The organism is Enterobacter sp. 04-C-12-SI-ECC (assembly GCF_047530715.1).
Taxonomy (GTDB): domain Bacteria; phylum Pseudomonadota; class Gammaproteobacteria; order Enterobacterales; family Enterobacteriaceae; genus Enterobacter; species Enterobacter bugandensis.
In genome coordinates, this window is record NZ_JBLKDI010000011.1 from 1 (window position 1) to 57671 (window position 57671).

A 57671-nucleotide genomic window follows, 5' to 3' on the forward strand; every position below is an offset into this window, starting at 1 on the left:
TCCACTGCAGGGATCTACAACACAGGCTCGTGGCCTAAGGCCGGGTACGGCATGTGGACTGCCTGACAGAAAGAACTGGCCGGTTCTTTCTGTACGGGAGGATAATACAAGGCCGGGTAAGCGCAGCGCCACCCGGCAATTTCTCACAGCGGCACAAAGAACCTGAACCGCGCCCCGTTCACGGACTCCATCAGCCTGATCCCGCCGCCGTGCAGCTCCAGCATTCGCTTAACGATTAACAGCCCTAACCCGCCGCGGTTCTCCCGCGATGCCTGGGTATTCAGCGCCGAAGGCCGCTGGAACAGATCGTCGCGCAGCGCGGCATCCACGCCCGTTCCGGAGTCTGCCACTTCGACCTGAAGCCGTTCATTCTCCTGCCACACCGCCAGACGAATTTCCCCGCCAGTGGGCGTATGACGCATCGCGTTATCGAGCAGGTTGGTCACCACGCGCTCGATCATCGACACATCGGCGTTTATCAGCGGCAGCGGCCCCGGCACGTCAATATGCAGATTCACCTCGCGCGTGCGGGCGGTAAGCTCAAACTTCTGCGCCACGTCGGAAATCAGCTCTCCCATCGCGAAACGCTCGCGCTGCGGCTTAATGCCGCCGTGCTCAAGGCGCGCCAGCTCGAAAAGCTGCTGGGAAAGATGTCGTACCTTTTGTCCCTGACGCAGCGCGGTGGCGAGATACTGCTGGTGCTCCTGCGGCGTCAGGGTGGCGGATTTGAGCGACAGGGTTTCAAGATAGCCCAGCAGCGAGGTCAGCGGCGTGCGAAGATCGTGCGAAATGTTGGCGATAAACTCCCGGCGCTGGCGATCGCTGTCGGCCAGCTGGTCCCACTGGCGGGTAATTTTCCGCGCCAGCTCGATGAAACTGTTGCGCAGGAGCGCCACTTCGTCATTGGCCGCGGCATCCGGCGGCTGTGCTGCGAGCAGCCTGATTGCGCTAATGCTGTCCTGCTCCAGGCCGGTGACCTCTTCCGTCAGGCGCTTAACCGGACGCGTTACCCAGTACCAGACCAGCAGACCCGCCAGCAGGCCAAACAGCGCGACCCACAGCAATGACCAGAGCACCGTGCTCCAGAGCGCCTTATGCCAGGCCATTTCCGCCAGCGCGTTCGACTCCTCGCCCTGCAAAATGATGTACAGGTAGCCCTTAAGCTCGCCGTCCTGTCGCAGCGGCGTGGCGCTGAACACTTTTTTATTTTGACTGCGCGGGTCGTCTCCCAGTACCGGTATGGCGGTACCGCTCAGGAAGGTCTGAACCGGTGCCAGGTCGATTTTTTGCCGCTGAATATGGCCCGGCGGTGCGGCATCGGCCAGGATTTCGCCGTCCGGCGAGATAACGTACAGTTCAACGCTCGGGTTGAAGGTCATCAGCCGGTCGAACAACGGCTTCAGCGCGTTGCGGTCAACCCTGCCCTGCGCGTCCAGAATCGGTTCCCGCTGGACGATCTGCTGCGCCAGGCCGCCCGACAACCGCTGCACCATCGCGTTGCCGTACTGCTTACTGCTGTAGAGCTGTACCGCGCAGGCGACGGTAGCGCAGAGCATCATCAGCAGGACAAACAGCAGCGTCAGGCGCTGGCTCAGGCTAAAGCGGCGCATCATGGTTTGGCTCCGCAAATTTATAGCCCTTGCCCCAGACGGTGCGAATTATCTCCGGCTCGGCGGCGTCCTTCTCAATCTTGATGCGCAGGCGGTTGATATGGGTGTTGACGGTGTGCTCGTAGCCTTCGTGCTGATAGCCCCACACCTGCTCCAGCAGCGCCAGACGGGAAAACACCTCGCCGGGATGGCGGGCGAAGAAGTACAGCAGTTCGAATTCGCGCGGGGTGAGATCCACCACCTGGCCGTGAAGCAGCACGCTGCGCGCCAGAGGATCGATCGTCAGGCCGTGGGCCTGAATTTGCCCGTCAGCCTGCGCCTGCCCCATTGCCTGCTGGCGGCGGAACAGCGCTTTGATGCGGGCAATCAGTTCCTGCACTGAAAAGGGTTTTGCCAGATAATCATCGGCGCCGGTTTCCAGCCCGGTGATGCGGTCGGTTTCGCTGCTGCGGGCGCTGATGATGATCACCGGCAGGTAGCGGGTCATCTGGCGGATGCGGCGGCAGATCTCCAGGCCGTCAACGTTGGGCAGCATCAGGTCGAGGATCACCGCATCCCACGGCTGTTTTTCAAGGCGCTGCAGGGCGTTGCCCCCGTCGGGCTCGTGGGTGATGGCGTAGCCTTCGTCTTCTAAGTTGAGCCGCAGAAGCGCCGCGATATCGTGGTCGTCTTCCACCAGCAGGATCTGCTTCATGGGTAAGCCTTTATTCATCTCTTATGACGTAAGCTTACCTGATTTTATGGGCGGGCAGAGTTCACATTTTGTTTAAGATTTCACGAGCAACGTCAGGACTTCATAATGTGCGGTATGCGGGAACATATCGAAAAGCTGCACGCGTGCAATGCGGTAGCCCGGCAGATTAGCGATATCTTTCGCCATGGTCTGTGCGTTACAGCTTGAATAGACGATGTATTCAGGCGCCATCTGGCTCAGGTAGTCGCAGAGGGATTTGCCAATCCCACGACGCGGCGGATTAACCAGCACCAGCTCCGGCACGTTGCCCTGACCGGTCGCGAACTGCGTGGAGTCCAGCGCCTGAAAGTGCAGATTGGTTAACCCCAGCTCGGCAGCGGACTGCTTTGCGCAGGCAATCGCTTCGGCGGAGATCTCAATGCCGGTGAGCTGCATCTCAGGCGTGGCGCAGTGCAGGCCAAAACCGCCCACGCCGCAGAACAGATCCCACATATGATGGATGTTTAACGCGCGCACCCAGTCGCGGGCGGTGGCGTACAGGCTGCTTGCCACGGTCGGGTTGGTCTGGAAGAAGCTTTGCGGGCGGATCCACAGCGGCACGCCGTTGAAGCTCTCCGCCAGCGCGTGCTGGTCGGTGAAGAAAACCTCTTTCTCCCCTTCCATGATCGCCATATGCACCGGCTGAATGTTTGCGGTAATCACCTTTAACTGAGGAAGCTGTTCCTGCAGCCACGGCAGCGCCACGCGCAGCTGCTCCAGCTTGGCTTCCGAGCGCAGCACGAAGCGCAGCATCATGCCGCCGTCGATCTGGCTTTCCGTCAGGAGAAGGTACTTCAGCTCGCCACGCCTGCGGGCAACGTTGTAAGGCGTTAACCCCGCCCGAGCGATAAACGGTTTCAGTGCGGCAAAGACCGGCTCAAACGAGGCGGGATAGAGCGGGCAGTCGGTTAAGTCTTCCGGCGTGCCGTCGCGGTGCAGCATCCCCAGCAGCGGTTTTTCAACGCTGCCGCTGACAACCATTTTGGCTTTGTTACGAAAGCCCTGCTCCGGGCCGCTGACGGGTGCGCACCACTCGCCCACCGCGTGCGCTGCCAGCAGCTGTTGCAGGTCGGCCATTTTGGCGGTGAGTTGTTGAGAAACCGGCTGTTCTATCCACTGACAGGAGCGGCAGCGTCCGGCGTCATAGAGTGCGCACTGCATATGCAAACCTTAAGGAAAACGAGGGCTGCGATTATACACATTATTGCAGGCGGAAGAACCGCCGACTGGACGCCGGAACGAAAAGCAGGCAGAGCACCAGCATATCCGGCAGTTTTTGCATGACCAGCGCATGGAAAATCTCACGTCGCGACTCACCCGGAATGCTGAACAGCTCAGGATAGCCATAGCCCAGCGAGGCGGCCCACAGATAGCTGGCGGCGGTCACCTGCGTGAGCAGATAGACCCAGCGCGCCCAGTTGCGCCCTTTGACCAGCGAAAACGCGCAGTAGATCTCGATAAACACCAGCACCAGGCTGCTTAAAAAGACCAGCGTCAGATTCCACGTCTGCACGCTGCGGTGAATGAATTCCCCGATGCCGCGCACGCCCAGCGTATTCAAAATCATCAGCACGTCCAGGCAGCGGATCATAATAATGGCGAGCGCCGCCACCTGAACCAGCGCAGGAACGTTAGGACGGGCGTGCGTAATACGTGATTTTTTTACTAATCCCAATGTTTTACTTCCCTGAAAAACAGTGCCGCGTCATGCGCGGCACATCACCGGAAATTTTAAATCCTTCAGCCGCGTCTTGCACGCTGGATATCGCGCACGCGCTGTTTTTCCGCGCGCGCCATCAAATACCAGGCGATAAATCCGACAATTCCGACCACGCCGAGGATGATAGAGGCCAGGGCGTTGATCTCCGGGTTCACCCCCATGCGCACGCTGGAGAAGACCAGCATCGGCAGCGTCGTCGCGCCCGGTCCTGAGACAAAGCTGGCGATAACCAGATCGTCGAGGGAGAGCGTGAACGCCAGCAGCCAGCCGGAGATCACCGCCGGCATAATCATCGGCAGGGTAATGATGAAAAAGACCTTTAGCGGCGTGGCGCCGAGATCCATCGCCGCCTCTTCAATGGAGCGGTCCAGCTCGCGCAGGCGCGAGGAGATCACCACCGCCACATACGCGGTACAGAAGGTGACGTGCGCCAGCCAGATGGTGAGCATGCCGCGATCCGCCGGCCAGCCGATGGCGTGCGCCAGGGCCACGAACAGCAGCAGCAGCGACAGGCCGGTAATGACGTCCGGCATCACCAGCGGGGCAGTGATCATAAAGGCGAAACCGTTTGAGCCGCGAAAACGCCCGAAGCGCACCATCACCAGCGCGGCGATGGTGCCCAGAACGCAGGCCATCGTGGCCGCCAGCGCGGCAATGGTCAGGCTCAGCCCCACCGCGCTCATCATTGCGTCGTCGTGGAACAGCTCGCTGTACCAGCGCGTCGACCAGCCCGCCCAGACCGTCACCAGCTTAGAGCTGTTGAACGAGTAGATCACCAGCATCAGCATCGGCGCATACAGGAAGGTGAAGCCGATAACGAGGATCAGAATGCGCCACGGGGAGCGTACTACCGGTAAGTTGTTCATCCGCGATCTCCCATCTGTTTCTGCTGATGCTTATGGAACCACATGATCGGGACGATCAGCAGCAGGAGCATGATAATCGCCACCGCCGACGCCACCGGCCAGTCGCGGTTATTGAAGAACTCCTGCCACAGCACGCGGCCAATCATGATGCTGTCCGGCCCGCCGAGCAGTTCCGGGATCACAAACTCCCCGACCGCCGGAATAAACACCAGCATCGACCCGGCAATGATTCCGCCTTTGGTCAGCGGGACAATCACGCTGAAGAAGGTCTTCAGCGGACGCGCGCCGAGATCGAGCGAGGCTTCCACCAGCGAGTAGTCAATGCGCGTCAGGGCGGTGTAAATCGGCAGCACCATAAACGGCAGATAGGCATAGACAATGCCGATGTAGACCGCAAGGTTGGTGTGCAGGATGGTCAGCGGCTGATCGATAACCCCAAGCCACATCAGAAAATTATTCAGCACCCCGTTGTTTTTCAGGATCCCCATCCACGCGTAAACGCGTATCAGAAACGAGGTCCACGACGGCAGGATCACCAGCAGCAGCAGGATGTTACGCGTTGACGGCTTGCTGTGCGCCACGGCCCACGCCAGCGGGTAGCCCATCACCAAACAGCAGAGCGTCGAGATCGCCGCCACCTGCAGAGACTGCAGATAGGCTTCAAAATAGAGCGGATCCTCGGTGAGCTGGAGGAAGTTGCCCAGATTCAGCGTCAGCGTCAGCTGCCCGTCGGCCCACTCCCACAGATCGGTATACGGCGGGATCGCCCGCGCCATCTCCGCCAGGCTGATCTTAAAGACGATCAGGAACGGCAGCAGGAACAGCAGGATCAGCCACACGTAAGGCATGGCGATTACCAGCTTGCGCCCGTGGTTCATCTTAAGGCGCGTCAGCCAGTGGGCAAAGCCGCCCGGTTTTTTGACGCGGGCTGGAGGTTCAAGTGTGCTCATGATCGCTCCTTATACCGTCAGCACGACGCAGCTGTCCGCGTCCCAGCACAGGCGCACTTCGTCGCCCCAGGTCGGCTGCCCCTTGCGGTAGCGATGTTCGTTCTGTAGCTGCGCGCTGAGCATCTGTCCGCTTTTCAGGCGCACGTGGTAAATGGAGAGATCGCCCAGATAGGCAATGTGCACCACTTCCCCGACGGCAAAGTTAAAGCCATCGGCTGGCGGATCGTCACAGAGCATGATCTTCTCCGGGCGCAGCGCCACGTAGACCGGCACGTTATCCACCACCGAGCTGTCAGGATCGACCTTAAGCGGATGCTGCAGCCCCGGTGATTCGATGACCAGACCATCCTCCTGACGATCCTTCAGCAGCCCTTCGAAGACGTTAACCGAGCCGATGAACTCCGCGCTGTAGCGGGTGGTCGGATGCTCGTAAATCTCTTCCGGCTCGCCAATCTGCACGAACTTCCCGCGGTTCATGATCGCGATACGCCCGGCCATGGTCATGGCCTCTTCCTGGTCATGGGTGACCATCACGCAGGTCACCCCCACGCGCTCGAGGATATCGACCACTTCGAGCTGCATACGGTCGCGCAGCTTTTTATCCAGCGCGCCCATCGGCTCGTCGAGCAGCAAGAGTTTCGGACGCTTTGCAAGGCTTCTCGCCAGCGCCACGCGCTGACGCTGGCCGCCGGAGAGCTGGTGCGGCTTCCGCTTCGCGAACTCCTGCATATGCACCAGGCTCAGCATTTCGGCCACGCGCGCGGTGATTTCGGCTTTCGGCAGCTTGTCCTGCTTCAGGCCAAAGGCGATGTTTTGCTCCACCGTCATGTGCGGAAACAGCGCGTAGGACTGGAACATCATGTTAATCGGGCGCTGATACGGCGGCACGCTGGAGAGATCCACACCATCGAGCATGATTTGCCCGGCGGTTGGCTGTTCAAAACCGGCCAGCATACGCAGCAGGGTCGATTTACCGCAGCCCGATGCGCCCAGTAGCGCGAATATTTCGCCTTTATAGATAGTCAGGCTGACGTCGTCCACGGCATGCTGGCCATCGAAAGATTTGGTGAGGTTACGAATTTCAAGAAGCGGGGTCAGCGCTTTACGGACTTTCGCCTGCGGGCGGGGGATCGCGTCATTCACGGGGTGCTCTCCGGCATAGATCAATACTGGTGCAAACGCACCGTCTGGGTGCGCATCGCCGGGCGGCGCGAACGCTTGCCCGGCCTACGGGTTGTGTAGGCCCGGTAAGCGATAGCGCCACCGGGCAACGTTACCAAACGCCGTTATTTTCCGCTTTTCACCTTGGTCCACGCGCGGGTACGCACGCGGTCAATTTTTGGATCCTGAACCTTCAGGGTGAACAGCTTGGCGAACACGTCCGCTGGCGGATAGATTGCCGGGTTACTGCGGATCGCTTCGCTCACCAGCGGCACGGAGGCCTTGTTACCGTTGGCGTAGTAAACGTGGTCGCTGATGTGGGCGATCACCTCAGGACGCATCAGGTAGTTAAGGAACTGGTAGGCTTCCTCTTTGTTTTTCGCGTCAGCCGGCATGGCGAAGACGTCAAAGAAGGCCAGCGCCCCCTCTTTCGGAATGAAGTAGGACACATTCACGCCGTTTTTCGCCTCTTTCGCGCGGTTCGCCGCCTGCCACACGTCCCCTGCCCAGCCGATCGCCACGCAGATGTCGCCGTTCGCCAGGTCGTTGATGTACTGTGACGAGTGGAAGTAGCGAATGTTTGGACGCAGCTTCAACAGCAGATCGGTCGCCGGGCCGGTGTAATCATCGGCTTTATTGCTGTTCGGGTCTTTGCCCAGGTAGTTCAGCACGGTGGCGAAAATCTCTTCCGGCGCATCGAGGAAGGAGACGCCGCAGCTTTTCAGCTTCTCAAGGTTTTCCGGCTTCAGCACCACGTCCCAGCTGTCCAGCTTAACGTCCGGGCCCAGCGCGGCTTTGACTTTATCCACGTTATAGCCGATACCGGTGGTCGCCCACAGGTAAGGCATGGCGTATTTGTTGTCCGGGTCGTGCTTCGCCACCAGCTTCAGCACTTCCGGATCGAGGTTTTTCCAGTTCGATAACTTGCTCTTGTCCAGCGGCTGGAAGACGCCCGCCGTCAGCTGACGCTCCAGGAAGCTTGCGGAAGGTACGACCAGGTCAAAACCGGTGCTGCCTGCCATCAGCTTTCCTTCCAGCACTTCGTTGGAATCGAAAACGTCATAGACCACTTTAATGCCGGTCTCTTTTTCAAAATTAGCGACCGTGTCCGGCGCAATATAGTCAGACCAGTTGTATACGTGCAGCGTTTTTTGTTCCGCAGCGAGCGTGCCGGCAGAGACGGCCATCAGAGCACCCGCAACCAGACCCGATAACCATTTTTTATTCAAGGCGATCATAGTGTTATTCCTTCTGAAAGCTCGTTAACAAACGAACTAAACTGTGCAATCTGGATATATGCAAAAATCATGCATAGTTTGTCGCTCTGCTCAAAATAAAAAGAAACCTCTTTACCCGGCAGGATCCGCTCGCTTTTTTAAGCATCGCAAGAATAACTGTAGCCCGTGTCTCCGGCTATAGCCCAGACGAAAAAACGCCTTTTATCAATTTTTTATGCAGGTTAAGTCTACGTGATAAGCCTAAATGGCCTTGAGGGAGGTGAAAAATTCTTTAAAGAAAGGTTAAAGGCAGCAGAAAAAATGGCCTTCTGCAGCCGCTATGGCAGCGACTGCGCAAAAGTCAGACAGGCTTAGTGAAGAAAATTGGGAGATGCATCATTATTCTCAGCATCGTCTTCCGCGCTATACAGCAGATGATGTGCATTGGCTTCCATCATAACCATGGAAATTTGCTCTTCGCTCAGGCGCATAAACCAGGCGAACTGCTTGAACGACAGCCCTGCCCCGGAGAATAAAGACTGGCAAACGACCAGTTTTGGCAGATTATCGTCCTGTATATCGAGAAATGCTTTCACCGTCAAAGAACTGGCGTTGATAGCCGAGAGATCGGAGGCCAGCGCCAGCAGCGCAGAAGGCTTCACTTCGGCCAGCGCGGAAAAAAGGATCACGTCGTTAATCAGATCGATTTTGGCATCGAAAATGCCGTCGAAATTCTGCATATGAGGCAGATGCAGCGCCTGGCAGGAATCACATTCGAAGAAGGTGATCCCGGCATCATCAAGCCATTGACGTAACGTATCCAGTGTAGGTACGACCTGTAAATCCATCGCTGTGCAGCCTCTTTAGTAAAAACTTCGCATAGGGTACTCAAAAAGCGCCCGGTAATCCATTTAACCGCCCGTTTTCAGACAGTAACCCGGCGTGGCATGACGCTCGATCCATGAGATCATTTTACCTGCAATATCGACCCCTGTGGTTTTTTCCACACCTTCCAGCCCCGGGGAGGCGTTCACCTCCATCACCAGCGGCCCGCGCGTCGCCCGAAGAAGGTCCACGCCCGCTACGTCCAGCCCCAGGGTTTGCGCCGCTTTCACGGCTATTTCCCGTTCGCGTTCGCTAATATCGGCTACCCGCGCAACGCCGCCGCGGTGAAGGTTAGAGCGGAAGTCGCCCTCTTTGGCCTGGCGCTCGATGGCCGCCACGACCTCGTTCCCCACCACGAAACAGCGAATGTCGCGCCCTTTCGCCTCTTCAATGTACTCCTGCACCAGAATGTGCGCATTCAGCCCGCGAAAGGCGTCGATCACGCTCTCCGCCGCCTGACGCGTTTCCGCTAACACCACGCCAATGCCCTGCGTGCCTTCCACCAGCTTGATCACTAAAGGCGCGCCGCCCACCATATCGATCAGATCGCTGGTGTCGTCCGGTGAATGAGCAATGCCCGTGACCGGAAGATCGATCCCCTGTCGGGCGAGAAGCTGCAGGGAGCGCAGCTTGTCGCGGGCGCGGGAAATGGCGACGGATTCGTTGAGCGGATAGCTGCCCAGCATCTCGAACTGGCGCAGCGCGGCGGTGCCGTAGTAGGTAATCTGGGAGCCGATGCGGGGGATCACCGCATCGAAGTGCGGCAGCTTGCGGCCTTTGTAGTGAATCGACGAGGCGGCGGGGTCGATGTTCATATAGCAGGACATCGGGTCGAGGATCTCAACCTGATGCCCGCGTTTCGCCGCCGCTTCTCGCAGGCGCTTACATGAATAGAGCGTTCCGTCCCGGGACAATATGGCAATTTTCACCCTGCACCTCTCTGAAGACATGGAAAAAGCCTGCATATCATATACGCAGGCAGGCGCAGGAGGAATGGACTATCGCGTTGCCCAGCCCTGCTTGTGCAGATACTCAAGAATAAACGGGCGGTTTTCTTTGATGATGGTGCGGCGAATATGGTCCGTCCAGGTGTCGCGACGGTTATTGCTGCCGCGCGTCATGTAGTAGTTCGCCAGCTCTTCGTCGTATTGATTCAGGACATCCTGATCGACCGGCTGGTAATGGTTTTCATGCACCAGCATCGCGGCAGGAATGCGCGGCTTGAGATCCGGGTTGTCCGCCGGCCAGCCGAGGCAGAGGCCAAACAGCGGCAGCACGTGTTTTGGCAGCTTCAGCAGGTCGGTCACGCTTTGAATGTTGTTACGCAGCCCGCCGATATAGACACCGCCTAACCCCAGCGATTCCGCGGCCGTAAAGGCGTTTTGCGCCATCAGTGCGGTATCCACCACGCCCAGCAGCAGCTGTTCGGCCAGCCCCAGCTCGGCCTCAGGGCAGATCTGCAGGTGGCGGTTAAAGTCGGCGCAGAACACCCAGAACTCGGCTGCCTGAGCCACATACTTCTGCCCGCCGGTGAGCGTCACCAGCTGTTCACGCATGGCTTTATCGGTAATGCGGATAATTGAGCTGCACTGCAAAAAGCTGGAGCTGGAGGTGGCTCTTGCGCTGTCGATAATCGCATTACGCTGCGCCTCGGTAATCGGCTCATCGGTAAAGTGGCGAATGGAGCGGTGGGACTGGAGCAGGTCTATGGTTGGCGTCATCTTGTCTCTCTTTAGTCTTGCTTAATACCTATGGCAGCCAGTATAGGCAATGATGTGCGCGGTGTAATTGGCGAAACATAGCTAATAGATATTATAACGACAGGCGAAACCTTCTTTAATGACGGCGGGTTATGGGGCACTATACGTGTCATTCGCCGTCAGGCTTGTTTTTTGAGGAGAGAGAAATGTTTGCAGTAATTTTTGGTCGTCCAGGGTGCCCTTACTGTGTGCGCGCGAAAGAGCTGGCTGAGAAACTGACCGAAGAGCGCGATGACTTCAACTTCCGCTATGTGGACATCCACGCGGAAGGCATCACCAAAGCCGACCTGGAAAAAACCGTCGGTAAGCCGGTTGAAACCGTGCCGCAGATCTTCCTCGATCAGAAACACATCGGCGGTTGCACCGACTTTGAGGCCTACGCTAAAGAGCATCTGGGCCTGTTTGCCGAGCAGTAATGAAGAGACGCCCTCACCCTGAGGGCGTTTTTATTTGCGGTGCCGTCGGTGCTGAACCAGGCTGCGTACAAACAGGTAGCACAGCGCGCCAAGCGCGCACCAGAATACGCCGCTCAGCAACCACGCCAGCTCCTGCCAGAAACTCCGCGTTGAAATATACATCAGGCGCATCATCAGCAGACACAGCGGTGCAGCGAGCATGGCGCCGAGCAGCGGTTTCACCACCTCCCCTTGACGGGAGAGAAAACTGGCGGCAGCCCCCGGCAACGTGAAGAAGAGCAACCCCAGCTCAGGATGCCCGGACGCCCTGAACGCGCCCTTTACATTAAATGCGAGCGACATGCACACGACCGTGAACAGCAAAAAACAGCTGATCACCCCCGCCCAGTTTCGTTTCATATTCAAACTATCCTCCTGACTTATCTCTATCAAATACACATTCGTCGGGTAGACGCCCAGTCAGATAAAGCAGTGCGGCAATCCATGCCAAAGTACGCACAGGGTGATGCGATAATCAGTAGCTGTCAGTAGCTAATGCGATTAAACTACACGCCAGCTAATGTTTTAGGGAATAAAGCAGGAAACAGGGAGCGTTAGCGCTTTTCCCTGATCCAGAAAACAGTAGCCCAAAAAGTCCTTTCATTCAACAACTTACTGGTAAACAAGAAGTTAGCCTCCGTGAATATAAACGTCGCAGACTTGTTAAATGGGAATTACATCCTGTTATTATTTGTGGTACTGGCGCTGGGTCTTTGCCTGGGTAAATTGCGCCTGGGTTCGGTTCAACTCGGTAATTCCATTGGCGTTTTAGTCGTCTCCTTATTATTAGGCCAGCAGCACTTCAGCATTAACACGGACGCGCTGAACTTAGGTTTTATGCTGTTTATTTTTTGCGTTGGCGTAGAAGCGGGACCTAACTTTTTTTCAATTTTCTTCCGCGACGGCAAAAATTATCTGATGCTGGCGCTGGTGATGGTCGGCAGCGCGCTGCTGATCGCGTTAGGACTGGGCAAACTGTTTGGCTGGGATATCGGGCTTACGGCCGGTATGCTGGCCGGCTCTATGACGTCAACCCCCGTGCTCGTGGGCGCCGGTGATACCCTGCGCCATTCCGGCATGGCGGGCGCGCAGCTCTCTACCGCCCTCGACCATCTGAGCCTGGGCTACGCCCTGACCTATCTGATTGGTCTGGTGAGCCTGATCGTTGGCGCGCGCTACCTGCCAAAACTGCAGCACCAGGATCTGCAGACCAGCGCCCAGCAAATCGCCCGCGAGCGCGGCCTGGATACCGACTCCAAACGTAAAGTCTATCTCCCGGTTATCCGCGCCTACCGCGTCGGACCGGAGCTGGTGGCATGGGCAGACGGCAAAAATCTTCGCGAACTGGGGATTTACCGCCAGACGGGCTGCTACATCGAACGTATCCGCCGCAACGGCATTCTGGCGAACCCGGACGGCGACGCGGTGCTGCAGATGGGCGACGACATCGCGCTGGTGGGTTACCCGGACGCGCACGCCCGTCTCGACCCGAGCTTCCGTAACGGCAAAGAGGTGTTCGACCGCGACCTGCTCGACATGCGCATCGTCACCGAAGAGATCGTGGTGAAAAACCATAACGCCGTGGGCCGCCGTCTGGCGCAGCTGAAGCTGACCGACCACGGCTGCTTCCTCAACCGGGTGATCCGCAGCCAGATTGAGATGCCTATCGACGACAACGTTGTGCTCAACAAAGGCGACGTGCTGCAGGTCAGCGGCGACGCGCGACGCGTAAAAACCGTTGCCGACCGCATCGGCTTTATCTCCATTCACAGCCAGGTCACCGACCTGCTGGCCTTCTGCGCCTTCTTCATTGTTGGCCTGATGATCGGGATGATTACCTTCCAGTTCAGCAACTTTAGCTTCGGCATCGGTAACGCCGCCGGTCTGCTGTTCGCCGGGATCATGCTGGGCTTCCTGCGAGCGAACCACCCGACCTTCGGCTACATTCCGCAGGGCTCGCTGAACATGGTGAAAGAGTTCGGTCTGATGGTGTTTATGGCGGGCGTCGGCCTGAGCGCGGGCAGCGGCATCGGCCACAGCCTGGGCGCCGTCGGCTGGCAGATGTTGGTTTCCGGCCTTATCGTCAGCCTGGTGCCGGTGGTGATCTGCTTCCTGTTCGGCGCCTACGTGCTGCGTATGAACCGCGCCCTGCTGTTCGGGGCAATGATGGGGGCGCGTACCTGTGCCCCGGCGATGGAAATCATCAGCGATACCGCGCGCAGCAACATCCCGGCGCTGGGGTATGCAGGCACCTATGCTATCGCGAACGTACTGCTGACGCTGGCGGGTACGCTGATTATCATCATCTGGCCGGGACTCGGATAACTCCTAAGTTTGCGCGTAATGAAAAAATTTTTGTAACGCGCAGAACTTTTTTAGCAGGGGGCAGTCATAACTAGTGCCACTGCTTTTCTTTGATGTCCCCAATTTGTGGAGCCCATCAACCCCGCCGTTTTGGTTCAAGGTTGATGGGTTTTTTGTTGCCTGAAATTCCCCTTTCTGTAATTTGACCTTCTCTCTTCTCACCAAAACATATATGATTAAACGAATATGATTTAATCTACCCTCAGGAACACCCATGATCCACCCGCTCCAGCTCTTCAAAACACTCTCCGACGAAACGCGGCTCGCCATCGTCATGCTGCTCCGCGAAGCGGGCGAGCTGTGCGTCTGCGATCTCTGCGCCGCCACCAACGAACCGCAGCCGAAAGTCTCCCGCCATATGGCGCTGCTGCGCGAGTCCGGGCTGGTTATCGATCGTCGCGAGGGCAAATGGGTCCATTACCGTCTCTCTCCCAACATGCCGGCATGGGCGGCAGCCGTTATCGACACCAGCTGGAACTGCCTGCGGGAAGAGACGCGCATTAAGCTGAAAAACCGACTCTCAGGCTCGTGCTGATCACAACACATTCACAAAAACAGATATAATGGAGTAAGCGATGTTTCTGGCAGGGGCAATTTTTCTATTTACGCTGGTACTGGTCATCTGGCAGCCCAAAGGGCTCAGTATCGGCTGGAGCGCGACCATTGGCGCCGTGCTGGCGCTGGCCAGCGGGGTAATTCACATTAACGATATACCTGTGGTCTGGAATATCGTCTGGAACGCCACGGCGACGTTTATCGCCGTCATCATTATCAGCCTGCTGCTGGATGAGTCCGGCTTTTTCGAATGGGCGGCGCTGCACGTTGCCCGCTGGGGAAACGGTCGCGGGCGATTGCTGTTTACTTATATCGTGCTGCTGGGTGCGGCCGTGGCGGCGCTGTTTGCCAATGACGGCGCGGCGCTGATCCTGACGCCTATCGTCATCGCCATGCTGCTGGCGCTGGGGTTCAGCAAGCAGGCCACGCTGGCGTTTGTGATGGCGGCAGGTTTTATCGCCGATACCGCCAGCCTGCCGCTGATTGTCTCCAACCTGGTCAACATCGTGTCGGCAGACTTCTTTAAGCTGGGGTTCAGCGAATACGCCTCGATGATGATCCCCGTTGATATCGCCGCGATTGTCGCAACGCTGGTGATGCTGCATCTTTTCTTCCGCAAGGAAATTCCCCCGGAATATGACCTGGCGAAACTTCAGGAGCCCGCGCGGGCCATCCACGATCTCCCGACGTTCAGAACGGGCTGGATCGTGCTGCTGCTTCTGCTCGTCGGCTTCTTTGTGCTTGAACCTCTCGGCATTCCGGTCAGCGCCATCGCCACCGTCGGCGCGCTGATTTTATTCGCTGTCGCAAAACGGGGACATGCAATAAACACCGGAAAAGTGCTGCGCGGCGCACCCTGGCAAATTGTTATCTTCTCGCTAGGGATGTATCTGGTGGTGTATGGCCTGCGCAATGCCGGGCTGACGGATTATCTCACTGGCGTGCTGAATAGCCTGGCCGGACACGGACTGTGGGCCACCACGCTGGGAACCGGGTTCATCACCGCGTTCCTGTCATCCATAATGAACAATATGCCCACGGTGCTGATTGGCGCGCTCTCCATTGAGGGCAGCATGGCGACGGGATTGCTCAAGGACGCGATGATTTACGCCAACGTGATTGGCTGCGATCTGGGGCCGAAAATCACGCCTATCGGTAGCCTCGCCACCCTGCTCTGGCTCCATGTGCTGGCGCAGAAAAACATGACGATTACCTGGGGCTACTATTTCCGGACGGGCATCATCATGACGCTGCCGGTCCTGTTTGTGACGCTCGCCGCGCTGGCGCTACGTCTCTCCTTCACACTGTAATGAGCCACTGATATGAGCCACATCACCATTTACCACAACCCAGCCTGCGGCACCTCGCGCAATACGCTGGAGATAATCCGCAACAGCGGCACGGAGCCGGAGATTATCCTCTATCTGGAAACCCCGCCGTCGCGCGATACGCTGACCACCCTGATTGCCGATATGGGGATTTCGGTGCGGGATCTGCTGCGCAAAAACGTGGAGCCCTATGAACAGCTCGGCCTGGCCGAAGATATCTTCAGCGACAACCAGCTTATCGACTTCATGCTGCAATACCCGATCCTGATTAACCGTCCGATTGTGGTCACGCCGCTGGGCACCTGCCTGTGCCGCCCGTCTGAAGTTGTCCTCGACATTCTGCCGGACGCGCAGAAAGGCGCGTTTACCAAAGAGGATGGCGAAGCCGTCGTGGACGCCAGCGGGAGAAAAATCGAACACAGGTAAAACAGGCAGGGCGAGTAATGCCTAAGGGTTCCCCTCGCCCGCAATTCTCCCCACCATCGCCCGAATTTCCTCCCGGCTTAATGGCTCTCGGTCAGTCACATAGTGCAGCGTCATCCCTTCGATGAAGGCATCCAGCGCGCGGGTGGTGACCGGGTCGAACCACTGCTCCAGCGTGGTCTGGCTCATCTTCATCCAGTCCTGCATCACCGTTTTGAGCGCCGCGCTGCGGTGCATAAAGGCGTAAAGCTGATACATCAGCGCCATGTTGTGCGGCGTGGTCACCTGCGAGCTGTGGATCAGGGTGGTGATGGATTCACACGCCATCTCCGGCCCGGTGACGCCCGCGAAGAAATCCCGGTACTGCTGTGACATCTGCCGGGTAAACCACGTGAAGGCCTCCTCCAGCAGCGGCTCCATGCCGTCGAAATAGTAGGTCATCGACCCCAGCGGCACGCCCGCGCAGGTGGCGATTTTACGGTGCGTGACGGCGTGAATCCCGTGTTCGGCAATGGTGTCCAGCGTCGCCTGGAGAATTTTTTCACGTCGATGCGGATCGTTGGGTGGTCTGCTCATAAATCCCTCACCTGGTTTGTGTACAAATGTACACAAACTTGCTAGTGTTGTCGCTACTGTTGTACTTCTGGTGCTACCCCAATGACGCTGACCTCTCCCCGCAACGCCCTGCGACTACGCATGTGGGCATTGTTTATGTTCTTCTTTATTCCCGGTCTGCTGATGGCCTCCTGGGCCACACGTACGCCCGCCATTCGCGATATCTTGTCCGTCTCCACCGCGGAGATGGGCATCGTGCTGTTCGGCCTGTCGATAGGCTCCATGAGCGGCATTCTCTGCTCCGCGTGGCTGGTAAAGCGCTTTGGCACGCGGGCGGTGATCCGCACCACCATGTGCTTCGCGGTAATTGGGATGATCGTGCTAAGCGTCGCGCTGTGGTTTGCTTCGCCGGTGCTGTTTGCCCTGGGGCTGACGGTATTTGGCGGCAGCTTCGGCTCGGCAGAGGTTGCGATTAACGTTGAAGGGGCGGCGGTCGAGCGCGAGATGAACAAAACCGTGCTGCCCATGATGCACGGCTTTTACAGCCTCGGCACGCTCGCCGGTGCGGGCGTCGGGATGGCGCTGACGGCCTTTGGCATGAGCGCGAATCTGCATATCCTGCTGGCGGCGCTGGTATGCATCATTCCGATCCTGACCGGCATTCGGGCGATCCCGAACGGTACCGGCAAGAATTCCGCTGAAGAACAGCAGTCGACGGAAAAAGGGCTGCCCTTCTACCGCGATTTCCAGCTGATGCTGATTGGCGTGGTGGTGCTGGCGATGGCGTTCGCAGAAGGCTCCGCCAACGACTGGCTGCCGCTGCTGATGGTGGACGGCCACGGCTTTAGTCCGACCTCCGGCTCGCTGATTTACGCCGGGTTTACGCTGGGGATGACCGTCGGGCGCTTCACCGGCGGCTGGTTTATCGACCGCTACAGCCGCGTGGCGGTAGTGCGCGCCAGCGCCCTGCTCGGCGGCCTGGGTATCGCGATGATCGTCTTTGTGGACGTAGACTGGATTGCCGGGGTCTCGGTGATCCTCTGGGGTCTGGGCGCGTCGCTCGGCTTCCCGCTGACTATTTCTGCCGCCAGCGACACCGGCCCGGATGCCCCGACCCGCGTCAGCGTGGTGGCGACCACGGGCTACCTCGCCTTCCTGGTCGGGCCGCCGCTGCTCGGTTTCCTCGGTGAGCACTACGGGCTGCGCAGCGCCATGCTGGTGGTGTTAGGGTTGGTGATTATCGCGGCGCTGGTGGCGCGCGCGGTGGCAAAGCCGGAAACGGAACAAACGTCAATGGAGAAGGGATATGAGCGTTAAACTGATCGCCGTCGACATGGATGGCACATTCCTGAGTGATGCCAAAACCTATAACTGCCCGCGCTTTCTGGCGCAGTATGCGCGCATGAAGGAGCAAGGCATTCGCTTTGTGGTCGCCAGCGGCAACCAGTATTACCAGCTGATCTCCTTCTTCCCGGAGATCGCGCATGAAATTGCCTTTGTCGCCGAAAACGGCGGCTGGGTGGTCGATGCCGGGGAAGATGTGTTCAACGGCGAGCTGACAAAAGCGCATTTCAGCACCGTGGCCACCGTCTTAAACGACGTCCCCGGCATTGAGATTATCGCCTGCGGGAAAGGCAGCGCCTACACGCTTAAGGCCTATGACGATGCCTTCATTGATATCGCGTCAAAATATTATCACCGCCTCGAAAGGGTGCAGGATTTCAACAGCCTGAACGACATCTTCTTCAAGTTCGGGCTCAACGTTTCCGATGACGAAATTCCGCGCATTCAGGCGCTGCTGCATGAAAAGCTAAGTGACATTATGGTGCCCGTCACCACCGGTCACGGCAGCATTGACCTGATTATCCCCGGCGTGCATAAAGCCAACGGCCTGCGGAGCCTGCAAACGCGCTGGGGCATCGAGGACAGCGAAGTGGTGGCCTTTGGTGACAGCGGCAACGACGTGGAGATGCTGCGTCAGTCCGGGTTCAGCTTTGCGATGGCAAATGCCAAACCGCATATTAAAGCGGAGGCGCGCTTTGAAGCACCGCATAATAACGAGGAAGGCGTTTTAAACGTGATTGAGAAGGTGTTGAACGGGGAGGCACCGTTTAATTGACCGCGTGCGGTCTGGCGGCCTCGCCCCTCACCCAGGCCCTCTCCCCAATGGGGAGAGGGAAAAAAGATTATGGTTGCAGGGCGTTTCCGACGCGTTTGTCCTTCAGGAACACCACCATCAGGCCAACCCACAGCACGCCGTTGGCGAGGTTAAACAGGCTGAACAACCCGTTGCCGCCCAGCGCGTAAGCGTGCTTGCTTACCTCGATACCGACGGTAAAAATCAGCATCTGCAGCATGCCCATCGCCGCAGAGACCGTACCTTTACTCATCTCGCTCGCAAACAGGGTCAGGCGCACCAGACCAGCGTTCGCCACGCCAATTCCGAAGGCATAAATGCTCAGCCCCACCGTCATCCACAGGTAGGCGTGGGATGACGCGACGGTCGCTACCGCAGCCAGAATCAGCCCTGCCGCAATCGGCCAGCCGCCCATGATAATCAGTGAACGCACGGTGCGGCGTGACGTCAGGCGCGCCAGCACCAGGTTACCGATAATCAGCGCGCCGAAGATCGGCACCTGCAGCAGGCCATACTCGTAGCTGCTGAGCTTTTCGCCGCTGATGATAATAACCGGTGACTGCGCGATCCACGCCAGCAGCGGCAGGCTAACGAACCCGGTCGCCAGCGCGCCCGCCACAAAGCGGCCATTCTTCAGCACTTCTTTGTAATCCCGGCCCAGCTCTTTCAGCGAGAGTTTTTCGCCCAGACGGGTAGCCGTTTCCGGCATCGCGCGGTGCAGGCCGAAGAACGCGATGGCGGCGAGAACAGCAAAGAGCACAAACATCCCTTCCCACGGCGCAACGTGCACCCACGCGGCCCCCACCAGCGGCCCGAGTAAGGGGGCGATCAGCGCCACGTTCGCCATCAGCGCGGTAATTTTGATACACACCGCCTCCTCAAACGACTCCTGGATGGCGGCATAGCCCACGGCGCCGATAAAGCACAGGCTCACTCCCTGCAGGAAACGCAGCAGGGTAAATTGTTCAATGTTTTGCGCCAGCAGCGTGGCGAGGCAGGTAACGATAAACCACACCACGCCCGTCAGCATCACCGGACGGCGGCCAATACGATCCGACAGCGGGCCTAACAGCCACTGCAAAAACATGCCGCCAGCCAGATAGGCGGTCATGGAGGTCGGCACCCACTCGATTCCCGCGTTGTACTGCTCCACAACGGCCAGCATACCGGGCTGGATCATATCGTTGCCGATATAGGTAGAGAATTCGTAGAGCACCAGACACAGAGGGAAAAGCAACGCCTGACGACCCAGACGTGAACCAGAAGAAGAACGGTTTAACATGCAATCTCTTTATAATGACAAAATCGCGACGAGTGTAATGAAATGCCGTAATCCGAGATAGTGATTTATCGAGGAGAAACAGAAATAAAGCACATATCGTCTTCGTTTAAGGTTTCCTTAAGTTGACAGATTTATGATAGCGCGATTACTCGTCACTGATCCCTAATTATGGCACTCACTTCCAGCCGTTCAGAATTGTCTAACTTACAGACTAATAAGACAAAACAGCTTTACCGCTTACCGTCCCGCTTTTATGGTTATCAGCTTTTGGTGCTAATAGCGCTTGCCGTGGTGTTTACGTGGCTCTCGCGCGATGAAGCGCTCGACAGATGGATCACCGGTTTTTGGTATGACGCGGCGACACAGACTTTCCCGCTGCAGAAAGACCACCTGCTGGATCTGCTGAACCACCGTCTGGCGAAGTACATTGCGATTGCCTTAGGCGCCGTGGCGCTGCTTTACGGCGCTTACAAACGTAACGCAAGGCTTGTCACAGCCGCGCTGCTGATGGGGCTTGGCGCGCTGGTGGTTGGCGTGCTGAAAAGCATCAGCCACCACAGCTGCCCGTGGGATCTGGTGGAATATGGCGGTAAGGCCGTGTCTTACCCCCTGTTCAGCGCCGTTCCGGCAGACAGCGGCCCGGGCCGCTGCTTCCCGGGAGGCCATTCTTCCAGCGGCTTTATGGTGATGGGGCTGTTTTTTGCCTTCTGGCGCGAGCGTCCGCGTCTCGCCTGGAGCTTTGTGGTCCTTGGCGCGGTTCTGGGTCTGGCGATGGGCTTCGGCCAGTTGATGCGCGGGGCACATTTTTTCTCTCACAACCTGTGGGCCGGGTGGTGGGTCTGGTTTTCCCAGGTGGCGGTCTACGGGCTGGTTTCCACCCGGTTTGCAAAAGAGTGATTACGCTATGCTAGAGAATCTGAATTATCAGCTGTTTTATCTGATCAACGCCACCCCGGCCTCGCCAGAGTGGATGATTGATTTTGCCACCTTTCTGGCGAAAGACCTTATCAGCATCGTGCCTGCGCTGGCTGCCATTCTCTGGCTGTGGGGGCCGCGCAGCCAGGTTAAGGCTCAGCGCCAGCTGGTGATCAAAGTCGCGATGGCGCTCGGGGTAAGCGTGCTGGTCAGCTATCTTCTCGGCCACGCGTTCCCACACGATCGTCCTTTTGTCGATCGCATTGGCTACACCTTCCTGCACCACGCGCCGGATGACTCTTTCCCGAGCGATCACGGTACGGTTATCTTCACCTTCGCGCTGGCTTTCCTGTTCTGGCATCGCCTGTGGTCGGGTGCGGTGCTGATGGTGGTCGCTGTGGCTATCGCCTGGTCGCGCGTCTATCTTGGCGTCCACTGGCCGCTGGATATGGTGGGTGGTTTCCTGGTGGGGCTGATTGGCTGCGTGAGCGCGGCTATCCTGTGGAGCCTCATCGGTGAGGCACTCTATCGTGGTCTCTCCACCCTCTATCGCGCCATTTTCGCTATCCCGATCCGCAAAGGCTGGATACGTGACTAACCCCAACCTGACAGGTTACACTTGAACCCCCGCCCTGCGGGGGTTCACTTTTTTATCCCGAGGAACTATGGAAACACGTCGCGATGACCGCATTGCTCAGCTGCTGCAGGCGCTGAAGCGCAGCGATAAGCTGCATCTGAAGGAAGCCGCCAACCTCCTCGGCGTCTCAGAGATGACCATTCGTCGCGATCTGAACAGCGACAGCGCCCCCGTGGTACTGCTGGGCGGGTACATCGTCCTTGAGCCGCGCAGCGCCAGCCATTATCTGATCAGCGACCAGAAGACGCGTCTGGTTGAAGAGAAGCGCAAAGCCGCGCGCCTTGCGGCTACGCTGGTTCAGCCGCACCAGACGCTGTTTTTTGACTGCGGCACCACCACGCCGTGGATTATCGAAGCCATCGACAGCAGCATTCCCTTTACCGCCGTGTGCTACTCCCTGAACACCTTTCTGGCGCTTCAGGAGAAACCCGAGTGCCGGGTGATCCTCTGCGGCGGCGAGTTTCACGCCAGCAACGCCATCTTTAAGCCGCTTAACCTGCAGGACACGCTTAGCAATTTATGCCCGGACATCGCGTTTTATTCTGCCGCAGGCGTGAACGTGCGCCAGGGTGCAACCTGCTTTAATCTGGAGGAGCTGCCGGTGAAGAACTGGGCGTTAAATGCCGCGCAGTATCATGTGCTGGTGGTCGATCACAGCAAGTTTGGCAAGGTGCGTTCGGCAAGAATGGGCGAGCTGGCGCAGTTTGACGCCATCGTCAGCGATTGCCGCCCCGATGACGAGATTGTGGCCCATGCAAAGGCACAGCAGGTGAAGTTGATGTATTGAGGTTATGCCGGGTAAGCGCAGCGCCACCCGGCATAAAACTTAACTAAACCAGCTGCCAAACCAGCTATGGAATTTCATCAACACGAAATCCCACATCCGGCTGAAGAAGCCGCCCTCTTCCACCGCTTCCATCACAATCAGCGGACGCTGTTCAATCGACTTGCCGTTTAGCTGGAAATCAATCGTCCCGACCACCTGGCCTTTTTTCAGCGGCGCGGTGAGCTGCGGGTCAGTCAGGGTATAGCTTGCTTTCAGGTTTTTCAGCTGACCGCGTGGAATGGTCACGGAACCGGCCTCACCCGCCCCCAGATTCACCTCGCTCTTGTCACCAAACCAGACGCGCTGGCTGACGAACGTGGCATCCGGTTTAATCGGCGTCACGGTTTCATAGAAGCGGAAGCCCCAGGTCAGCAGTTTTTCTGACTCGTTAAAGCGGATGCGGTCGGTTTTGGTGCCCAGCACCACCGAGATCAGGCGCATGTCGCCCTGCGTCGCGGAGGCCACCAGGTTGTAGCCCGCGCCAGCCGTGGTGCCGGTCTTCATTCCGTCCACGTTAACGTTGCTGCTCCACAGCAGGCGGTTGCGGTTCGGCTGGCGAATTTTGTTGAAGGTAAACTCTTTCTCTTTGTGGATAGCGTATTCATCCGGCACGTCGTGGATCAGCGCTTTTCCCAGCAGCGCCATGTCGCGCGCGGTACTGAACTGTCCCGGCGCATCCAGGCCGTGGACCGTTTTGAAGGTGGTGTTGGTTAAGCCGAGCTTTTGCGCATAGCCATTCATCAAACCAATAAAAGAATCCTGACTGCCGGCAACGTAGTCGGCCAGCGCGATACACGCATCATTTCCCGACTGAATGATTACCCCTTTGTTCAGATCGGAGACGGAGACCTGATCGCCTGGCTTCAGGAACATCACCGACGAGCCCCGCAGCGCCGGGTTGCCGGTCGCCCAGGCATCCTTCCCGATGGTGACCATATCGTCCAGCTTGATCTTGCCCGCTTTTAACGCCTGCCCGACCACATAGCTGGTCATGATTTTGGTCAGGCTTGCCGGATCGAGTTTCTCATCCGCATTGCCTTCCGCCAGCACTTTACCGCTGGAATAGTCCATCAGGATCCAGGCGCGCGCGTCCACAGGCGGCGCTTCGGGCGCAGCCTGTTCAGCCGCGTAGAGTGTTGGTGCAAACAGGAAAAGGAGCGCAGAGCCTGCCGCCAGGCTGCGCAGAGAAGTCATTTTTCGCGTCATAAATGCCACCCGAGTGTCCATTCAAAAATTACGTCACATCACCGTGTCGCAAGAAGCGATGAGTAATAGCGCACTAAAACGGTTAAAGAAACCCAACGAGGGTAAAGTTATTAAAGTTTATGCAATAACATTCATTTACGCTTTGATTCAGACGATTTTTTTGTCTTCTGTTGCGTAATTGTTAGGTTTATCTCACCATGGCAAAAAGCCGACCCGGATTCACACTCATCAGGAGTAAATATGATTACGCTGTGGGGCAGGAATAATTCGACCAACGTTAAGAAAGTGCTCTGGACGCTGGAGGAACTGGATTTACCGTTTAACCAAATCATGGCTGGCATGTCGTTCGGCGTGAACAAAGAGGCCGACTATCTGGCGATGAACCCGAACGGCCTGGTGCCGCTGCTGCGCGATGACGAAACAGACGCAACGCTTTGGGAGTCCAACACCATTGTGCGTTACCTCGCCGCCCAGTACGGTCTTGGCCGCCTGTGGGTTGAAAACCCGGCGCAGCGCGCGCAGGGTGAGAAGTGGATGGACTGGGCAAATCAGACGCTCTCTCCCGTTCACCGCGTGATCCTGATGGGGCTGGTGAGAACCCCTGAGGCCGAGCGCGACTACCCCGCCATTCATGCCGCGCAGGATGCCTGCGAAAACCTGTTTGCGATGATGGACGATGAGCTGGCGAAGCACGCCTGGTTCTCCGGCGATACGTTCGGCGTGGGGGACATTGCCGTAGCGCCGTTCGTCTGGAACCTGACCAACCTCGGTCTGAAATGGACGCCGCGCCCGAACCTTGACCGCTGGCTTAAGCAGCTTAGCGAGCGCCCGGCGTACCGTAACGTGGTGATGATCCCGGTCACCTGATTACGTACCGGACGGGCTGACTTTTAACAGCTGCCCGTCCGTTTCGTCAGTCAGGACATACAGATAGCCATCCGGCCCCACCCGCACGTCGCGAATACGTTGCTCCCGGTCGCCCAGGATCCGCCCGTCCTCCGTCACCTTATTGTCGTCCACGCTCAGAACGATAACGTCCTTTCCCTTCAGCGCCCCGATAAACAGCTTGTTTTTCCACTGCGGGAACACGTCGCTATTATAGAACGCCATGCCGCTGACCGCGGGCGACACTTTCCAGACAAACAGCGGCTTTTCGGCTCCCTCAACGTGCTCGCCTTTGGCTTCCGGGATTTTCAGCCCGCTGTAGTTAATGCCGTGCGTTGCCAGCGGCCAGCCGTAATTTTTGCCCTTCTCCGGGATGTTGATTTCATCCCCGCCGCGCGGGCCGTGCTCGTTCAGCCACAGCGTGTCGCTCCACGGGTTCATCGCCATCCCCTGCGGGTTACGAATGCCGTAAGACCAGATTTCGGGTCGCGCACCGGGGGTATTCACAAAGGGGTTATCCGGCGGCACTTTACCGTCTTCGGTGAGGCGCACCACCTTACCCTGCAGCTTGTCCAGATCCTGCGCCGTCGGGCGCTGGTTGTTCTCGCCGAGTCCAATAAAGAGATACCCTTTGCCGTCGAACACCAGTCGCCCACCAAAATGGTTACCGGTAGAGAGTTTCGGCATCTGGCGGAACACTACCTCGAATCCCTCGATGCGGGAAAGATCGTCGCTCAGGCGACCATAGCCCACCGCCGTTCCGGCCTTGCCGTCACGCCCGGCTTCGGCGTAGCTCAGCCAGACGCGGCGCGACTTTTCAAAATCAGGCGCCAGCACCACGTCCAGCAGTCCTCCCTGGCCGTTCGCCCACACCTTCGGCACGCCGACAATGGGATCGGAAAGTCCTTTCCCGGCCTGCCAGCGCTTGAGCTGCCCGCCCTTAAGAGTGACCAGTAAACCGTCATTACCCGGCAGGAACGCCATCGACCAGGGGCGATCGAGTCGGTTTTGCAGCACCTCAACCTTTACCGCCTCTGGCGCAGCAAGAAGCGAAAACGGAATAAACAATGCAGGCAGGAAAATCAACGAGGATCGAGGCATAAAGCGCTCCTTTTTCGGCATATGGCATAAAGATTAGCCATTACCTCCGGGCGCGTTACCACTTTTACAAAAGCTTAATCAGATGGGGGGAGTTGTCTCCCCCCGAACTCAGTGCTGTGCAAGCGTCTCGTGCTTGTTAAGACACATGATGCAAAGAGAGAGCGTTGTCAGGCAGTTTTCAAGCTTCTCCGCGTTAACAGCGATAAAATTCGGGCAGTCGTGGCGTCCGTTCATCAAACATACCCCTGCAATGGAGAGCACCTCAGCGGCGCGACGCAGCGCCATCAGCTCGCTTTCATCGTATTCCGCCTTCAGGGTCGGTGCTTTTTCACGCATGAAATTACACAGTTCAAACAGATTATCACGCAGATGTTCGCTTTCGCTGACTGACATATAGCCCTTTGCCTTCCTGAGCTGCAGATAGGCGGCCAGGTCGATTCGGGCGTTGATCAGCTTGTTAAGCAGATCGCGTTTCAGTCTGTCAACGGACATGCTATTCCTCCTCTGTCAGCCATGTTGCACATTCAGAATAAGGTCATTTTTTGTACAGTTTAATGCCTGAGATCAATTATTCTTAACTGATTAACATTATTTACAATGTTACAACCTCGGCCTGGCGCATCCGCCTTGCAAAGAGTGTATAAATCCCCCGCGATACGCTGTAAAATCCCGCCCTGATAACTCCATAATTGATGAATTTTTAACCTATGAGCAATGTTACGCACCAGCCGAAAATCGGCTTCGTCTCCCTGGGCTGCCCGAAAAACCTGGTGGATTCAGAACGCATCCTGACCGAACTGCGCACCGAGGGCTATGACGTGGTGCCAAGCTACGACAACGCCGATATGGTGATCGTTAACACCTGCGGCTTTATCGACAGCGCGGTGCAGGAGTCACTGGAAGCCATCGGTGAAGCGCTGACCGAAAACGGCAAAGTGATTGTTACCGGCTGCCTGGGCGCGAAAGTGGACCAAATCCGCGAAGTGCACCCGAAGGTGCTGGAGATCACCGGCCCGCACAGCTACGAGCAGGTGCTGGAACATGTTCATCACTACGTGCCAAAACCAAAGCACAACCCGTTCCTGAGCCTGGTGCCGGAACAGGGCGTGAAGCTGACGCCGCGTCACTACGCCTACCTGAAAATTTCTGAAGGCTGCAACCATCGCTGCACCTTCTGCATCATCCCGTCCATGCGTGGCGATCTGGTGAGCCGTCCGATTGGCGAAGTGCTGGCGGAAGCGAAACGTCTGGCCGACGCGGGTGTGAAGGAGCTGCTGGTCATCTCCCAGGACACCTCAGCTTATGGCGTGGACGTCAAACACCGCTCCGGTTTCCACAACGGCGAGCCGGTGAAAACCAGCATGGTGGGCCTGTGCGAGCAGCTGTCCAAACTCGGTATCTGGACGCGCCTGCACTACGTCTACCCGTACCCGCACGTTGACGACGTCATCCCGCTGATGGCGGAAGGCAAAATCTTGCCATACCTGGACATCCCGCTGCAGCACGCCAGCCCGCGTATCCTGAAGCTGATGAAGCGTCCTGGCTCCGTTGACCGCCAGCTGGCGCGCATCAAACAATGGCGTGAGATCTGCCCGGACCTGACCCTGCGCTCCACCTTTATCGTCGGCTTCCCGGGTGAAACCGAAGAAGACTTCCAGATGCTGCTCGACTTCCTGAAAGAAGCGCGCCTGGACCGTGTCGGCTGCTTCAAGTACAGCCCGGTGGAAGGCGCAACCGCCAACGAGCTGGCGGATCAGGTGCCGGAAGAGGTTAAGGAAGAGCGCTGGAACCGCTTCATGCAGCTGCAGCAGCAGATTTCTGCTGAACGTCTGCAGGAAAAAGTGGGCCGTGAGATCATGGTTATCATCGACGAAGTGGACGAAGAAGGCGCGATTGGCCGCAGCATGGCGGACGCCCCTGAAATCGACGGCGCGGTGTACCTGAACGGCGAAACCAACGTTAAGCCGGGTGATATTATTCGCGTGAAGGTTGAAAACGCGGATGAGTATGACCTGTGGGGTAGCCGGGTTTAATCTCACTGCACATCTTTTACAGGCCGGGTAAGGCGTAGCCGCCACCCGGCACATTTCACTGCACTACCCCTTTATCCTCGGATCCAGCGCGTCGCGCAGTCCATCCCCCAGCAGGTTAAACGCCAGCACGGTCAGGAAAATCGCCAGGCTCGGGAAGATCGCCACGTGTGGCGCAATCACCATATCGGCCCTCGCCTCGTTCAGCATTGCGCCCCACTCCGGCGTCGGCGGCTGTGCCCCTAACCCCAGAAACGACAGGCTGGCCGCCGAGATAATCGACACGCCGATACGCATGGTAAAATAGACCACGATGGACGACACCGTTCCGGGCAGAATATGGCTGAACAGAATGGTGGTATCGCTGGCCCCCATGCTGCGGGCGGATTCAATAAACGTCTGCTGCTTCAGCACCAGCGTGTTGCCGCGCACCAGGCGGGCAAAGGCCGGAATCGAAAAGACCGCCACCGCGATAATAACGTTGGCCATGCCGCTGCCCATGATCGCCACCACGGCAATCGCCAGCAGAATGCCGGGGAAAGCAAACAGCACGTCGCAGATGCGCATGATGATGCGGTCCCACCAGCCTTCATAATACCCGGCGACGAGCCCCAGCACGGTACCGATAGCCGCGCCGATCAGCACCGCGACTACCCCGGCGGCGAGAGAAATTTGCGCCCCCACCAGCACGCGGCTGAAGATATCGCGGCCAAGCGAGTCCACGCCGAACCAGTGCAGCATTGAGGGGCCGTCGTTCAGGCGGTCGTAGTCAAAGTAGTTTTCCGCATCAAACGGCGCTACCCACGGCGCAACGATCGCCACGGCAATTAGCACCAGCACGAACAGCCCCGCCGCCATTGCGACCGGCTGACGGCGAAAACGTCGCCAGAATTCGGACCACGGGGTGCGGACATGCTCCGGTTTCAGCCCCGGCATCGCGTTCAAAACGGCCTGACGCCGCCAGTTCAACAATCGCATCTTACTTATACCTGATGGCCGGGTTAATGGCGGCGTAGAGCACGTCCACCACTAAGTTGATAAGAATAAACTCCAGCGAGAAAAGCAGGACTTCTGCCTGAATCACCGGGTAGTCGCGCATCTCGACGGAATCGACCAGCAGACGCCCCAGCCCCGGCCAGTTGAAGACCTTTTCCACGACGATAGAGCCACCCAGCAGGAAACCAAACTGCAGCCCCATCATCGTCACCACCGGGATCATCGCATTGCGGAACCCGTGCTTGAGAATGACCCACTTCTCGCTGACTCCTTTCGCCCGCGCGGTGCGAATATAATCTTCGCTCAGCACGTCCACGAACGAGGCGCGGGTAAAGCGGGCCATCACCGCCGACACGGCAGCGCCCAGCGTCATGGAGGGCAGAATATAATGCTTCCAGGTATCGGCCCCGACGGTCGGCAGCCAGCCCAGTTCAACGGAGAAGATTTGCATCAGCAGCATCCCCAGCGCGAATGCCGGGAAGGAGATGCCGGTCACCGCCAGCGCCATGCCGAGCTTGTCCGGCCAACGGTTACGCCAGACGGCCGCCACAATCCCGGGGCCAAGTCCGAACACCACCGCCCAACTCATGCTGGCAATCGTTAGCCAGAACGTGGGCATAAAGCGGCTGGCAATCTCCTCCGACACCGGACGCCTCGACACCATCGAGATACCAAAGTCGCCCTGCAGAACGTTGCACATATAGTGCAGAAACTGCATATACAGCGGCTGGTCGAGGCCCAGCTGTTTACGCACCAGCTCAATGACGGTGGCATCCGCTTCGGGCCCGGCTACCAGACGCGCCGGATCGCCCGGCAGCATGTGGACAAACAAAAACACCAGCACCGCCACTATCAGCAGCGTCGGGATAAGCCCCAGCAGACGTTTACAAACATAATTCAGCATGAGGTTTATTTTAAATCCGCATCGTCAAAGCTAAAGCCGGTGTCCGGCATGATGTAGAACCCGGTCAGCGCTTTGTTATGGGCTGAGACCAGTTTCTCCACCACCAGCGGTACCCACGGCGACTCTTTCCAGATAATGTCCTGCGCGTCCTTGTAGAGGCGGGCTTTCTCTTCCGGTTTGGTGGTTTTCAGGGCATCGGCCAGGTCTTTGTCCACCTGCGGATTGCTGTAAAACGCGGTGTTGAACAGGGTTGGCGGCCAGTTCTGCGAGGCGAACAGCGGCGACAGCGCCCAGTCGGCTTCACCGGTCGAGGCCGTCCAGCCGGTGTAGAACATCCGCACGCCGCTCTCTTTCTGCCCTTTCCCCTCCACTTCTGCCGCACGCTGCCCGGCATCCATCGCGGTGACCTGCGCCTTAATCCCCACCTGCGCCAGCTGCTGCTGGGTAAACTGCAGCACCTTCTGCGCGGTACTGTGGTTATGCGACGACCACAGCGTGGTGCTGAAGCCGTTCGGGAAACCCGCCTCTTTCAGCAGCTCGCGCGCTTTAGCCGGATCGTACGGCCACGGCTGATAGCTTTGCGCATACGCGATAGACGGCGGCAGCACGCCGGTGGCCGGGGTGGCATAACCCGCAAAAGCGACCTTCACCAGCGCCTGACGGTTAATGGCATAGTTGATGGCTTCACGCACCTTCGGGTTATCAAAGGGCTTCTGCGTGACGTTCATGCTGATGTAGCGCTGCATGATAGACGGGCTGGCAACCAGCTCCAGCTTGCTGTTTTTCTGCAGAATGGCGGCCTGCTCATACGGGATGGGGAAGGCAAACTGCGCCTCGCCGGTTTGCAGCATTGCCGCGCGGGAGTTGTTATCCACCACCGGACGCCAGGTGATGGTGTCCAGCTTCGGCAGACCCTGCTGCCAGTATCCCGCGAATTTTTTCACCTTCACAAAATCGGTCTGGTTCCAGGTGAGCAGCTCGTACGGACCGGTTCCCACCGGGTGGAAGCCGATCTCTTTACCGTACTTTTTCAGCGCGGCGGGCGAGATCATCGCCGTCGCCGGATGCGCCAGAATATTGATAAACGCGGAGAATGGCTCTTTCAGGGTGATTTTTACCGTTGCCGGGTCGACTACCTCGGTGCTGGCGATATTTTTATACAGGTTATAGCGCTTCAGGCTGTTTTGAGGATTGCTGGCACGGTCGAGGTTGACCTTTACCGCCTCCGCATTGAAATCAGTCCCGTCCTGGAACTTCACGCCGGAACGGAGCTTGATGGTATAGACCAGCCCGTCGTCGGATACGGTGTACCCCTCCGCCAGCACATTTTTCAGCTTCATCTCTCTGTCGAGACCAAAAAGCCCCTGATAGAACGATTTCGCCACCGCCTGGGAGAGCGTGTCGTTGGCGTCGTACGGATCGAGCGTGGTGAAATTGGAGCCTACGGCAACCACCACGTCTTTGGCGGCGAACGCGGGGGCAGCGGCCAGGGCTGCCGTCACGCTCGCGGCTAACAACCATCTACGCGCTACAAATGTAACCATTGTGTTCTCCTGCCTGTTGTAAGTTATAAACGTGAGAAGGCATTGTCCTGGCGCGGCGGAGCCACGAAGTGGCCCGGACCAACCTCACGCAGCGTGACGCGCTCCACGGCTTCGCCCCGTTTACGAATGTTGCTCGGCATCTCATCCTGCAGCAGCACGCGCTGGCCGTGGCGGTGCGCGGGATCGGCAACCGGCACCGCCGCAATAAGCTTGCGGGTGTAGGGGTGCTGCGGGTTCTCAAACACCGCCCTTCGCGGGCCAATCTCCACGATCTGCCCCATAAACATCACCGCCACGCGGTGGCTGATACGCTCTACCACCGCCATATCGTGCGAGATAAACAGGAAGGCAATCCCCATATCCCGCTGTAAATCCAGCAGTAAGTTGATAATTTGCGCCCGGATCGAGACATCCAGCGCCGAGACGGACTCATCCGCAATCACCACCTTCGGGTTCAGCGCCAGCGCGCGGGCGATGCAGATACGCTGCCGCTGCCCGCCGGAAAACTCGTGCGGATAACGCCAGGCGTGTTCCGGCTTCAGGCCAACGCGCTCCAGCAGCCAGGCCACGCGACGCTGCGCCGCCTCGCCGTCGAGCAGGTTATGCACCCGCAGCGGCTCCATAATTGAGTACCCTACCGTATGGCGCGGGTCGAGAGAGGCATACGGATCCTGGAAGATAAACTGAATATCTCGCCGTACCGCCTGTAATTTATTATCTGGCAGGGTGTCGATACGTTCACCGTTAAAGGTTATCGTCCCCTCCTGGGTCTCCACAAGCCTGAGCAGCGCCCGCCCGGTGGTGGATTTCCCACAGCCGGACTCTCCTACCAGCGCCAGCGTTTCACCCGGCCAGAGATCGAAACTGACGTTTTCCACTGCATGCACTTCGCGCTTCAGGCGGTTGAAAATTCCGCTGCGCAGCGGAAAGCGGGTCACCAGATTGCGCACTTCGAGTATCGGTTTGCCCGACACCACGGTGTCCTGCTCGCCTTCATCCTCCTGCGGCGCTGTCGCCTCCAGGGAAATCAGCGGAAAACGGCGCGGCAAATCGCTGCCGTTCATTGCCCCAAGCCGCGGCACCGCCGCCAGCAGCGCTTTGGTGTAAGGATGCTCGGGGGCATGGAAAATCTGCTCGACCGCACCGGTTTCCACAGCATTGCCCTTGTGCATTACCAGCACCCGATCGGCGATGTCAGCCACCACGCCCATATCGTGGGTGATGAAAATCACCCCCATCTCCATCTCCTGCTGCAGCACTTTGATGAGCTGCAGGATCTGCGCCTGAATCGTCACGTCCAGCGCCGTCGTCGGTTCATCGGCGATCAGCACCGCCGGACGGCAGGAGAGCGCCATGGCAATCATCACCCGCTGGCGCATGCCGCCGGAAAGCTGATGCGGGTAGCGCCCCAGAATGGCCTGCGCCTCCGGAATGCGCACCAGCTCCAGCATCCGTCGGGCCTCTTTAAGCGCCTCATCGCCGCTCAGCCCCTGATGCAGCCGGATGGACTCGGCAATTTGTTCCCCGACCGGGAACACCGGGTTCAGGGAGGTCATCGGCTCCTGGAATATCATCGCGATATCCGCCCCGCGCACGCCCTGCATCTGCGCGCCGCTCAGCTCGTTTAAATCGATGACCTGACGGTTACGGCGGCGCAGGAGCATTTTCTCGCTGCTGATTTGCCCGCCCGTCTGTTCCAGCAGGCGCATCAGCGCCAGCGCGGTGACCGATTTACCGGAGCCGGACTCGCCAACAATCGCCAGCGTCTCGCCGCGCCTGAGCGAGAACGATAAATTCTGTACTGCGGGGATGAACTGCCGCTCTTCCTGAAACGCAATATTCAGCTGATGGACAGCCAGCACCTCGCGGTTGTCCAGTTCTTCAGTGTGCGGCACGCGCTGCCCCCTTATTCACGATAGATGCCCGTGCTCGGCTCATCACCGGCATAACCCCAGGCGCGGTACATGCCTTCGCTGTTGAACGGCAGGGCCACGTTGCCCTCACGATCGACCGCAATCAGCCCGCCGACGCCGCCCAGGGCAGGTAATTTTTCCATCACCACGCGCTCGCAGGCCTCGCTCAGGCTTAAACCGCCGTAATCCATCAGCGCGGTGATGTCGTAGGCCGCGAGGGCGCGAATAAACACTTCCCCGGTGCCGGTACACGACACCGCTGCCGTGGCGTTATTGGCATAGCAGCCCGCGCCGGGCAGCGGGCTGTCGCCGACGCGTCCCGGCAGCTTGTTGGTCATGCCGCCCGTTGACGTCGCCGCCGCGAGGTTACCGGCTTTATCGAGCGCCACCGCGCCGACCGTGCCCATTTTGGTGGTTTCATCCAGCGGCGCAGTATGGTCAAGCTGCGTTATGCCCGCCGTACGGGCTTCCAGCAGCTGCTGATAGCGTTCTTCCGTGGAAAACAGATCCGGCGATACCGGTTCCATTCCGTGCTCAAAGGCAAATTTTTCCGCCCCAGCGCCCGCCAGCAGAACGTGCGGGCTCTCCTCCATCACCAGACGCGCCGCCAGCACCGGGTTTCGCAGATGGCTCACGCCCGCCACGGCGCCCGCCTTCAGGGTGACGCCGTCCATCACGCAGGCGTCCAGCTCGTGGGTTTCATCCCGGGTAAAGACCGAACCTATTCCGGCATTAAAGAGCGGACACTCTTCCAGCAGGCGCACCGCCTCGGTGACCACATCCAGCGCGCTCTCGCCCGCTTCCAGCATTTTCTGGCCCGTTTCCACAATGGCGTACAGCGCGTCAATGTAGCGCTTTTCCTGCTCGGGACTGAGCTGTGCACGGGTGATTGCCCCTGCGCCGCCATGAATTGCGATTACCGCATTAACCATTCGCATCACCCGTTAGCCTGATTCGCGGCTTTTTCTATAAATATCATTATCGTCGATGAAACTTCAGATGATTTTTGAATATAGAAAGACGCAACAGTGATGTAAAGCGTACACCCATCGGGTCATACAGTTAGCCGCACTTTTCTGCCATAATGGGCGCTTTCGTTGTTACTCCGCAGGAGCCCACCATGGATTTTACCGCCGGACTGATGCCGCTTGAGACGGCACTCTCGCAGATGCTTGACCGTATTTCTCCGCTGCATGACGTTGAGACGCTGCCGCTTGTGCGCTGTTTTGGTCGTATTGCCGCGCGCGATATCGTCTCGCCGATGAACGTGCCGGGGTTCGATAACTCCGCGATGGACGGTTACGCGGTACGCCTGGCGGATCTCCAGACGGGTAACGCCCTGCCGGTGGCGGGTAAAGCCTTTGCGGGCCAGCCGTTTGTCGGCGAATGGCCTGCGGGCACCTGCGTGCGCATCATGACTGGCGCGCCGGTTCCGCAGGGCTGCGACGCCGTGGTGATGCAGGAAGAGACCGAGCAGACCGACGACGGGGTGCGTTTTACCGCGAACGTTAAAGCGGGCCAGAACATCCGCCGCACGGGCGAAGACATCACCCTCGGCGCGACCGTTTTTGCCGCCGGGCAGAAATTGACGGTAGGTGAACTGCCGGTGCTGGCGTCGCTCGGCATCGCGGAAGTTGACGTTGTCCGCAAGGTGCGCGTAGCGGTCTTCTCCACCGGCGACGAGCTGCAGCTTCCGGGCCAGCCGCTGCAGGACGGCCAGATTTATGACACCAACCGCCTGGCGGTACACCTGATGCTGGAGCAGTTGGGCTGCGAGGTGATTAACCTCGGCATCATTCCAGACGACCCGGAAAAACTGCGCGCGGCGTTTATCGAGGCGGACAAATCCTCCGACGTGGTCATCAGCTCCGGCGGCGTCTCCGTGGGCGAAGCGGATTACACCAAAACCCTTCTTGAAGAGCTGGGCGAAATCGCCTTCTGGAAGCTGGCGATTAAGCCGGGCAAACCGTTCGCGTTTGGCAAGCTTCCGCACAGCTGGTTCTGCGGCCTGCCGGGTAACCCGGTCTCTGCGGCACTCACCTTCTACCAGCTGGCGATCCCGCTGCTGGCGAAGCTTTCCGGCAACAAAGCCAGCCCGCTGCCGGAACGCCTGCGCGTGCGTGCCGCTACGCGGCTGAAAAAATCGCCGGGTCGTCTCGATTTCCAGCGCGGCATTCTGGCACGCGGCGCGGACGGTGAGCTCGAAGTGAGCACCACCGGACATCAGGGCTCGCACATTTTCAGCTCCTTCAGTCTGGGTAACTGCTTCATCGTGCTGGAGCGCGAGCGCGGCAACGTGGAAGCCGGCGAATGGGTTGAGGTTGAGCGCTTTAACCACCTGTTCGGAGGCTGACATGACGGTGGAGCTGAGCGACCAGGAGATGATGCGCTACAACCGCCAGATCGTGCTGCGCGGGTTTGACTTCGAGGGCCAGGAAGCGCTTAAGGCAGCCAATGTGCTGGTCGTCGGTCTCGGCGGGCTGGGCTGCGCCGCCGCGCAGTATCTTGCGGCAGCGGGCGTGGGCAGGATGACGCTGTTGGATTTCGATACCGTCTCGGTGTCCAACCTGCAGCGCCAGACGCTGCACAGCGACGCGACGGTTGGCCAGCCGAAAGTGGGCTCTGCCCGCACGGCGCTGGCGCGCATCAACCCCAACGTTCAGTTCACCCTGATTGACGCGATGCTGGATGACGACGCGCTGTTCGCGCAGATTGCGCAGCACGATCTGGTGCTCGACTGCACCGATAACGTCGCCGTCCGTAACCAGCTGAACGCGGGCTGTTTTGCCCACAAAACCCCACTGGTCTCCGGCGCGGCAATCCGCATGGAGGGGCAAATCAGCGTCTTCACGTACGCGGAGGGTGAACCCTGCTACCGCTGCCTGAGCCGTCTGTTTGGCGAGAATGCGCTGACCTGCGTCGAGGCGGGCGTGATGGCGCCGTTGGTCGGCGTGATTGGCTCATTGCAGGCAATGGAAGCGATCAAAGTGCTGGCACACTACGGCACGCCTGCCGCGGGGAAAATCGTGATGTATGACGCGATGACCTGCCAGTTCCGCGAGATGAAGCTGATACGCAATCCGGGGTGTGAGGTTTGCGGAGGTTAAAGCAAACGGCAACCTTCAGGTTGCCGTTTTAGTGTTTGCTCCCTCTCCCTGTGGGAGAGGGTTGGGGTGAGGGCATCAGGCCGCACCCGTCAGATAGACGTCCGTCCAAACGCTCCCTGCCAGTCCTGCTCAAACTTCACGATCGCCGCATCCACCGCAGGGGAAGTAATAAACTGCTGCGCGACGTCCAGCGGCAGCGTGATGGACTCGCACCCTGCCAGCAGGCAGTCCAGCGCCTGACGCGGGGTTTTAAAGCTCGCGGCCAGCACCTTTGACTGCGGCGCGTGCAGCGCCAACAGCTGCTGCAGTTCAATTACGGTCTGAATCCCGTCCCCGCCCTGCGCGTCCACGCGGTTAACGTAAGGGGCCACATACTCTGCTCCGGCCAGGGCGGACAGCATCCCCTGCGCGGCGCCATACACCGCCGTGCCCAGCGTCGGGATCCCTTCCGCTTTCAGCATCTTAATGGCCGCCAGCCCTTCCGCGGTCACCGGCACCTTCACCACCAGGTCGTTAATGATAGCGCGCAGCTTGCGCGCGTCTTCCACCATTCCTTCGGCGGTGGTTGCCATTATCTGCGCAAACAGACGGCCCTTACCGCCCAACGCGTCGTGCAGCGCGGGCAGCAGCTCATCTAGCGGCGTTTTTCCTGCCGCCACAATGCTTGGGTTGGTGGTCACGCCCGCCAGCGGGAAGATACTCGCCAGCTTTTTGACTGCCGCAACGTCAGATGTGTCGAGATAAAGTTCCATGATGTCACCCTCAAAAATTAGCCTGCACTTACCCTATCACGATAAAACCTGCTCAAGAGTTGACCTGAATCAAGATAACTTTCATTCGAAAGTCATTTAATCTTCATATGCAACTTGAGGGCAAAAATATGATCTTCAATATTCAGCGTTATTCCACCCACGACGGCCCCGGTATTCGAACCGTGGTGTTCCTGAAAGGCTGCTCGCTGGGCTGTCGCTGGTGTCAGAACCCGGAAAGCCGCTCGCGCAGCCGGGACGTGCTGTTTGACGCGCGCCTGTGTCTGGAAGGCTGCGACCTGTGTCAGCTGGCGGCACCGGGCTGTATCGAACGCGCGCTCAATGGCCTGGTCATCCACCGCGAAAAGCTGAGTGAAGAGACGCTTAACGCCCTCACCGACTGCTGTCCAACGCAGGCGCTTACCGTCTGCGGTGAAGAGAAGCAGGTGGACGAGATCATGGCCACCGTGCTGCGCGACAAACCTTTTTATGACCGCAGCGGCGGCGGGATCACCCTCTCCGGCGGCGAGCCGTTTATGAACCCGGAGCTGGCGCACGCCCTGTTCAAGGCCAGCCACGAACAGGGTATCCACACCGCCGTCGAAACCTGCCTTCACGTGCCGTGGCACTATATCGAGCCGTCATTACCGTACGTCGATCTGTTCCTTGCCGACCTTAAGCACGTCGATGGAGCGGTGTTCAAACAGTGGACCGACGGTTCGGCCAAACGGATCCTGGACAACCTGAAGCGCCTCGCCGCTGCCGGGAAAAAGATCACCATCCGCGTGCCGCTGATCCAGGGCTTTAACGCCGATGAAGCGTCCATCACAGCCATTACCAACTTCGCCGCCGACGAACTCGGCGTCGATGATATTCATTTTTTGCCGTATCACACGCTGGGCATGAACAAATACACCCTGCTCAGCCAACCTTACTCTGCCCCTGACAAACCGCTGGATAACCCTACCCTGCTGGATTTCGCGCAGCAGTACGCCTGCCAGAAAGGGTTAACCGCGACCTTACGAGGATAAACCTATGACCACCCTGAATCTCAACACCCTCAGCGAACGTATTAAAGCGCATAAAATGGCGCTGGTGCATATCGTCAAGCCGCCGGTCTGTACCGAGCGCGCGCAGCATTACACCGAAATGTACCAGCAGCACATGGACAAGCCGATCCCGGTGCGTCGCGCCCTGGCACTGGCACATCACCTGGCGGAACGCACCATCTGGATCAAGCACGACGAGCTGATTATCGGCAACCAGGCAAGCGAAGTGCGCGCCGCGCCGATCTTCCCGGAATATACCGTCTCCTGGATTGAGAAAGAGATTGACGATCTGGCGGACCGTCCGGGTGCGGGCTTCGCGGTGAGTGAAGAAAACAAGCGTGTGCTGCATGAAATCTGCCCGTGGTGGCGCGGCCAGACGGTGCAGGATCGCTGCTACGGCATGTTCACCGACGAGCAGAAAGGCCTGCTGGAAACCGGCATCATCAAAGCCGAAGGCAACATGACCTCCGGCGACGCGCACCTGGCGGTAAACTTCCCGCTGGTGCTGGAGAAAGGTCTCGACGGCCTGCGCGCCAAAGTGGACGAGCGCCGCTCGCGCATCAACCTGACGGTGCTGGAAGACCTGCGCGGCGATCAGTTCCTGAAGGCAATTGATATCGTGCTGGAAGCCGTCAGCCTGCACATCAAACGCTTCGCCGACCTGGCGCGTGAGATGGCGTCTACGGAAACCCGCGAAAGCCGCCGCGACGAGCTGCTGGCGATGGCGGAAAACTGCGACGTGATTGCCCACGAGCCGCCAAAAACCTTCTGGCAGGCGCTGCAGCTGTGCTACTTCATTCAGCTGATCCTGCAGATTGAGTCCAACGGCCACTCCGTTTCCTTCGCGCGTATGGACCAGTATCTCTATCCGTACTACCGCCGCGACGTGGAGCTGGACCAGAGTCTGGACCGCGAGCACGCCATCGAGCTGCTGCACAGCTGCTGGCTGAAGCTGCTGGAAGTGAATAAAATCCGCTCCGGCTCGCACTCCAAAGCCTCTGCCGGCAGCCCGCTGTACCAGAACGTCACCATTGGTGGTCAGAAGCTGGTCAACGGCGAGCCGATGGACGCGGTGAACCCGCTCTCCTACGCGATTCTGGAATCCTGCGGTCGCCTGCGCTCCACCCAGCCGAACCTGAGCGTGCGCTATCACGCGGGCATGAGCAACGACTTCCTCGACGCCTGCGTGCAGGTGATCCGCTGCGGCTTCGGGATGCCGGCATTTAACAACGATGAAATTGTGATCCCGGAATTTATCAAGCTTGGCGTGGAGCGCGACGATGCGTATGACTACGCGGCCATCGGCTGTATCGAAACCGCGGTAGGCGGCAAGTGGGGCTACCGCTGCACCGGCATGAGCTTTATCAACTTCGCCCGCGTCATGCTGGCGGCGCTGGAAGGCGGCCGCGACGCCACCAGCGGCAAGGTGTTCCTGCCGCAGGAAAAAGCGCTCTCAGCCGGCAACTTCGACAATTTCGAGGAGGTGATGGCAGCGTGGGATACCCAGATCCGCTACTACACCCGCAAATCCATCGAGATCGAGTACGTGGTGGATACCATGCTGGAAGAGAACGTCCACGACATTCTCTGCTCGGCGCTGGTGGACGACTGCATCGAACGCGCGAAAAGCATTAAGCAGGGCGGCGCGAAATATGACTGGGTCTCCGGCCTGCAGGTGGGTATCGCCAACCTCGGCAACAGCCTGGCGGCGGTGAAGAAGCTGGTCTTTGAGCAGGGCGCTATCGGTCAGCAGCAGCTGGCGGCGGCGCTGGCAGATGACTTCGACGGGCTGACCCACGAGCAGCTGCGCCAGCGCCTGATCAACGGCGCGCCGAAGTACGGCAACGACGACGACAGCGTGGACATGCTGCTGACCCGAGCCTATCAGACCTACATTGAGGAGCTGAGGCAGTACCACAACCCGCGCTACGGCCGCGGCCCGATTGGCGGTAACTACTACGCGGGCACGTCGTCTATCTCCGCTAACGTGCCGTTCGGCGCGGCGACGATGGCGACGCCGGACGGACGTAAGGCGCATACCCCACTGGCGGAAGGGGCCAGCCCGGCTTCCGGTACCGACCACCTTGGTCCAACGGCGGTCATCGGTTCCGTGGGTAAACTGCCTACCGAGGCGATCCTGGGCGGCGTGCTGCTTAACCAGAAGCTGAACCCGTCGACGCTGGAAAACGACAGCGATCGCCAGAAGCTGATGGTACTGCTGCGTACCTTCTTCGAGGTGCACAAGGGCTGGCATATTCAGTACAACATCGTTTCGCGCGAAACGCTGCTGGAAGCGAAGAAACACCCTGACCAGTATCGTGACCTGGTGGTACGCGTTGCGGGTTACTCGGCGTTCTTCACCGCCCTGTCGCCGGATGCGCAGGACGATATTATCGCCCGTACTGAGCATACGCTGTAAGAAAACGCCCGGTGGCGCTGCGCTTACCGGGCATTCTGACTTTCATTCGAAATTAAATTTGTGCTCCCCGTCACCTTGTTATTAGAATGTTTCAAAACGCAGTGACCCAGGAGCACAGTATGACCGTTAAAGTTATCGTCACCGATATGGACGGAACTTTCCTTGATGATGCCAAGCAGTACGATCGTGACCGCTTCCAGGCACAGTTTGAACAGCTTAAATCCCGCGATATTGAATTTGTTGTCGCCAGCGGCAACCAGTATTACCAGCTCATCTCCTTCTTCCCCGAGCTGAAAGAGCAGATCTCCTTCGTGGCGGAGAACGGCGCGCTGGTGTTTGACCACGGCGAACAGGTTTTCCACGGCGAGCTGACCCGCCATGAGTCGCAGATCGTTATTGGCGAACTGCTGAAAGACGAAGGGCTGAACTTTGTAGCCTGCGGTCTGGAGAGCGCCTACGTCAGCGACAAAGCCCCGGACGCCTTCGTGGCGCTGATGTCAAAGCACTATCACCGCTTAAAACGCATCAGCGATTACCGCGAAATCGACGACGTGCTGTTTAAGTTCTCCCTGAACCTGCCGGACAGCGATATCCCGAACCTTGTCGATAAACTGCACGTCTCCCTGGACGGCATCATGAAGCCGGTCACCAGCGGTTTCGGTTTTGTCGATTTGATTATCCCCGGCCTGCACAAAGCCAACGGCATTAGCCGCCTGCTGAAACGCTGGAAAATCTCCCCGCAGGAGTGCGTCGGCATTGGCGACAGCGGCAACGATGCCGAGATGCTGAAGCTGGTGAAATACTCTTTTGCGATGGGCAACGCGGCGCAGAGCATTAAAGACATTAGCCGCTACAGCACCGACGATAACAACCATCAGGGCGCGCTGAACGTCATTCAGGCCGTGCTCGACAACCACTCTCCTTTCGACGTCTGATCCTTTCCTCGCCGGAGCCCCGCTCCGGCCTCTCACTCTTTTTCCGACCTGTGGCTCGCGTCAAGTTTTTAAACTTGCATTAACTTATTTTTAACTTAAAGTATCACTTGTAGACATTTTTACTTTCGAATGAAAGATGCGAGGCAGTTATGACCTTTACCAGTGAAACCTTGCCAGCGGACCACAAAGCGGCAATCCGTCAGTTAAAACGTGAGTTACGCGCGCAGATCGGCGACGTGCAGGCGGTGTTCGACAAGCTCAGCGATAAAATCGCCACCCGCGTGGCGGAGATCAACGCCCTGAAAAATAAAGGCGAATCCGTCTGGCCGGTGATTCCGTTTGCAGATGTGAAAAACGGCACGATTACCGACGCTCAGCGCGAGGCCGTTAAGCGCCGCGGCTGCGCGGTGATTAAAGGTCATTTCCCCCGCGAGCAGGCGCTGGCGTGGGATCGGTCGATGCTCGACTACCTCGATCTGAACAAGTTTGACGAGGTATACAAAGGGCCGGGCGACAACTTTTTCGGCACCTTAACCGCCTCCCGTCCGGAGATTTACCCGATCTACTGGTCCCAGGCGCAAATGCAGGCGCGCCAGAGTGAAGAGATGGCGCAGGTGCAGTCGTTCCTGAACCGTTTATGGACATTCGAGAGCAACGGCAAGCAGTGGTTTAACCCTGACGTCAGCGTGATTTATCCGGACCGCATTCGCCGCCGTCCGCCGGGAACCACCTCCAAAGGGCTGGGGGCGCATACCGATTCCGGCGCGCTGGAGCGCTGGCTGCTGCCGGCTTACCAGCAGGTGTTTGCCCGCGTGTTTGACGGCAACGTCGAGAAATACGATCCGTGGAACGCCGCGCACCGTACCGAAGTGGAAGAATACACCGTGGATAACACCACCAAGTGCTCGGTGTTCCGCACCTTCCAGGGCTGGACGGCGCTGTCGGACATGATCCCCGGCCAGGGGCTGCTGCACGTGGTGCCGATCCCGGAAGCAATGGCCTACATTCTGCTGCGTCCTCTGCTGGACGACGTGCCGGAAGACGAACTCTGCGGCGTGGCGCCGGGGCGCGTGCTGCCGATTTCCGAGAAGTGGCACCCGCTGCTTGTCGAAGCATTGACCAGCATTCCGGCGCTGGAGGCCGGTGATTCCGTGTGGTGGCACTGCGACGTGATCCACTCCGTCGCGCCGGTGGAAAATCAGCAGGGCTGGGGCAACGTGATGTACATCCCCGCCGCGCCAATGTGCGAGAAGAACCTCGCCTATGCGAAAAAGGTCAAGGAAGCGCTGGAAACCGGCGCGTCGCCGGGAGACTTCCCGCGCGAGGATTATGAAAAAAGCTGGCAGGACCGTTTTACCGTGAACGATCTCAACATCCACGGTAAGCGCGCGCTGGGCATGGCTTAACTGTCGTACAGCCCTTCCCGCTCCACGGCGGTGCGTCGTTTCCCCTGACGTATCCGCCGTACCGATTCCCGCACGGCCAGCGTACCGTTCAGCAGCAATGTTCCTACCGGGGCATCCGGGCGCATCAGCCGCTGCTGGAGCATATGCACCGCTTCCGTTCCCAGCTCGTCGCGGGGAACATGCACCGCCGTTAAGGGCACATCCTGAATCGCCGCCAGATTAAAGCCGTCAATGCTCATCACCGAGACGTCCTGCGGCACGCGCAGACCGTGATTTTGCAGCGCGCTGATGGTGCCTGCCGCCATAAAGTCCCCGCCTACCAGGAACGCCGTCGGCAGGTCTTTTCCCTTCTGTTGGTTAAGCCACTCGCTCACCAGTTGCTCCGTCTCTCTGGCGCTGAAGCTTGGCACCACCAGCAGATCGCGCTTGTCCTTGAACGCCAGGTTGTGGGACTGCCACGCGTCGCGGATCCCCGCCAGGCGCAGCTCCATGGTGTAGCGACGCAGGCACAGCACGTTCATCACCTCGCGGTGCCCCATCTCGAACAGGTACTCCGCCGCCCGCTCGCCAATCGCACGGTGATCCGGGGCAACGGCAGGCAGGCGCATGCGGCGGTCCCGGCAGTTAATCAGCATGCAGGGTTTCCCCACATCCACCGCCAGATCGTGGATATGCGGATCGTCGATACCGAGCAGAATGGCCGCCTGGGTATCCGGCTCGTTCATGCGTGCCAGAAAAATCTGGGCGTCGCTGTCGTTCTCCTCCAGCGCGCAGTAGCGCAGCCGAACCTCGTGCGAGGCAAGCCCTTTGCTCACGCTCTGGATCACGCGGTAGTAAAAGATGTCGGACCGCTCGTCGAAGGCACGCTGAGGGGCAAAAACCACCAGGCTGTTAAGCAGCAGACGCCCCGCCGCCATGCCGTCCATTACCCCCAGCTCCCGCGCGCACGCCAGCACCTTAGCCCGCGCCTTTTCGCTGGTATTCGCTTTGCCTGCCAGCACACGGGAAACCGTACTGATGGAGAGCTGGGTACGGGCGGCGATTTCGGTGATTTTTAGCCTTTTGTCCATTTTGTGATCTGGCTCCACTTGCGAAATGAAAAAATTTTCATAGCGTGTTCATCAGGCAATAACTGACATAAAGACCATCATGCCAGAGGGTTTACGTCAGTTATGAGAAATTTTGCACAAAATCCACTTTTGCCCTTTCATTTTCTTCCCTAAGGTGAACTTGTCACACAGCTTCCATACTAGTTGTATAGCAACTTAAGCATTCTAAGCGGATAGAAATCAAAGGCATAACAATCTGTGTGACACCTGAACCTCCGTCCCCTTACCGTCCGTCTTGTGGAGAGTAAAATGAGTCAGGACATCAATAACACCGTTGCGACAAGCAAAAGCCGTCGCGTCATTAAGAATTTGCGCTGGTACGTGCTGGTGCTGTTTTTACTTGGCGTCACCGTTAACTACATCACCCGTAACTCACTGGGGATCCTCGCCCCGGAACTGAAAGAGAGCCTCGGGATCACCACCGAGCAGTACTCCTGGATAGTCGGCGCGTTTCAGATCGCCTACACCATTTTCCAGCCCCTGTGCGGCTGGCTGATCGACGTTATCGGCCTGAAGATTGGCTTTATGGTCTGCGCCGGGATCTGGGCGCTGATGTGTATCTTCCACGCGGGCGCCGGAAGCTGGCTGCACCTGGCGATTCTGCGCTTCTTTATGGGTGCTTCCGAAGCTGCCGCCACGCCAGCGAATGCCAAAACCATCGGCGAATGGTTCCCGAAATCAGAGCGTCCCGTTGCCGCCGGCTGGGCAGGCGTGGGCTTCTCCATCGGCGCGATGCTGGCCCCGCCTATCATCTACTTTGCTCACGCCTCGTTCGGCTGGCAGGGCGCGTTTATGTTTACCGGCGTGCTGGCGCTGCTGTGGGTGATCCTCTGGTGGGCGTTCTACCACAACCCGGAACAGCACCCGAACCTGAGCCGCGACGAGCTGGCGTTTATCAAGCAGGATAACGAACCGCCTGCTGTTAAGCTCCCCTTCCTGACCGCGCTGAAAACCGTCTCAAAAAACAAACGTTTCTACGGTATCGCCATCCCGGCCTTTATGGCAGAACCCGCCTGGGCGGTGCTGAGCTTCTGGGTACCCCTGTACCTCGCCAAAGAGCACGGCATGGATTTGAAGCAGATCGCGATGTTTGCCTGGCTGCCCTTCCTGGCCGCCGACCTCGGCAGCGTGGCAAGCGGCTACCTGACGCGCCTGTACACCCGCTGGTTCGGCTGCTCCCGCGTGAACTCGGTGGTGGCAAGCTCCGTCACCGGCGCGTTTCTGATGATTTCGCTGGCCGTCGTGGCCGTGACTCGCGACCCGTATATCACCATCGTGCTGATCTCCATCGGCGGCTTCGGGCACCAGATTATCTCCTGCATGCTGAGCGCGCTGGTGGTGGAGTCCTTCGACAAAGGCCAGATGGCGACCGTCAACGGCATGCGCGGCTCGGCGGCGTGGATCGCCAGCTTCCTGTTCTCGCTATTAATCGGGGTGACCGCCGACAAAATCGGCTTCAACCCGCTCTTTATTGCCATGGGCTTCTTTGACCTGATTGGCGCTCTCTTCCTGGTGGCATTTATTGCTGAACGTCGCGCCAAGCGCGCCTGATAGTGGATGTATTGCATATGAAAACCCTGAAAAACTGGACCGTTGATAAGCAGTCTGCAAATCATCTGGAGCTGCTGGTCGATAATCAGCACCGCCTGTGCCTGTACGTGCTGGAACAGAACCTGTTCCGCGTGCTGATTAAGCGCAAAGGCGAGCTGGCGCTGGACCGCACCTGGAGCATCGCGCCGGAACAAGACGTGCCATGGGAAGGCCGTCGTCGTGACGACTTGAGCGGTTTCTCCTGCCCGGCCTGGACCCTGACGCAGCAGGATGACGCAGTGACGGTGGCAACCGAGCAGCTGCGCGTCACCGTCCACCAGCCCCTGTGGCTGGAGTGGCACTACCGCAATGATGCGGGCGAATGGCAGCCGCTGGTCCAGGATCGCCCGACCAGCGCCTACCTGCTGAACGCCCACGGCGACGGCGTGGCGCACTATCTGAGCCGTCGCAAGGACGAGCGTTTCTACGGCCTGGGTGAGAAAGCGGGCGATCTGCAGCGCAACGGCAAACGTTACGAGATGCGCAACCTGGACGCCATGGGCTATAACGCCGCCAGCACCGATCCGCTTTATAAGCACATTCCGTTTACCCTCACCCGCCGCGATGACGTGAGCTACGGCCTGTTCTACGACAACCTGAGCAGCTGCTGGCTGGATCTGGGCAACGAGATCGACAACTATCACACCGCCTATCGCCGCTGGCAGGCGGAAGCGGGCGATATTGATTACTACCTCTTTACCGGCGCGCGCGCGCTGGACGTCACCAAAGCCTTCGTGCGCCTGACCGGGAAAACGCTGTTTGGGCCGAAGTGGAGCCTGGGCTACAGCGGCTCGACCATGCACTACACCGACGCACCGGACGCGCAAAACCAGCTGATGAACTTCATCCGCCTGTGCGAAGAGCACGCCATTCCGTGCGATTCGTTCCAGCTCTCGTCCGGCTATACCTCCATCAACGGCAAGCGCTACGTCTTCAACTGGAACTACGACAAAGTGCCGCAGCCGAAGGCGATGAGCCAGGCCTTCCACGACGCGGGATTGAAGCTTGCGGCCAATATCAAGCCGTGCCTGCTGCAGGATCATCCCCGCTATAACGAAGTGGCGGAGAGCGGCCTGTTCATCCGTGATTCAGAAACCGATGCGCCTGAACGTTCCAGCTTCTGGGATGACGAAGGCTCGCACCTCGACTTCACCAACCCGCAGACGGTGCAGTGGTGGCAGAACGGCGTGACCACGCAGCTGCTGGAGATGGGCATCGACTCCACCTGGAACGATAACAACGAGTATGAAGTGTGGGACGGTGAAGCCCGCTGCTTTGGCTTCGGCAAGGAGATCGCCATCAAGCACATTCGCCCGGTGATGCCGCTGCTGATGATGCGCGCCTCGCTGGAAGCGCAGCAGCGCTTTGCGCCGGAAAAACGCCCGTATCTCATCTCCCGCTCCGGCTGCGCCGGGATGCAGCGCTACGTTCAGACCTGGAGCGGCGACAACCGCACTAACTGGGACACCCTGCGCTATAACATCCGCATGGGGCTGGGCATGAGCCTGTCCGGATTATTCAACGTCGGTCACGACGTGGGCGGTTTCTCCGGCGACAAGCCGGACGCCGAGCTGTTCGTGCGCTGGGTGCAGAACGGCGTGATGCATCCGCGCTTTACCATTCACTCGTGGAACGATGACCATACGGTGAACGAGCCGTGGATGTATCCGGGCGTCACGCCTGCCATTCGCGGCGCGATTGAGCTGCGCTACCGCCTGCTGCCGTATCTCTACACCCTGCTCTGGCAGGCGCACGCCGACGACGAGCCGATGCTGCGTCCGACCTTCCTCGACCACGAGCACGACGCGCAGACCTTCGAAGAGTGCGATGACTTCCTGCTGGGCCGCGACCTGCTGGTGGCCAGCGTCGTCGAAGCCGGGCAGCGCGAGCGCCGCGTCTGGCTGCCAGATAACGAAACGGGCTGGTACGATTTTTACACCCATGCGTGGTTCGCCGGCGGCCAGTCGATCGTTCTCGACGCGCCGCTGGAAAAACTGCCGCTGCTGGTGCGCGCCGGAGCCGGTCTGCCGCTTAGCGAGCGCATCACGCATGTTAGTGCTGAAAAAGATACGACCCGCGAGCTGAAGCTGTTCCCGGTTAAAGGCGTCGGCACAACCACGGGGCTGCTATTTGAAGACGACGGTGAAAGCTGGGGCTATCAGAAGGGCAATGCGCTGTGGGTGGAATGGGAAATGGAGTGTGATGGTGCAACCATCAACCTGAAGGTCAACGCGCGCGGGGATTATCGTCCGGCGTGGAAGGCGCTGAAGGTGTCATTACCTGTAGGGGAAAAACGTACGCTGCGGGTGAACGGGGTTGAAGGGAGCGAGTGGGTGGTGTAGTGCGGCCAGATGCCCTCACCCTAACCCTCTCCTACGGGGAGAGGGGATAAAGGCACGACGCCTTTCCCTAAGTATTTCGCGCTGCAGGAAGGCGGCAAACCTGTGAATCCCCGGGAGCTTACATAAGTAAGTGACCGGGGTGAACAGGTGCAGCCAACGCATCTGCAGCGTGAAAGACGACGGGAAATTAGCCGTCGATACCTTTGCTGCGCAGGTAATCTTCGTAGTTACCGGTGAAGTCCACCACGCGCTCTGGCGTAATTTCGATCACGCGGGTCGCCAGTGAGCTGACGAACTCTCGGTCGTGAGAGACGAAGATCAGGGTGCCCTGATACATCTCCAGCGCCATGTTCAGCGATTCGATCGATTCCATGTCCAGGTGGTTGGTCGGTTCGTCCATCACCAGGATATTCGGTTTTTCCATCATCAGCTTGCCGAACAGCATGCGGCCTTTTTCACCACCGGAGAGCACTTTGGCGGGCTTTTTGATGTCGTCCTGGCTAAACAGCAGACGCCCCAGAATGCTGCGCACCGCCTGCTCGTCGTCACCTTCCTGCTTCCACTGGCTCATCCAGTCGAAGACGGTCAAATCGTTTTCGAACTCGTATTCATGGTCCTGCGCGTAGTAGCCAATCTGCGCGTTCTCGGACCACTTCACGGTGCCGTTGTCCGGCTGCAGTTCACCCACCAGGGTTTTCAGCAGGGTAGATTTACCCACACCGTTGGCGCCCAGAATGGCAATTTTCTCGCCCACTTCCAGCAGCAGGTTGAAGTTTTTAAACAGCGGGCCTTCATCAAAGCCTTTGGTAAGCGCCTCAACTTCCAGCGCGTTACGGAACAGCTTCTTGTCCTGCTCAAAGCGAATGAACGGGTTCTGACGGCTGGAGGCCTTCACTTCTTCCAGCTTAATTTTGTCGATCTGACGGGCACGCGATGTTGCCTGACGGGATTTAGAGGCGTTAGCGCTGAAGCGGCTCACGAAGGACTGCAGGTCCGCAATCTGCGCTTTCTTCTTGGCGTTATCTGCCAGCAGACGCTCGCGCGCCTGGGTGGCTGCCGTCATGTACTCGTCGTAGTTGCCCGGATAAACGCGCAGCTCGCCGTAGTCTAGATCCGCCATGTGCGTACAGACCATGTTCAGGAAGTGACGGTCGTGCGAGATGATGATCATGGTGCTGTCGCGGTCGTTCAGCGTCTGCTCCAGCCAGCGGATGGTGTCGATATCCAGGTTGTTCGTTGGTTCGTCGAGCAGCAGGATGTCCGGGTTAGAGAACAGCGCCTGTGCCAGCAGCACGCGCAGCTTCCAGCCTGGCGCGACTTCGCTCATCGGGCCGTAATGCTGTTCAACCGGAATACCCACGCCCAGCAGAAGCTCGCCCGCGCGGGCTTCCGCAGAGTAGCCGTCCATTTCGCCGTACTGGGTTTCCAGATCGGCCACTTTATAGCCGTCTTCTTCGCTCATTTCGGCGAGACCGTAGATACGATCGCGCTCCTGCTTCACTTCCCACAGCTCCGCGTGCCCCATGATCACGGTGTCGAGCACGGTGAACTCTTCGAAGGCGAACTGATCCTGACGCAGCTTACCGATACGCTCGTTCGGATCGAGCGACACGTTGCCCAGCGTCGGCTCTAAATCGCCGCCGAGGATCTTCATAAAGGTGGATTTTCCGCTACCGTTGGCACCAATCAGGCCGTAACGGTTGCCGCCGCCAAATTTGACGGAAATGTTTTCGAACAGCGGCTTACTGCCAAACTGCATAGTGACGTTGCTGGTAACTAACACGGAGAGATTCCTGCGAAAAGTGTGATAAACACGGCATTATGCCACAATTCCGAATTGAGATCCCGTGTTGCGGCAATCCACTAAACTTTAACAAAATCGAAAAAAATGTGATTTCGTACACATCTGAATTCCCTGTTAGCGGGAATGCACATATAATGCGCTCCCATCACAGATTCAGACTTATCAACTCATCGCCTGAATGGCTTAGATACCTCGCACAACATGAACATGAAATTAACAACGCTTTTTGCGGCGGCGTTAGCCGTAGTAGGTTTTTGTAAGACCGCGTCTGCGGTGACGTATCCCCTGCCGACAGACGGAAGCCGTCTGGTGGGTCAAAACCAGGTGGTGACGGTGCCTGAGGGTAACTCTCAGCCGCTGGAGTATTTCGCCGCGCAGTACCAGCTGGGCCTGTCCAACATGCTGGAAGCGAACCCGGGCGTTGACCCGTATCTGCCAAAAGCAGGTACCGTGCTGAATATTCCTCAGCAGCTGATCCTGCCGGATACCGTTCATGAAGGCATCGTGATTAACAGCGCCGAAATGCGCCTGTATTACTACCCGAAAGGCACTAACACCGTTATCGTGCTGCCAATCGGTATCGGCCAGTTGGGTAAAGACACCCCGCTGAACTGGACCACCAAAGTAGAGCGTAAGAAAGCGGGCCCAACCTGGACCCCTACCGCCAAAATGCACGCGGAATACATCGCTGCGGGCGAGCCGCTGCCCGCCGTTGTGCCAGCCGGCCCGGATAACCCGATGGGCCTGTACGCGCTGTACATTGGTCGTCTGTACGCCATCCACGGCACCAACGCCAACTTCGGTATCGGCCTGCGCGTGAGCCACGGCTGCGTGCGCCTGCGTAACGACGACATCAAGTTCCTTTTCGAAAACGTGCCGGTCGGTACGCGCGTGCAGTTCATCAACGAACCGGTGAAAGCGACGTCTGAGCCAGACGGCAGCCGCTACATCGAAGTGCACAACCCGCTCTCCACCAGCGAAGACCAGATCAATAACAACGAGATCGTGCCGATTACGCTGAACAGCGCGGTGCAGTCAGTGACCTCTCAGCCAGACGTGGAAACCACCATCGTCGACCAAGCGATTCAGAACCGTTCCGGTATGCCGGTGCGTCTGAACTGATCACGCGCATCAAAAAAGCGGGCTTCAAGGCCCGCTTTTTTTTATCCGTTATTCACAATCACAATCCCGCCGTGGTCGTAGCGATAGTGGTAGTGGGCATACTCCAGCGGCGTGCCATCTTCCAGATAAATGACCTGCTCCACCTCCAGCACCGGATCGGTTTCCTCACAGACCAGATGCTCTCTGTCCAGCGCGCTGGGCTTTAGAGCCCGCACGACCCGGTATGACCCCATAATTTTCAGCCCCAGGGTTTCCTGAACGTACTGAAACACCGAACCTTCAAGGTGGTTTTTCGTCAGGCCCGGCACCAGATTCATCGGCATCACTGTGGAATCCAGCGACATGGGTTCGCCGTTCAGTAAACGCAGGCGAATGAAGTCGTAGATCGGCGCATCGGCGTTAATCATCAGCGACGCCTGCTCTTTTTCGTTCGGGAAGCGCAGTTCGAAATGCACCACCTGGCTCGTGACCGTACCCAGATGCGCCCAGGTTTTGGTCGCGCCAAAGTAGTCGCTGCCGGAGAGATCCCACTGCGAGAGCTGGAGGAAGTTTTTGCGGATGAACGTCCCCTGCCCCTGGCGGGTGTAGACCAGCCCTTCGACGATCAGCTGGCGCATCGCCTGCTGAATAGTCATCCGGCTGGTACTGAACTCCGCCGCCAGTGCAAACTGATCCGGCAGGGGTTCGTTGGCGGCGTACTGCTGGCTGATAATGCGTTTCTTAATTTCCCGCGCTATGGTGATGTACTTCGCCGCCATCGTCCTTCCTTTCTGTTAGTTTTCTATCCCGCTGTTTTTCAAGGCCACTCGCTCGGCAATTTTGAGGAAAGGCAGGTAGAAGAATACACCAAATACGATGATTGCCAACTGGACCACCACGGCGCGCCAGTCCCCCGCCGTCGCCAGCCAGGCGCTGAGGATCGGCGGCGTGGTCCAGGGGATCATCACCACGCAGCGGGACATTAACCCCAGCGTGGTGCAGAGCCAGGCGAAGTAAATGCCGATGGCGGGCAGCAGCACAAACGGGATCATCAGCGGCAGGTTAAAGACGATCGGCAGGCCGAAAATCACCGGCTCGTTGATGTTGAATAAGCCCGGCGCCAGCGACAGACGCGCCATCTGCTTCGCCGATTGTTGCCGCGAGAAGATAAAGATGGCGATCAGCAGCGAGATCGTGCTGCCCGTGCCGCCCACCATGCCAAACGTCGGCACGAAAATATTGTTGATGATGTGCGGGATGGGCTGTCCGTTGGCGAAGGCCAGCATGTTCTCGTTGGTATTAATCAGCAGGAATGGCTCAAGCACCACGCTGTTGACCACCGACTGATGAATGCCGAGCGTGAACAGGAAGTTGCCGAAGCTGTAGATGAAAATCGTCCCCGGCAGGCTGGTGTTGATCAGCCGCAGCGGCTGCTGGATAAAGGTCGTAATGAGATGGATCAGATCCGTATGCAGCACGTTCGCCAGCAGCGCCGCCAGCACGGCGAACACCGACAAGGTAAGAATGGTTGGGATCAGCGCGGTAAAGGATTTGCTCACCGCCGGGGGCACGTTTTCCCCCAGCGAAATGTGCAGCGCCTTCAGCCGCGAAATGGCGATGAACAGCTCGGTGGAAAGCAGGCCAATCAGCACCCCGGCGAAAATCCCGGTGGAGCCGATATTGGCGAACGTCAGCACCTGCGTCACGCTGACCGAAGCGTCGCTGCCAACGGGCGTAACCTGTAAGCGCATCGGCATCATGATGATAAAGCTGCTGACGGCGATAACCACTGCCGAGACCGGATTGTCGAAATCTTTGTTGCGCGCCAGCGACCAGGCAATCATCGGCGCCAGCAGCAGCGCGGCGATGTTCAGCGTGCCGTTAATAATCGCCTCGCCCCACACCTTAAACTGTGTGAGCGTGTCGCCCTCAAAAATCCACGGGAACACCACGTTGTTCACCAGCACCGCCAGACCGGCGAGGATGAAAATCGGCATCACCGTGGCGAAGGCGTCGCGCAGGGAGCGCAGGTGCACCTGGTTTGCCAGGCGCGCCGAGAACTCAACAAATTTATCGACAAAGGACTGCATGTGCGGTGTGATTTTTGTTTCAGACATAGCGGAGTGTTCCCATCAATCAGTCACAAAAACGGCCCGGCAGCGTACGGCTTACATCTCGCGTCCGTTGGTATGGATAACCTGTTTTAACCACGCGTAGCTCTTCTTCGGCACGCGCTTAAGGTCTTTCAGGTCGTGATTCTCTCGGTTGACGTAGACCACGCCGTAGCGCTTACGCATGTCCCCCTGCGAGCTGAGAATGTCAATTAACCCCCAGCCGAGATAGCCAATGACCTCTGCGCCATCCTCGAATATGGCTTCCTTCATGGCCTCGATATGCGCCCGGTGGTAGTCGATGCGGTAGGTGTCCTCAATCGGGTTAACCCCGTCCCAGGACTCAATTACCCCAATACCGTTTTCAATCGGGAAGACCGGCAGGCGCCAGTCGTTGGCATAGCGAGTGATGATGGTGCGAAAGCCCAGCGGATCGATCTGCCAGTTCCACTCGGTGGCCTTCAGGTAGGGGTTATTTTTCTCACCGTGCAGCAGGTAATAGTTGACCGGCGTGCCTTTCGGGATCGCGTCGCTGTCCAGCGTTTTGCTGGCGTAGTAGCTGAAGGCCATAAAGTCATTTTTCGTGCGGGCAAACAGAGCGAGATCGTCGGCGCGATAGATATCACCGAAGCCCTCCTGCTCTACCACCGCCATCACCGCCGGGCTGTAGCCCTGGCCGGCAAAGACGCGCAGCAGGTTCTGGTTGAGGAATTCGTCATACTGCTGGGCGCAGAAGATATCGCGCGGCTTGCAGGTGGCCGGATAGATCAGCTGGTGCGCCAGCATGCCGCCCATTAGCTGACCCGGTTTCGTCTGGTGCAGGTATTCGGTCAGCGACATGTGCGCCACCATCGCATGGTGCTGAAGCTCATACAGCTCGCGCAGGGTTTTCTCGCCTTTCATATAGCCGGAAATGCGGAACGCTTCCGGCATATGGAAGATGTTCTGCTCGTTAAAGGTCAGCCAGTACTTTACCCGGTCGCCGAAGCAGTCGATCATCTTTTTTCCGTAGCGGATAAAAGCCTCCACCACGCGGCGATCGTTGAAGCCGTTGTACTCCTGCGCCAGCGCCAGCGGCATGTCGAAGTGGTAGAGGCAGACCATCGGCTCGATGCCGCGGGCGATGAGATCGTCAATAAAGCGGTCGTAAAAGGCGATGCCCTCGTCGTTGAACGCGCCGTCGCCCTGCGGGCAGACGCGGCTCCAGGAGATCTGGAAGCGGTAGCAGTTCATGCCCAGATCCTGCATCAGGTCGAAATCTTCCCGGTAGCGATGGTAGGAGTCGGTCGCCACCTTCCAGTCGGAGACGTTTTCTCCGGCTTCACGAATGTCGTACACCGACATCCCCTTCCCACCCTCGTTCCAGGCCCCTTCCGTCTGCATGCTGGACACCGAGTTGCCCCATAAAAAGTTGGCCGGCAGTGAATTGTTCATGCTCTCTCCCTATATGACTAGTCATTTAAATTCTTATGACTAGTCATATAGGCGAAGATGAAATTTCGATCAAAGGGGAGGATCGTTTTTTGTGAGGAATGTCGGAAAGAAGCGCTGAGCAGGAAAAATGAATAGCGAATTCTTGTTATTTAGGCCTGAGCGTTAGCCTATGCAGAATCACATTTCCCGAACGTGCCACTGGCTGGCCTCATAAAATCATTATTAACTTAATGCGCACGAACCACGGCTCAGGCCGGAACATAAAAATCTCAACCCTATCAAATGGAAAATGACGCTCATGAAGATATCTACTCGCCGTATCGCATTCGCTCTTAGCTTAGCGTTGCCCGGCTCAATGACTCACGCGGCAACGGTGTATACGGGTGATAAAGTGCAGGGAGTGCCGGTTATCTCTACGCTGGATGTATCAGACCTGCCAGCCGGACAACATCGCTTCATGTTCGAGGGGGTTGAGACAGGAACGGGACAGCGCTGGTATGTACCCATAATGGTGGCAAAAGGGAAAACGGACGGGAAGAAAGTCCTTCTGCAGGCGGGCGTCCACGGGGATGAGCTAAACGGCGTGCGCATCGTACAAAAAGTGATGGAACAACTGGCCCCCGAAAAAATGAACGGCAGCGTTATTGGCATCATTGGCCCAAACCGTTCTGGCCTTGAGAGAGTCTCCCGGACATGGTCTGTTTCAACCGATGGGGGTGAAACGATCGACTACAATCGCGTCCATCCAGGAAAAGAAACGGGTAACCCTGCTGAGCGTCAGGCATGGATGATGTGGAACAAGGTTTACAAGGGGAATGTCGACCTGGCGATTGACTATCACACCCAGTCTACCGGAACGGCTTATCCGCTGTTCATTTATGCCGACTACCGCAATGCGGATGCCCGGACAATTGCGGAACTTTTTCCGGCAGATCAAATTAAGAAAGACCCCGGCGAAGCCGGCTCAATGGAAACCACCTTTATTCAAAATGGTATCCCGGCAATAACGGCCGAGACGGGAGAGCCGAGGATTTACCAGCAGGATATGATTGCCCGGGGTTTAGAGGGTGCCCTCAATGTACTGATCCATTACAAGGTGATTGAAGGCAAAATCGGCGCAACCGCCAGCAGCAATAAAACGTATATTGGTAATGCGATCAGTTCCATACGAGCAACTACGGGTGGGTTTGCGGAAGTTTTCGTTAAACCCGGCGACACGGTAAAAGCAGGACAAGAGGTCGCCCTGCAGCGAAATGCTTTCGGTGATGTTGTCGCGAAGTATTCAGCAGAACGGGACGGCAAAGTACTGGCAATTGGAACAGATGTGGTCAGAGAGCCCCGAGCCCTGCTGGTAAGAGTCCTTGAGCAAAACCCAGCCGCAACCTGCAAAGACGGCTGCTGATTACCGCCACAGCACATCGTTGAATCGGCAAAAGCAGCTTATCGTCATTTCTTCGATATCATCCCCGGCAGGCGAAGCGCCGCCGGGGATGAGGAGCGTTATTGTTGCGCAAGCTGATTGCGACGATACTCCCCCTGACGCTCCAGCATCCAGCCCGGATATTCACGCGGCAGCGCGCTGACGGCATCCAGCTGTTTAAGCTCGTCTTCGCTTAAGCGGATCCCGGTGGCAGCAATGTTATCGTCAAGCTGATCGACGCGCTTCGCGCCAATGATGACGCTGGTCACCGCCTTCTGGTGCAGCAGCCACGCCAGCGCGATTTGCGCCACGGATACGCCCTTACTTTCGGCAATCACGCGCATCACGTCCACGCAGTCAAAGGCGCGATCTTTGTCCACCGGCGGGAAGTCGAACGCCAGACGGCGGCTACCGGCTTCGCTCTGCCCGTCGCGGCCATATTTTCCGCTCAGCAGGCCGCCCGCCAGCGGGCTCCAGACCATCAGCCCGACGCCTTCGCTCTGCATCATCGGCACCAGCTCGCGCTCAAGATCGCGCCCGGCGATGGTGTAATACGCCTGGAGGGACGCAAAACGCACCAGCCCGAGTCGCTCGGAAATGCCCAGCGCTTTGGCTATCTGCCACGCCGCCCAGTTCGAGACGCCGATGTAGCGCACGTGGCCGTGCTGCACCAGGTTATCCAGCGCATACAGCGTCTCCTCAATCGGCGTGGCCGGATCGAAACCGTGAAGCTGATAGAGATCGATATGATCCAGCTGCAGGCGGCGCAGGCTCTCCTTCACGCTGCTGATGATGTGATAGCGCGAGCTGCCGCGCGAGTTCACCCCCGCAGCGCCCGTTTCGCCGAACACCTTGGTGGCAACCACCACATTCTCGCGCGGGACGTTGAGGTTTTTCAGCGCCTGGCCGAGGATCGCCTCCGAGCGCCCTTCCGAGTAAACGTCCGCGGTATCGATAAAGTTGATACCCGCGTCCAGCGCGCGGCCCACCAGCTGTTCTGCTTCGCTCTGCTGGAGCTGACCAATCTTGCCCCACATGCCGCCTTCTCCGCCGAAGGTCATGGTGCCGAGGCACAGTTCAGAAACGAACAGACCGGTGTTGCCCAGTTTTTGATAACGCATAAGATAATCCTCGCATGTCGATTGGGTACCCGATAGTTATACCCGCCCCTCAGCCATCGCGAATGTGGCGTTCCTGTCCGTTTCTTGCCCAATCCTCTGAATATTTATCCGCGCGGGGCGTCGCCAAAGACGCTGTAGTCCGGGAGCTGCACCTGCTGATACGGCTCCCAGCCGCCGCCGAGCGCCTTGTAGAGCGCCACCAGATCGAGAGCGCTTTGTACCTGCGCCTGCGCGCGCTGCTGCTCGGCCTGCGCCAGCTGACGCTGGGCGTCCAGCACGTCGATAAAGCTGGCGATCCCCTGGCGGTAGCTGTCGCTGGCTAAATCAAAGGCGTTTTGCAGGGCATCAATGGTTTTCGCCAGGCCCGCCTCACGCTGCTGGTCGGTGCGATAGCTCACCAGGGCATTTTCGACATCGCCGAGCGCGGTGAGCACCGTTTGACGATAGTCCAGCACCGCCGCCCCCTGCTGCGCGCGCGCCAGCTTCACACTGGAGACGAGTCGACCGCCCTGGAAGATGGGGATGGAGACCTGCGGGCCGAAGCTGTAGAAGTGGCTGCTCCAGTCGGTCAGCCAGCCGGATTCGCTGTTGCGCAGGCCAAACTGTCCGGAGAGGGTAAAGCTCGGGAACAGCTCGGCCACCGAGACGCCAATCTGCGCCGTGGCGGCATGAAGGTTGGCCTCCGCTTCGCGCACGTCCGGACGGCGGCGCGCCAGCGTGGACGGTATACCAGTCTGCACGATATCCGGCAGCGCGGGCATTGGCTGTGCGGATTGCAGCTCGCTATCCAGCGCCCCCGGCGGCTTGCCGAGCAGAATAGCCAGCCCGTTCATCGCCTGGCGTTCCTGGGCCTGATACTGCGGCAGCTGGGCTTCAAGATTACCCAGCTGCGCCCGGGCATTTTCCACGTCCATCTGCGGCGACAGCCCGCCGCGCTGGCGGCTTTCGGTCAGATCCAGCGTCTGCTGCGCGCTCTCAATTTGCGTATTGAGCGTGGCGATGATGCTCTGCGCCCC

General features: G+C 58.4%; 52 protein-coding genes (1 of these 52 running past the window's edge). 22 read left to right on the forward strand and 30 right to left on the reverse strand.

Annotated features, from left to right (window positions below; translation table 11 throughout):
* Positions 1–143 precede the first annotated feature (143 nt).
* The 11 genes from ACMWL8_RS14875 to nfsA all read right to left on the reverse strand — a co-directional run bounded on the left by ACMWL8_RS14875 (position 144) and on the right by nfsA (position 10863).
* Entirely contained in the window at positions 144–1613 is a 1470-nt protein-coding gene (locus ACMWL8_RS14875; protein ID WP_045260000.1) for an ATP-binding protein, read from the reverse strand.
* Entirely contained in the window at positions 1597–2304 is a 708-nt protein-coding gene (locus ACMWL8_RS14880; RefSeq protein WP_041912037.1) for a response regulator transcription factor, read from the reverse strand. Before ACMWL8_RS14880 ends, ACMWL8_RS14875 begins: the two co-directional genes overlap by 17 nt.
* Before the next feature lie 72 nt (positions 2305–2376).
* Complete coding sequence (rlmC, locus tag ACMWL8_RS14885; protein WP_045259999.1) at positions 2377–3504, reverse strand: 23S rRNA (uracil(747)-C(5))-methyltransferase RlmC; 1128 nt, start codon at positions 3502–3504, stop codon at positions 2377–2379.
* Between the two features lie 40 nt (positions 3505–3544).
* A complete protein-coding gene (locus ACMWL8_RS14890; RefSeq protein ID WP_028012509.1) occupies positions 3545–4018 on the reverse strand; it encodes a YbjO family protein in 474 nt (157 codons plus the stop codon).
* Positions 4019–4083: 65 nt separating this feature from the next.
* Positions 4084–4929: a putrescine ABC transporter permease PotI gene (gene potI / locus ACMWL8_RS14895; RefSeq protein ID WP_028012508.1), complete on the reverse strand. Its 846-nt coding sequence runs from the start codon at positions 4927–4929 to the stop codon at positions 4084–4086.
* The gene (potH, locus tag ACMWL8_RS14900) at positions 4926–5879 is read right to left on the reverse strand and encodes a putrescine ABC transporter permease PotH (protein ID WP_041910674.1); all 954 of its coding nucleotides are present in this window, start codon (positions 5877–5879) and stop codon (positions 4926–4928) included. The genes potI and potH overlap by 4 nt, the downstream gene beginning before the upstream one ends.
* 9 nt (positions 5880–5888) lie before the next feature.
* Complete coding sequence (potG, locus tag ACMWL8_RS14905) at positions 5889–7022, reverse strand: putrescine ABC transporter ATP-binding subunit PotG (protein WP_052682956.1); 1134 nt, start codon at positions 7020–7022, stop codon at positions 5889–5891.
* A gap of 143 nt (positions 7023–7165) precedes the next feature.
* Complete coding sequence (gene potF / locus ACMWL8_RS14910; protein ID WP_028012505.1) at positions 7166–8278, reverse strand: spermidine/putrescine ABC transporter substrate-binding protein PotF; 1113 nt, start codon at positions 8276–8278, stop codon at positions 7166–7168.
* A 350-nt stretch (positions 8279–8628) separates the two neighbouring features.
* Positions 8629–9105 carry a YbjN domain-containing protein gene (locus tag ACMWL8_RS14915; RefSeq protein WP_003858385.1) on the reverse strand — a complete coding sequence of 159 codons (477 nt, stop codon included), beginning with the start codon at positions 9103–9105 and terminating at the stop codon, positions 8629–8631.
* Between the two features lie 63 nt (positions 9106–9168).
* A complete protein-coding gene (gene rimK, locus ACMWL8_RS14920) occupies positions 9169–10071 on the reverse strand; it encodes a 30S ribosomal protein S6--L-glutamate ligase (RefSeq protein WP_028012504.1) in 903 nt (300 codons plus the stop codon).
* Between the two features lie 69 nt (positions 10072–10140).
* Entirely contained in the window at positions 10141–10863 is a 723-nt protein-coding gene (gene nfsA, locus ACMWL8_RS14925) for a nitroreductase NfsA (RefSeq protein WP_045259998.1), read from the reverse strand.
* A 185-nt stretch (positions 10864–11048) separates the two neighbouring features.
* On the opposite strand from nfsA, the gene ACMWL8_RS14930 reads away from it, so the two are divergent.
* On the forward strand, positions 11049–11318 hold the full coding sequence (locus tag ACMWL8_RS14930) for a GrxA family glutaredoxin (protein ID WP_028012502.1): 270 nt from the start codon (positions 11049–11051) through the stop codon (positions 11316–11318).
* 30 nt (positions 11319–11348) lie between these two features.
* Here the strand turns inward: ACMWL8_RS14930 and ACMWL8_RS14935 are convergent, their stop codons facing one another.
* Positions 11349–11717 carry an inner membrane protein YbjM gene (locus ACMWL8_RS14935; protein WP_080339193.1) on the reverse strand — a complete coding sequence of 123 codons (369 nt, stop codon included), beginning with the start codon at positions 11715–11717 and terminating at the stop codon, positions 11349–11351.
* A gap of 279 nt (positions 11718–11996) precedes the next feature.
* On the opposite strand from ACMWL8_RS14935, the gene ACMWL8_RS14940 reads away from it, so the two are divergent.
* The 4 genes from ACMWL8_RS14940 (at position 11997) to arsC (ending at position 16030) form a co-directional block, all read left to right on the forward strand.
* Positions 11997–13682 carry an aspartate:alanine antiporter gene (locus ACMWL8_RS14940; protein ID WP_414751600.1) on the forward strand — a complete coding sequence of 562 codons (1686 nt, stop codon included), beginning with the start codon at positions 11997–11999 and terminating at the stop codon, positions 13680–13682.
* A 253-nt stretch (positions 13683–13935) separates the two neighbouring features.
* Positions 13936–14256 carry a metalloregulator ArsR/SmtB family transcription factor gene (locus ACMWL8_RS14945; protein WP_045259997.1) on the forward strand — a complete coding sequence of 107 codons (321 nt, stop codon included), beginning with the start codon at positions 13936–13938 and terminating at the stop codon, positions 14254–14256.
* A 40-nt stretch (positions 14257–14296) separates the two neighbouring features.
* Positions 14297–15586, forward strand: a complete 1290-nt coding sequence (locus ACMWL8_RS14950) for an arsenic transporter (protein ID WP_045259996.1) — start codon at positions 14297–14299, stop codon at positions 15584–15586.
* A gap of 12 nt (positions 15587–15598) precedes the next feature.
* Positions 15599–16030, forward strand: coding sequence for a glutaredoxin-dependent arsenate reductase (arsC, locus tag ACMWL8_RS14955; RefSeq protein ID WP_045259995.1), 432 nt, complete (start codon positions 15599–15601; stop codon positions 16028–16030).
* Between the two features lie 21 nt (positions 16031–16051).
* On the opposite strand, the gene ACMWL8_RS14960 is transcribed toward arsC, so the two are convergent.
* The gene (locus tag ACMWL8_RS14960; RefSeq protein ID WP_028012492.1) at positions 16052–16603 is read right to left on the reverse strand and encodes a TetR/AcrR family transcriptional regulator; all 552 of its coding nucleotides are present in this window, start codon (positions 16601–16603) and stop codon (positions 16052–16054) included.
* 81 nt (positions 16604–16684) lie between these two features.
* On the opposite strand from ACMWL8_RS14960, the gene ACMWL8_RS14965 reads away from it, so the two are divergent.
* Complete coding sequence (locus ACMWL8_RS14965) at positions 16685–17899, forward strand: MFS transporter (RefSeq protein ID WP_045259994.1); 1215 nt, start codon at positions 16685–16687, stop codon at positions 17897–17899.
* Positions 17889–18701, forward strand: coding sequence for a Cof-type HAD-IIB family hydrolase (locus tag ACMWL8_RS14970; RefSeq protein WP_045259993.1), 813 nt, complete (start codon positions 17889–17891; stop codon positions 18699–18701). The genes ACMWL8_RS14965 and ACMWL8_RS14970 overlap by 11 nt, the downstream gene beginning before the upstream one ends.
* Positions 18702–18768: 67 nt before the next feature.
* Here the strand turns inward: ACMWL8_RS14970 and ACMWL8_RS14975 are convergent, their stop codons facing one another.
* The gene (locus ACMWL8_RS14975) at positions 18769–20001 is read right to left on the reverse strand and encodes an MFS transporter (protein ID WP_045259992.1); all 1233 of its coding nucleotides are present in this window, start codon (positions 19999–20001) and stop codon (positions 18769–18771) included.
* Between the two features lie 168 nt (positions 20002–20169).
* On the opposite strand from ACMWL8_RS14975, the gene ACMWL8_RS14980 reads away from it, so the two are divergent.
* The 3 genes from ACMWL8_RS14980 (at position 20170) to deoR (ending at position 22340) form a co-directional block, all read left to right on the forward strand.
* Positions 20170–20898, forward strand: a complete 729-nt coding sequence (locus tag ACMWL8_RS14980; RefSeq protein ID WP_045259991.1) for a phosphatase PAP2 family protein — start codon at positions 20170–20172, stop codon at positions 20896–20898.
* 7 nt (positions 20899–20905) lie between these two features.
* Positions 20906–21514, forward strand: a complete 609-nt coding sequence (gene ybjG, locus ACMWL8_RS14985) for an undecaprenyl-diphosphate phosphatase (protein WP_045259990.1) — start codon at positions 20906–20908, stop codon at positions 21512–21514.
* 67 nt (positions 21515–21581) lie between these two features.
* The gene (gene deoR, locus ACMWL8_RS14990) at positions 21582–22340 is read left to right on the forward strand and encodes a DNA-binding transcriptional repressor DeoR (protein WP_041910685.1); all 759 of its coding nucleotides are present in this window, start codon (positions 21582–21584) and stop codon (positions 22338–22340) included.
* Positions 22341–22379: 39 nt separating this feature from the next.
* Here deoR and dacC read toward each other — a convergent pair whose 3' ends face one another.
* Complete coding sequence (gene dacC, locus ACMWL8_RS14995; RefSeq protein WP_045260004.1) at positions 22380–23585, reverse strand: serine-type D-Ala-D-Ala carboxypeptidase; 1206 nt, start codon at positions 23583–23585, stop codon at positions 22380–22382.
* Between the two features lie 240 nt (positions 23586–23825).
* Here dacC and ACMWL8_RS15000 point away from each other — a divergent pair, with 240 nt between their 5' ends.
* Complete coding sequence (locus ACMWL8_RS15000) at positions 23826–24452, forward strand: glutathione S-transferase family protein (protein WP_045259989.1); 627 nt, start codon at positions 23826–23828, stop codon at positions 24450–24452.
* On the opposite strand, the gene ACMWL8_RS15005 is transcribed toward ACMWL8_RS15000, so the two are convergent.
* Both ACMWL8_RS15005 and bssR read right to left on the reverse strand, forming a co-directional pair.
* Positions 24453–25571, reverse strand: a complete 1119-nt coding sequence (locus ACMWL8_RS15005; protein WP_045259988.1) for a PQQ-dependent sugar dehydrogenase — start codon at positions 25569–25571, stop codon at positions 24453–24455.
* Positions 25572–25679: 108 nt separating this feature from the next.
* Positions 25680–26063 carry a biofilm formation regulator BssR gene (gene bssR / locus ACMWL8_RS15010; RefSeq protein WP_045259987.1) on the reverse strand — a complete coding sequence of 128 codons (384 nt, stop codon included), beginning with the start codon at positions 26061–26063 and terminating at the stop codon, positions 25680–25682.
* Between the two features lie 215 nt (positions 26064–26278).
* Between bssR and rimO the strand changes: the two genes are divergently transcribed.
* A complete protein-coding gene (rimO, locus tag ACMWL8_RS15015; RefSeq protein WP_045259986.1) occupies positions 26279–27604 on the forward strand; it encodes a 30S ribosomal protein S12 methylthiotransferase RimO in 1326 nt (441 codons plus the stop codon).
* A 63-nt stretch (positions 27605–27667) separates the two neighbouring features.
* On the opposite strand, the gene gsiD is transcribed toward rimO, so the two are convergent.
* The 5 genes from gsiD to iaaA are packed head-to-tail and all read right to left on the reverse strand — an operon-like array spanning position 27668 to position 33890.
* Positions 27668–28579 (reverse strand): glutathione ABC transporter permease GsiD, encoded by a 912-nt coding sequence (gene gsiD, locus ACMWL8_RS15020; protein WP_028012480.1) that lies wholly within the window; start codon positions 28577–28579, stop codon positions 27668–27670.
* A 1-nt stretch (position 28580) separates the two neighbouring features.
* Entirely contained in the window at positions 28581–29501 is a 921-nt protein-coding gene (gene gsiC, locus ACMWL8_RS15025; RefSeq protein WP_045259985.1) for a glutathione ABC transporter permease GsiC, read from the reverse strand.
* A 5-nt stretch (positions 29502–29506) separates the two neighbouring features.
* Entirely contained in the window at positions 29507–31045 is a 1539-nt protein-coding gene (gene gsiB, locus ACMWL8_RS15030; RefSeq protein WP_028012478.1) for a glutathione ABC transporter substrate-binding protein GsiB, read from the reverse strand.
* 23 nt (positions 31046–31068) lie between these two features.
* Positions 31069–32940 (reverse strand): glutathione ABC transporter ATP-binding protein GsiA, encoded by a 1872-nt coding sequence (gene gsiA / locus ACMWL8_RS15035; RefSeq protein ID WP_045259984.1) that lies wholly within the window; start codon positions 32938–32940, stop codon positions 31069–31071.
* A gap of 11 nt (positions 32941–32951) precedes the next feature.
* Positions 32952–33890, reverse strand: a complete 939-nt coding sequence (gene iaaA, locus ACMWL8_RS15040; protein WP_045260003.1) for a beta-aspartyl-peptidase — start codon at positions 33888–33890, stop codon at positions 32952–32954.
* 188 nt (positions 33891–34078) lie between these two features.
* Here iaaA and moeA point away from each other — a divergent pair, with 188 nt between their 5' ends.
* Positions 34079–35311 carry a molybdopterin molybdotransferase MoeA gene (gene moeA, locus ACMWL8_RS15045; RefSeq protein WP_045259983.1) on the forward strand — a complete coding sequence of 411 codons (1233 nt, stop codon included), beginning with the start codon at positions 34079–34081 and terminating at the stop codon, positions 35309–35311.
* A gap of 1 nt (position 35312) precedes the next feature.
* Positions 35313–36065 carry a molybdopterin-synthase adenylyltransferase MoeB gene (gene moeB, locus ACMWL8_RS15050; protein ID WP_045259982.1) on the forward strand — a complete coding sequence of 251 codons (753 nt, stop codon included), beginning with the start codon at positions 35313–35315 and terminating at the stop codon, positions 36063–36065.
* 89 nt (positions 36066–36154) lie between these two features.
* Here the strand turns inward: moeB and fsa are convergent, their stop codons facing one another.
* On the reverse strand, positions 36155–36817 hold the full coding sequence (gene fsa / locus ACMWL8_RS15055) for a fructose-6-phosphate aldolase (protein ID WP_045259981.1): 663 nt from the start codon (positions 36815–36817) through the stop codon (positions 36155–36157).
* A 128-nt stretch (positions 36818–36945) separates the two neighbouring features.
* Between fsa and ACMWL8_RS15060 the strand changes: the two genes are divergently transcribed.
* The 4 genes from ACMWL8_RS15060 to ACMWL8_RS15075 all read left to right on the forward strand — a co-directional run bounded on the left by ACMWL8_RS15060 (position 36946) and on the right by ACMWL8_RS15075 (position 42623).
* Positions 36946–37845 (forward strand): glycyl-radical enzyme activating protein, encoded by a 900-nt coding sequence (locus ACMWL8_RS15060; RefSeq protein ID WP_045259980.1) that lies wholly within the window; start codon positions 36946–36948, stop codon positions 37843–37845.
* Between the two features lie 4 nt (positions 37846–37849).
* Positions 37850–40282 (forward strand): formate C-acetyltransferase/glycerol dehydratase family glycyl radical enzyme, encoded by a 2433-nt coding sequence (locus ACMWL8_RS15065; protein WP_045259979.1) that lies wholly within the window; start codon positions 37850–37852, stop codon positions 40280–40282.
* Between the two features lie 119 nt (positions 40283–40401).
* Complete coding sequence (locus ACMWL8_RS15070) at positions 40402–41217, forward strand: Cof-type HAD-IIB family hydrolase (RefSeq protein ID WP_045259978.1); 816 nt, start codon at positions 40402–40404, stop codon at positions 41215–41217.
* Positions 41218–41366: 149 nt separating this feature from the next.
* A complete protein-coding gene (locus ACMWL8_RS15075) occupies positions 41367–42623 on the forward strand; it encodes a DUF1479 domain-containing protein (RefSeq protein WP_045259977.1) in 1257 nt (418 codons plus the stop codon).
* Here the strand turns inward: ACMWL8_RS15075 and ACMWL8_RS15080 are convergent.
* Positions 42620–43693, reverse strand: coding sequence for a LacI family DNA-binding transcriptional regulator (locus ACMWL8_RS15080; protein ID WP_045259976.1), 1074 nt, complete (start codon positions 43691–43693; stop codon positions 42620–42622). The genes ACMWL8_RS15075 and ACMWL8_RS15080 overlap by 4 nt on opposite strands.
* Before the next feature lie 288 nt (positions 43694–43981).
* On the opposite strand from ACMWL8_RS15080, the gene ACMWL8_RS15085 reads away from it, so the two are divergent.
* Together ACMWL8_RS15085 and ACMWL8_RS15090 are read left to right on the forward strand one after the other, a co-directional pair.
* On the forward strand, positions 43982–45283 hold the full coding sequence (locus tag ACMWL8_RS15085) for an MFS transporter (protein WP_045259975.1): 1302 nt from the start codon (positions 43982–43984) through the stop codon (positions 45281–45283).
* Between the two features lie 17 nt (positions 45284–45300).
* The gene (locus tag ACMWL8_RS15090; RefSeq protein WP_045259974.1) at positions 45301–47664 is read left to right on the forward strand and encodes a TIM-barrel domain-containing protein; all 2364 of its coding nucleotides are present in this window, start codon (positions 45301–45303) and stop codon (positions 47662–47664) included.
* 187 nt (positions 47665–47851) lie between these two features.
* Here ACMWL8_RS15090 and ACMWL8_RS15095 read toward each other — a convergent pair whose 3' ends face one another.
* Positions 47852–49447, reverse strand: a complete 1596-nt coding sequence (locus ACMWL8_RS15095; RefSeq protein ID WP_041910703.1) for an ABC-F family ATPase — start codon at positions 49445–49447, stop codon at positions 47852–47854.
* A gap of 222 nt (positions 49448–49669) precedes the next feature.
* Between ACMWL8_RS15095 and ldtB the strand changes: the two genes are divergently transcribed.
* A complete protein-coding gene (ldtB, locus tag ACMWL8_RS15100; RefSeq protein ID WP_008501186.1) occupies positions 49670–50590 on the forward strand; it encodes a L,D-transpeptidase in 921 nt (306 codons plus the stop codon).
* Between the two features lie 41 nt (positions 50591–50631).
* Here the strand turns inward: ldtB and ACMWL8_RS15105 are convergent, their stop codons facing one another.
* Genes ACMWL8_RS15105 through ACMWL8_RS15115 form a run of 3 tightly spaced genes read right to left on the reverse strand, consistent with a single transcriptional unit; the run spans position 50632 to position 54114 of the window.
* Positions 50632–51348: a GntR family transcriptional regulator gene (locus ACMWL8_RS15105; protein ID WP_045259973.1), complete on the reverse strand. Its 717-nt coding sequence runs from the start codon at positions 51346–51348 to the stop codon at positions 50632–50634.
* A gap of 15 nt (positions 51349–51363) precedes the next feature.
* Complete coding sequence (locus tag ACMWL8_RS15110) at positions 51364–52686, reverse strand: PTS sugar transporter subunit IIC (protein WP_045259972.1); 1323 nt, start codon at positions 52684–52686, stop codon at positions 51364–51366.
* 51 nt (positions 52687–52737) lie between these two features.
* Positions 52738–54114, reverse strand: a complete 1377-nt coding sequence (locus ACMWL8_RS15115) for a glycoside hydrolase family 1 protein (RefSeq protein ID WP_045259971.1) — start codon at positions 54112–54114, stop codon at positions 52738–52740.
* A gap of 298 nt (positions 54115–54412) precedes the next feature.
* Here ACMWL8_RS15115 and ACMWL8_RS15120 point away from each other — a divergent pair, with 298 nt between their 5' ends.
* On the forward strand, positions 54413–55516 hold the full coding sequence (locus ACMWL8_RS15120; protein WP_052682958.1) for a succinylglutamate desuccinylase/aspartoacylase family protein: 1104 nt from the start codon (positions 54413–54415) through the stop codon (positions 55514–55516).
* 98 nt (positions 55517–55614) lie between these two features.
* Here ACMWL8_RS15120 and ACMWL8_RS15125 read toward each other — a convergent pair whose 3' ends face one another.
* Both ACMWL8_RS15125 and ACMWL8_RS15130 read right to left on the reverse strand, forming a co-directional pair.
* Positions 55615–56655, reverse strand: coding sequence for an aldo/keto reductase (locus tag ACMWL8_RS15125; RefSeq protein WP_241276849.1), 1041 nt, complete (start codon positions 56653–56655; stop codon positions 55615–55617).
* Between the two features lie 104 nt (positions 56656–56759).
* On the reverse strand, positions 56760–57671 hold the 3' portion of the coding sequence (locus ACMWL8_RS15130; RefSeq protein WP_045259969.1) for an efflux transporter outer membrane subunit. It continues 612 nt past the right edge of the window; 912 of the gene's 1524 nt are visible here — the last part of the coding sequence; its start codon lies off the right edge, out of view; its stop codon occupies positions 56760–56762.

Bases quoted from the DNA above. Each gene is read 5' to 3' on its own strand.
- ybjG (WP_045259990.1), top strand. From the start codon at position 20,906: ATGCTAGAGAATCTGAATTATCAGCTGTTTTATCTGATCAACGCCACC.
- ACMWL8_RS15110 (WP_045259972.1), bottom strand. From the start codon at position 52,686: ATGTCTGAAACAAAAATCACACCGCACATGCAGTCCTTTGTCGATAAA.
- dacC (WP_045260004.1), bottom strand. From the start codon at position 23,585: ATGACGCGAAAAATGACTTCTCTGCGCAGCCTGGCGGCAGGCTCTGCG.
- nfsA (WP_045259998.1), bottom strand. From the start codon at position 10,863: ATGACGCCAACCATAGACCTGCTCCAGTCCCACCGCTCCATTCGCCAC.
- ACMWL8_RS14975 (WP_045259992.1), bottom strand. From the start codon at position 20,001: ATGTTAAACCGTTCTTCTTCTGGTTCACGTCTGGGTCGTCAGGCGTTG.
- rlmC (WP_045259999.1), bottom strand. From the start codon at position 3,504: ATGCAGTGCGCACTCTATGACGCCGGACGCTGCCGCTCCTGTCAGTGG.
- ACMWL8_RS14880 (WP_041912037.1), bottom strand. From the start codon at position 2,304: ATGAAGCAGATCCTGCTGGTGGAAGACGACCACGATATCGCGGCGCTT.
- potF (WP_028012505.1), bottom strand. From the start codon at position 8,278: ATGATCGCCTTGAATAAAAAATGGTTATCGGGTCTGGTTGCGGGTGCT.
- ACMWL8_RS15125 (WP_241276849.1), bottom strand. From the start codon at position 56,655: ATGCGTTATCAAAAACTGGGCAACACCGGTCTGTTCGTTTCTGAACTG.
- rimO (WP_045259986.1), top strand. From the start codon at position 26,279: ATGAGCAATGTTACGCACCAGCCGAAAATCGGCTTCGTCTCCCTGGGC.
- bssR (WP_045259987.1), bottom strand. From the start codon at position 26,063: ATGTCCGTTGACAGACTGAAACGCGATCTGCTTAACAAGCTGATCAAC.
- ACMWL8_RS14980 (WP_045259991.1), top strand. From the start codon at position 20,170: ATGGCACTCACTTCCAGCCGTTCAGAATTGTCTAACTTACAGACTAAT.
- gsiD (WP_028012480.1), bottom strand. From the start codon at position 28,579: ATGCGATTGTTGAACTGGCGGCGTCAGGCCGTTTTGAACGCGATGCCG.
- gsiC (WP_045259985.1), bottom strand. From the start codon at position 29,501: ATGCTGAATTATGTTTGTAAACGTCTGCTGGGGCTTATCCCGACGCTG.
- iaaA (WP_045260003.1), bottom strand. From the start codon at position 33,890: ATGGTTAATGCGGTAATCGCAATTCATGGCGGCGCAGGGGCAATCACC.
- ACMWL8_RS15080 (WP_045259976.1), bottom strand. From the start codon at position 43,693: ATGGACAAAAGGCTAAAAATCACCGAAATCGCCGCCCGTACCCAGCTC.
- gsiB (WP_028012478.1), bottom strand. From the start codon at position 31,045: ATGGTTACATTTGTAGCGCGTAGATGGTTGTTAGCCGCGAGCGTGACG.
- ACMWL8_RS14945 (WP_045259997.1), top strand. From the start codon at position 13,936: ATGATCCACCCGCTCCAGCTCTTCAAAACACTCTCCGACGAAACGCGG.
- ACMWL8_RS15065 (WP_045259979.1), top strand. From the start codon at position 37,850: ATGACCACCCTGAATCTCAACACCCTCAGCGAACGTATTAAAGCGCAT.
- moeA (WP_045259983.1), top strand. From the start codon at position 34,079: ATGGATTTTACCGCCGGACTGATGCCGCTTGAGACGGCACTCTCGCAG.
- ACMWL8_RS14960 (WP_028012492.1), bottom strand. From the start codon at position 16,603: ATGAGCAGACCACCCAACGATCCGCATCGACGTGAAAAAATTCTCCAG.
- potI (WP_028012508.1), bottom strand. From the start codon at position 4,929: ATGAACAACTTACCGGTAGTACGCTCCCCGTGGCGCATTCTGATCCTC.
- ACMWL8_RS15000 (WP_045259989.1), top strand. From the start codon at position 23,826: ATGATTACGCTGTGGGGCAGGAATAATTCGACCAACGTTAAGAAAGTG.
- ACMWL8_RS15005 (WP_045259988.1), bottom strand. From the start codon at position 25,571: ATGCCTCGATCCTCGTTGATTTTCCTGCCTGCATTGTTTATTCCGTTT.
- ACMWL8_RS14930 (WP_028012502.1), top strand. From the start codon at position 11,049: ATGTTTGCAGTAATTTTTGGTCGTCCAGGGTGCCCTTACTGTGTGCGC.
- ldtB (WP_008501186.1), top strand. From the start codon at position 49,670: ATGAACATGAAATTAACAACGCTTTTTGCGGCGGCGTTAGCCGTAGTA.
- ACMWL8_RS15070 (WP_045259978.1), top strand. From the start codon at position 40,402: ATGACCGTTAAAGTTATCGTCACCGATATGGACGGAACTTTCCTTGAT.
- ACMWL8_RS15060 (WP_045259980.1), top strand. From the start codon at position 36,946: ATGATCTTCAATATTCAGCGTTATTCCACCCACGACGGCCCCGGTATT.
- ACMWL8_RS14875 (WP_045260000.1), bottom strand. From the start codon at position 1,613: ATGATGCGCCGCTTTAGCCTGAGCCAGCGCCTGACGCTGCTGTTTGTC.
- ACMWL8_RS14915 (WP_003858385.1), bottom strand. From the start codon at position 9,105: ATGGATTTACAGGTCGTACCTACACTGGATACGTTACGTCAATGGCTT.
- ACMWL8_RS15115 (WP_045259971.1), bottom strand. From the start codon at position 54,114: ATGAACAATTCACTGCCGGCCAACTTTTTATGGGGCAACTCGGTGTCC.
- ACMWL8_RS15120 (WP_052682958.1), top strand. From the start codon at position 54,413: ATGAAGATATCTACTCGCCGTATCGCATTCGCTCTTAGCTTAGCGTTG.
- ACMWL8_RS15085 (WP_045259975.1), top strand. From the start codon at position 43,982: ATGAGTCAGGACATCAATAACACCGTTGCGACAAGCAAAAGCCGTCGC.
- ACMWL8_RS14935 (WP_080339193.1), bottom strand. From the start codon at position 11,717: ATGAAACGAAACTGGGCGGGGGTGATCAGCTGTTTTTTGCTGTTCACG.
- ACMWL8_RS14950 (WP_045259996.1), top strand. From the start codon at position 14,297: ATGTTTCTGGCAGGGGCAATTTTTCTATTTACGCTGGTACTGGTCATC.
- fsa (WP_045259981.1), bottom strand. From the start codon at position 36,817: ATGGAACTTTATCTCGACACATCTGACGTTGCGGCAGTCAAAAAGCTG.
- potH (WP_041910674.1), bottom strand. From the start codon at position 5,879: ATGAGCACACTTGAACCTCCAGCCCGCGTCAAAAAACCGGGCGGCTTT.
- ACMWL8_RS14965 (WP_045259994.1), top strand. From the start codon at position 16,685: ATGACGCTGACCTCTCCCCGCAACGCCCTGCGACTACGCATGTGGGCA.
- ACMWL8_RS15105 (WP_045259973.1), bottom strand. From the start codon at position 51,348: ATGGCGGCGAAGTACATCACCATAGCGCGGGAAATTAAGAAACGCATT.
- deoR (WP_041910685.1), top strand. From the start codon at position 21,582: ATGGAAACACGTCGCGATGACCGCATTGCTCAGCTGCTGCAGGCGCTG.
- ACMWL8_RS15075 (WP_045259977.1), top strand. From the start codon at position 41,367: ATGACCTTTACCAGTGAAACCTTGCCAGCGGACCACAAAGCGGCAATC.
- ACMWL8_RS15090 (WP_045259974.1), top strand. From the start codon at position 45,301: ATGAAAACCCTGAAAAACTGGACCGTTGATAAGCAGTCTGCAAATCAT.
- ACMWL8_RS14970 (WP_045259993.1), top strand. From the start codon at position 17,889: ATGAGCGTTAAACTGATCGCCGTCGACATGGATGGCACATTCCTGAGT.
- arsC (WP_045259995.1), top strand. From the start codon at position 15,599: ATGAGCCACATCACCATTTACCACAACCCAGCCTGCGGCACCTCGCGC.
- moeB (WP_045259982.1), top strand. From the start codon at position 35,313: ATGACGGTGGAGCTGAGCGACCAGGAGATGATGCGCTACAACCGCCAG.